Source organism: Priestia koreensis (assembly GCF_001274935.1).
GTDB classification, from domain to species: Bacteria; Bacillota; Bacilli; order Bacillales; family Bacillaceae_H; genus Bacillus_AG; species Bacillus_AG koreensis.
In genome coordinates, this window is record NZ_LILC01000005.1 from 1 (window position 1) to 56,109 (window position 56,109).

General features: G+C 39.8%; 65 protein-coding genes and 1 riboswitch (1 of these 66 only partly in view). Of the genes, 41 read left to right on the forward strand and 24 right to left on the reverse strand.

Going from position 1 to position 56,109, the window contains the following annotated elements; all coding sequences use genetic code 11:
- Window positions 1-119: 119 nt before the first annotated feature.
- Window positions 120-746, reverse strand: coding sequence for a YhcN/YlaJ family sporulation lipoprotein (locus AMD01_RS04440; protein WP_053400206.1), 627 nt, complete (start codon window positions 744-746; stop codon window positions 120-122).
- Window positions 747-863: 117 nt separating this feature from the next.
- On the opposite strand from AMD01_RS04440, the gene AMD01_RS04445 reads away from it, so the two are divergent.
- Entirely contained in the window at window positions 864-1,139 is a 276-nt protein-coding gene (locus AMD01_RS04445) for a YutD family protein (protein WP_053400207.1), read from the forward strand.
- Between the two features lie 51 nt (window positions 1,140-1,190).
- On the opposite strand, the gene AMD01_RS04450 is transcribed toward AMD01_RS04445, so the two are convergent.
- Entirely contained in the window at window positions 1,191-1,457 is a 267-nt protein-coding gene (locus AMD01_RS04450; RefSeq protein WP_053400208.1) for a DUF3055 domain-containing protein, read from the reverse strand.
- 168 nt (window positions 1,458-1,625) lie between these two features.
- Between AMD01_RS04450 and AMD01_RS04455 the strand changes: the two genes are divergently transcribed.
- Window positions 1,626-2,063, forward strand: coding sequence for a DUF86 domain-containing protein (locus AMD01_RS04455; RefSeq protein ID WP_053400209.1), 438 nt, complete (start codon window positions 1,626-1,628; stop codon window positions 2,061-2,063).
- Window positions 2,064-2,256: 193 nt separating this feature from the next.
- Window positions 2,257-3,027 carry a TIGR01457 family HAD-type hydrolase gene (locus AMD01_RS04460; RefSeq protein WP_053400210.1) on the forward strand — a complete coding sequence of 257 codons (771 nt, stop codon included), beginning with the start codon at window positions 2,257-2,259 and terminating at the stop codon, window positions 3,025-3,027.
- Window positions 3,028-3,153: 126 nt separating this feature from the next.
- On the opposite strand, the gene AMD01_RS04465 is transcribed toward AMD01_RS04460, so the two are convergent.
- Entirely contained in the window at window positions 3,154-3,657 is a 504-nt protein-coding gene (locus AMD01_RS04465; RefSeq protein WP_053400211.1) for a phosphatidylglycerophosphatase A family protein, read from the reverse strand.
- Window positions 3,658-3,922: 265 nt separating this feature from the next.
- Here AMD01_RS04465 and yutH point away from each other — a divergent pair, with 265 nt between their 5' ends.
- The 5 genes from yutH to thrB all read left to right on the forward strand — a co-directional run bounded on the left by yutH (window position 3,923) and on the right by thrB (window position 9,553).
- Entirely contained in the window at window positions 3,923-4,930 is a 1,008-nt protein-coding gene (yutH, locus tag AMD01_RS04470; protein WP_245638884.1) for a spore coat putative kinase YutH, read from the forward strand.
- A 79-nt stretch (window positions 4,931-5,009) separates the two neighbouring features.
- The gene (locus AMD01_RS04475; RefSeq protein WP_053400212.1) at window positions 5,010-5,996 is read left to right on the forward strand and encodes a 2-hydroxyacid dehydrogenase; all 987 of its coding nucleotides are present in this window, start codon (window positions 5,010-5,012) and stop codon (window positions 5,994-5,996) included.
- 286 nt (window positions 5,997-6,282) lie between these two features.
- Entirely contained in the window at window positions 6,283-7,584 is a 1,302-nt protein-coding gene (locus AMD01_RS04480; protein WP_053400213.1) for a homoserine dehydrogenase, read from the forward strand.
- Window positions 7,584-8,645 (forward strand): threonine synthase, encoded by a 1,062-nt coding sequence (gene thrC / locus AMD01_RS04485; protein WP_053400214.1) that lies wholly within the window; start codon window positions 7,584-7,586, stop codon window positions 8,643-8,645. The genes AMD01_RS04480 and thrC overlap by 1 nt, the downstream gene beginning before the upstream one ends.
- Window positions 8,639-9,553: a homoserine kinase gene (gene thrB, locus AMD01_RS04490; protein ID WP_053400215.1), complete on the forward strand. Its 915-nt coding sequence runs from the start codon at window positions 8,639-8,641 to the stop codon at window positions 9,551-9,553. Before thrC ends, thrB begins: the two co-directional genes overlap by 7 nt.
- Before the next feature lie 42 nt (window positions 9,554-9,595).
- Here the strand turns inward: thrB and AMD01_RS04495 are convergent, their stop codons facing one another.
- Window positions 9,596-9,829, reverse strand: a complete 234-nt coding sequence (locus AMD01_RS04495) for a NifU family protein (RefSeq protein ID WP_053400216.1) — start codon at window positions 9,827-9,829, stop codon at window positions 9,596-9,598.
- A 170-nt stretch (window positions 9,830-9,999) separates the two neighbouring features.
- Between AMD01_RS04495 and AMD01_RS04500 the strand changes: the two genes are divergently transcribed.
- Window positions 10,000-10,317, forward strand: coding sequence for a YuzD family protein (locus AMD01_RS04500; protein ID WP_053400268.1), 318 nt, complete (start codon window positions 10,000-10,002; stop codon window positions 10,315-10,317).
- Window positions 10,318-10,344: 27 nt separating this feature from the next.
- Here AMD01_RS04500 and AMD01_RS04505 read toward each other — a convergent pair whose 3' ends face one another.
- Window positions 10,345-11,412, reverse strand: a complete 1,068-nt coding sequence (locus tag AMD01_RS04505; protein WP_053400217.1) for an NAD(P)/FAD-dependent oxidoreductase — start codon at window positions 11,410-11,412, stop codon at window positions 10,345-10,347.
- A gap of 302 nt (window positions 11,413-11,714) precedes the next feature.
- Here AMD01_RS04505 and AMD01_RS04510 point away from each other — a divergent pair, with 302 nt between their 5' ends.
- On the forward strand, window positions 11,715-11,954 hold the full coding sequence (locus AMD01_RS04510; protein ID WP_053400218.1) for a YuzB family protein: 240 nt from the start codon (window positions 11,715-11,717) through the stop codon (window positions 11,952-11,954).
- 60 nt (window positions 11,955-12,014) lie between these two features.
- On the opposite strand, the gene AMD01_RS04515 is transcribed toward AMD01_RS04510, so the two are convergent.
- Entirely contained in the window at window positions 12,015-12,698 is a 684-nt protein-coding gene (locus AMD01_RS04515; protein WP_053400269.1) for a DUF2225 domain-containing protein, read from the reverse strand.
- 233 nt (window positions 12,699-12,931) lie between these two features.
- Between AMD01_RS04515 and dapF the strand changes: the two genes are divergently transcribed.
- The 5 genes from dapF to AMD01_RS04540 all read left to right on the forward strand — a co-directional run bounded on the left by dapF (window position 12,932) and on the right by AMD01_RS04540 (window position 17,517).
- Window positions 12,932-13,786 (forward strand): diaminopimelate epimerase, encoded by an 855-nt coding sequence (dapF, locus tag AMD01_RS04520; RefSeq protein ID WP_053400219.1) that lies wholly within the window; start codon window positions 12,932-12,934, stop codon window positions 13,784-13,786.
- Between the two features lie 83 nt (window positions 13,787-13,869).
- Window positions 13,870-14,235 carry a HesB/IscA family protein gene (locus AMD01_RS04525; RefSeq protein ID WP_053400220.1) on the forward strand — a complete coding sequence of 122 codons (366 nt, stop codon included), beginning with the start codon at window positions 13,870-13,872 and terminating at the stop codon, window positions 14,233-14,235.
- A 184-nt stretch (window positions 14,236-14,419) separates the two neighbouring features.
- Window positions 14,420-14,662: a hypothetical protein gene (locus AMD01_RS04530; RefSeq protein WP_053400221.1), complete on the forward strand. Its 243-nt coding sequence runs from the start codon at window positions 14,420-14,422 to the stop codon at window positions 14,660-14,662.
- A 120-nt stretch (window positions 14,663-14,782) separates the two neighbouring features.
- A complete protein-coding gene (locus AMD01_RS04535) occupies window positions 14,783-15,760 on the forward strand; it encodes a LacI family DNA-binding transcriptional regulator (protein ID WP_053400222.1) in 978 nt (325 codons plus the stop codon).
- A 62-nt stretch (window positions 15,761-15,822) separates the two neighbouring features.
- Complete coding sequence (locus AMD01_RS04540) at window positions 15,823-17,517, forward strand: glycoside hydrolase family 13 protein (RefSeq protein WP_053400223.1); 1,695 nt, start codon at window positions 15,823-15,825, stop codon at window positions 17,515-17,517.
- 46 nt (window positions 17,518-17,563) lie between these two features.
- On the opposite strand, the gene AMD01_RS04545 is transcribed toward AMD01_RS04540, so the two are convergent.
- Window positions 17,564-18,556 (reverse strand): NAD(P)/FAD-dependent oxidoreductase, encoded by a 993-nt coding sequence (locus AMD01_RS04545; protein ID WP_053400224.1) that lies wholly within the window; start codon window positions 18,554-18,556, stop codon window positions 17,564-17,566.
- A 501-nt stretch (window positions 18,557-19,057) separates the two neighbouring features.
- Between AMD01_RS04545 and AMD01_RS04550 the strand changes: the two genes are divergently transcribed.
- The 9 genes from AMD01_RS04550 to AMD01_RS04585 all read left to right on the forward strand — a co-directional run bounded on the left by AMD01_RS04550 (window position 19,058) and on the right by AMD01_RS04585 (window position 25,541).
- Window positions 19,058-20,272 (forward strand): NAD(P)/FAD-dependent oxidoreductase, encoded by a 1,215-nt coding sequence (locus AMD01_RS04550; protein WP_053400225.1) that lies wholly within the window; start codon window positions 19,058-19,060, stop codon window positions 20,270-20,272.
- Between the two features lie 186 nt (window positions 20,273-20,458).
- Entirely contained in the window at window positions 20,459-20,578 is a 120-nt protein-coding gene (locus AMD01_RS24425) for a YuiA family protein (RefSeq protein ID WP_053400226.1), read from the forward strand.
- Between the two features lie 90 nt (window positions 20,579-20,668).
- Window positions 20,669-20,992 (forward strand): YuiB family protein, encoded by a 324-nt coding sequence (locus tag AMD01_RS04560; RefSeq protein ID WP_053400227.1) that lies wholly within the window; start codon window positions 20,669-20,671, stop codon window positions 20,990-20,992.
- Between the two features lie 138 nt (window positions 20,993-21,130).
- Window positions 21,131-21,769 carry a 3D domain-containing protein gene (locus AMD01_RS04565; RefSeq protein ID WP_425415112.1) on the forward strand — a complete coding sequence of 213 codons (639 nt, stop codon included), beginning with the start codon at window positions 21,131-21,133 and terminating at the stop codon, window positions 21,767-21,769.
- A gap of 129 nt (window positions 21,770-21,898) precedes the next feature.
- Entirely contained in the window at window positions 21,899-22,276 is a 378-nt protein-coding gene (locus AMD01_RS04570) for a DUF309 domain-containing protein (RefSeq protein ID WP_053400228.1), read from the forward strand.
- 11 nt (window positions 22,277-22,287) lie between these two features.
- Window positions 22,288-23,793 (forward strand): leucyl aminopeptidase, encoded by a 1,506-nt coding sequence (locus AMD01_RS04575; RefSeq protein WP_053400229.1) that lies wholly within the window; start codon window positions 22,288-22,290, stop codon window positions 23,791-23,793.
- A gap of 168 nt (window positions 23,794-23,961) precedes the next feature.
- Entirely contained in the window at window positions 23,962-24,165 is a 204-nt protein-coding gene (locus AMD01_RS23905) for a hypothetical protein (protein ID WP_157052617.1), read from the forward strand.
- A 105-nt stretch (window positions 24,166-24,270) separates the two neighbouring features.
- The gene (locus AMD01_RS04580) at window positions 24,271-24,870 is read left to right on the forward strand and encodes a sulfite oxidase-like oxidoreductase (protein ID WP_053400230.1); all 600 of its coding nucleotides are present in this window, start codon (window positions 24,271-24,273) and stop codon (window positions 24,868-24,870) included.
- Window positions 24,871-25,004: 134 nt separating this feature from the next.
- Window positions 25,005-25,541, forward strand: a complete 537-nt coding sequence (locus tag AMD01_RS04585; protein WP_053400231.1) for an HD domain-containing protein — start codon at window positions 25,005-25,007, stop codon at window positions 25,539-25,541.
- Window positions 25,542-25,630: 89 nt separating this feature from the next.
- Here the strand turns inward: AMD01_RS04585 and AMD01_RS04590 are convergent, their stop codons facing one another.
- Window positions 25,631-25,999: a YuzC family spore coat inner layer protein gene (locus AMD01_RS04590; protein WP_053400232.1), complete on the reverse strand. Its 369-nt coding sequence runs from the start codon at window positions 25,997-25,999 to the stop codon at window positions 25,631-25,633.
- A gap of 126 nt (window positions 26,000-26,125) precedes the next feature.
- Here AMD01_RS04590 and AMD01_RS04595 point away from each other — a divergent pair, with 126 nt between their 5' ends.
- Window positions 26,126-26,515, forward strand: coding sequence for a hotdog fold thioesterase (locus tag AMD01_RS04595; RefSeq protein WP_053400233.1), 390 nt, complete (start codon window positions 26,126-26,128; stop codon window positions 26,513-26,515).
- A gap of 217 nt (window positions 26,516-26,732) precedes the next feature.
- Window positions 26,733-27,356: a 3'-5' exonuclease KapD gene (gene kapD, locus AMD01_RS04600; protein ID WP_053400234.1), complete on the forward strand. Its 624-nt coding sequence runs from the start codon at window positions 26,733-26,735 to the stop codon at window positions 27,354-27,356.
- Window positions 27,357-27,400: 44 nt separating this feature from the next.
- Here the strand turns inward: kapD and AMD01_RS04605 are convergent, their stop codons facing one another.
- Window positions 27,401-29,116, reverse strand: a complete 1,716-nt coding sequence (locus AMD01_RS04605; RefSeq protein WP_053400235.1) for a DUF4855 domain-containing protein — start codon at window positions 29,114-29,116, stop codon at window positions 27,401-27,403.
- A 177-nt stretch (window positions 29,117-29,293) separates the two neighbouring features.
- Here AMD01_RS04605 and AMD01_RS04610 point away from each other — a divergent pair, with 177 nt between their 5' ends.
- Complete coding sequence (locus AMD01_RS04610; protein ID WP_245638885.1) at window positions 29,294-29,530, forward strand: hypothetical protein; 237 nt, start codon at window positions 29,294-29,296, stop codon at window positions 29,528-29,530.
- 36 nt (window positions 29,531-29,566) lie between these two features.
- Here AMD01_RS04610 and AMD01_RS04615 read toward each other — a convergent pair whose 3' ends face one another.
- The gene (locus AMD01_RS04615; protein ID WP_053400237.1) at window positions 29,567-30,736 is read right to left on the reverse strand and encodes a MalY/PatB family protein; all 1,170 of its coding nucleotides are present in this window, start codon (window positions 30,734-30,736) and stop codon (window positions 29,567-29,569) included.
- A gap of 132 nt (window positions 30,737-30,868) precedes the next feature.
- Window positions 30,869-31,717: an alpha/beta fold hydrolase gene (locus AMD01_RS04620; protein WP_053400238.1), complete on the reverse strand. Its 849-nt coding sequence runs from the start codon at window positions 31,715-31,717 to the stop codon at window positions 30,869-30,871.
- 172 nt (window positions 31,718-31,889) lie between these two features.
- On the opposite strand from AMD01_RS04620, the gene AMD01_RS04625 reads away from it, so the two are divergent.
- The 4 genes from AMD01_RS04625 (at window position 31,890) to AMD01_RS04645 (ending at window position 36,127) form a co-directional block, all read left to right on the forward strand.
- A complete protein-coding gene (locus AMD01_RS04625; RefSeq protein WP_053400239.1) occupies window positions 31,890-32,390 on the forward strand; it encodes an Lrp/AsnC family transcriptional regulator in 501 nt (166 codons plus the stop codon).
- Entirely contained in the window at window positions 32,390-33,556 is a 1,167-nt protein-coding gene (locus AMD01_RS04630) for an aminotransferase (protein WP_053400240.1), read from the forward strand. Before AMD01_RS04625 ends, AMD01_RS04630 begins: the two co-directional genes overlap by 1 nt.
- 448 nt (window positions 33,557-34,004) lie before the next feature.
- Window positions 34,005-34,412, forward strand: a complete 408-nt coding sequence (yugI, locus tag AMD01_RS04635) for a S1 domain-containing post-transcriptional regulator GSP13 (protein WP_053400241.1) — start codon at window positions 34,005-34,007, stop codon at window positions 34,410-34,412.
- A gap of 518 nt (window positions 34,413-34,930) precedes the next feature.
- Complete coding sequence (locus tag AMD01_RS04645) at window positions 34,931-36,127, forward strand: ornithine--oxo-acid transaminase (protein ID WP_053400243.1); 1,197 nt, start codon at window positions 34,931-34,933, stop codon at window positions 36,125-36,127.
- Between the two features lie 37 nt (window positions 36,128-36,164).
- On the opposite strand, the gene AMD01_RS04650 is transcribed toward AMD01_RS04645, so the two are convergent.
- On the reverse strand, window positions 36,165-36,395 hold the full coding sequence (locus tag AMD01_RS04650; protein ID WP_053400244.1) for a DUF378 domain-containing protein: 231 nt from the start codon (window positions 36,393-36,395) through the stop codon (window positions 36,165-36,167).
- A 166-nt stretch (window positions 36,396-36,561) separates the two neighbouring features.
- Here AMD01_RS04650 and AMD01_RS04655 point away from each other — a divergent pair, with 166 nt between their 5' ends.
- The gene (locus tag AMD01_RS04655) at window positions 36,562-37,725 is read left to right on the forward strand and encodes an iron-containing alcohol dehydrogenase (RefSeq protein WP_053400245.1); all 1,164 of its coding nucleotides are present in this window, start codon (window positions 36,562-36,564) and stop codon (window positions 37,723-37,725) included.
- A 37-nt stretch (window positions 37,726-37,762) separates the two neighbouring features.
- Here AMD01_RS04655 and mnhG read toward each other — a convergent pair whose 3' ends face one another.
- The 7 genes from mnhG to AMD01_RS04690 are packed head-to-tail and all read right to left on the reverse strand — an operon-like array spanning window position 37,763 to window position 43,530.
- Window positions 37,763-38,143, reverse strand: a complete 381-nt coding sequence (gene mnhG / locus AMD01_RS04660) for a monovalent cation/H(+) antiporter subunit G (protein ID WP_053400246.1) — start codon at window positions 38,141-38,143, stop codon at window positions 37,763-37,765.
- Window positions 38,127-38,411 carry a Na(+)/H(+) antiporter subunit F1 gene (locus tag AMD01_RS04665; RefSeq protein ID WP_053400247.1) on the reverse strand — a complete coding sequence of 95 codons (285 nt, stop codon included), beginning with the start codon at window positions 38,409-38,411 and terminating at the stop codon, window positions 38,127-38,129. Before AMD01_RS04665 ends, mnhG begins: the two co-directional genes overlap by 17 nt.
- The gene (locus AMD01_RS04670) at window positions 38,411-38,887 is read right to left on the reverse strand and encodes a Na+/H+ antiporter subunit E (RefSeq protein ID WP_053400248.1); all 477 of its coding nucleotides are present in this window, start codon (window positions 38,885-38,887) and stop codon (window positions 38,411-38,413) included. The genes AMD01_RS04665 and AMD01_RS04670 overlap by 1 nt, the downstream gene beginning before the upstream one ends.
- A gap of 7 nt (window positions 38,888-38,894) precedes the next feature.
- On the reverse strand, window positions 38,895-40,376 hold the full coding sequence (locus AMD01_RS04675; RefSeq protein ID WP_053400249.1) for a Na+/H+ antiporter subunit D: 1,482 nt from the start codon (window positions 40,374-40,376) through the stop codon (window positions 38,895-38,897).
- A complete protein-coding gene (locus tag AMD01_RS04680; RefSeq protein WP_053400250.1) occupies window positions 40,369-40,710 on the reverse strand; it encodes a Na(+)/H(+) antiporter subunit C in 342 nt (113 codons plus the stop codon). Before AMD01_RS04680 ends, AMD01_RS04675 begins: the two co-directional genes overlap by 8 nt.
- Window positions 40,710-41,132, reverse strand: coding sequence for a Na(+)/H(+) antiporter subunit B (locus tag AMD01_RS04685; protein WP_053400251.1), 423 nt, complete (start codon window positions 41,130-41,132; stop codon window positions 40,710-40,712). Before AMD01_RS04685 ends, AMD01_RS04680 begins: the two co-directional genes overlap by 1 nt.
- On the reverse strand, window positions 41,119-43,530 hold the full coding sequence (locus tag AMD01_RS04690) for a Na+/H+ antiporter subunit A (protein WP_053400252.1): 2,412 nt from the start codon (window positions 43,528-43,530) through the stop codon (window positions 41,119-41,121). The genes AMD01_RS04685 and AMD01_RS04690 overlap by 14 nt, the downstream gene beginning before the upstream one ends.
- Before the next feature lie 214 nt (window positions 43,531-43,744).
- Between AMD01_RS04690 and AMD01_RS04695 the strand changes: the two genes are divergently transcribed.
- The 3 genes from AMD01_RS04695 to AMD01_RS04705 all read left to right on the forward strand — a co-directional run bounded on the left by AMD01_RS04695 (window position 43,745) and on the right by AMD01_RS04705 (window position 46,176).
- Window positions 43,745-44,017 carry a hypothetical protein gene (locus AMD01_RS04695; protein WP_053400253.1) on the forward strand — a complete coding sequence of 91 codons (273 nt, stop codon included), beginning with the start codon at window positions 43,745-43,747 and terminating at the stop codon, window positions 44,015-44,017.
- 296 nt (window positions 44,018-44,313) lie between these two features.
- Window positions 44,314-45,663, forward strand: coding sequence for a glucose-6-phosphate isomerase (locus tag AMD01_RS04700; protein WP_053400254.1), 1,350 nt, complete (start codon window positions 44,314-44,316; stop codon window positions 45,661-45,663).
- A gap of 108 nt (window positions 45,664-45,771) precedes the next feature.
- Window positions 45,772-46,176: a YugN-like family protein gene (locus AMD01_RS04705; RefSeq protein WP_053400255.1), complete on the forward strand. Its 405-nt coding sequence runs from the start codon at window positions 45,772-45,774 to the stop codon at window positions 46,174-46,176.
- A 51-nt stretch (window positions 46,177-46,227) separates the two neighbouring features.
- On the opposite strand, the gene AMD01_RS04710 is transcribed toward AMD01_RS04705, so the two are convergent.
- The 3 genes from AMD01_RS04710 to cdaS form a co-directional block, all read right to left on the reverse strand.
- Window positions 46,228-46,995, reverse strand: a complete 768-nt coding sequence (locus AMD01_RS04710; protein WP_053400256.1) for an ion channel — start codon at window positions 46,993-46,995, stop codon at window positions 46,228-46,230.
- Window positions 46,996-47,088: 93 nt separating this feature from the next.
- Entirely contained in the window at window positions 47,089-47,475 is a 387-nt protein-coding gene (locus AMD01_RS04715) for a VOC family protein (protein WP_053400257.1), read from the reverse strand.
- 169 nt (window positions 47,476-47,644) lie between these two features.
- Window positions 47,645-48,274 carry a sporulation-specific diadenylate cyclase CdaS gene (gene cdaS, locus AMD01_RS04720; protein WP_053400258.1) on the reverse strand — a complete coding sequence of 210 codons (630 nt, stop codon included), beginning with the start codon at window positions 48,272-48,274 and terminating at the stop codon, window positions 47,645-47,647.
- A gap of 553 nt (window positions 48,275-48,827) precedes the next feature.
- Window positions 48,828-48,933: riboswitch (SAM riboswitch) on the forward strand.
- 167 nt (window positions 48,934-49,100) lie between these two features.
- On the opposite strand from cdaS, the gene AMD01_RS04725 reads away from it, so the two are divergent.
- The 6 genes from AMD01_RS04725 (at window position 49,101) to AMD01_RS04750 (ending at window position 53,870) form a co-directional block, all read left to right on the forward strand.
- Window positions 49,101-49,829 carry a phosphoadenylyl-sulfate reductase gene (locus AMD01_RS04725; protein ID WP_053400259.1) on the forward strand — a complete coding sequence of 243 codons (729 nt, stop codon included), beginning with the start codon at window positions 49,101-49,103 and terminating at the stop codon, window positions 49,827-49,829.
- A 60-nt stretch (window positions 49,830-49,889) separates the two neighbouring features.
- Window positions 49,890-51,035, forward strand: coding sequence for a sulfate adenylyltransferase (sat, locus tag AMD01_RS04730; RefSeq protein ID WP_053400260.1), 1,146 nt, complete (start codon window positions 49,890-49,892; stop codon window positions 51,033-51,035).
- A gap of 19 nt (window positions 51,036-51,054) precedes the next feature.
- Window positions 51,055-51,654: an adenylyl-sulfate kinase gene (cysC, locus tag AMD01_RS04735; protein ID WP_053400261.1), complete on the forward strand. Its 600-nt coding sequence runs from the start codon at window positions 51,055-51,057 to the stop codon at window positions 51,652-51,654.
- 82 nt (window positions 51,655-51,736) lie between these two features.
- A complete protein-coding gene (gene cobA / locus AMD01_RS04740; protein ID WP_053400262.1) occupies window positions 51,737-52,501 on the forward strand; it encodes a uroporphyrinogen-III C-methyltransferase in 765 nt (254 codons plus the stop codon).
- Window positions 52,502-52,513: 12 nt separating this feature from the next.
- Complete coding sequence (locus tag AMD01_RS04745) at window positions 52,514-53,263, forward strand: sirohydrochlorin chelatase (protein ID WP_245638886.1); 750 nt, start codon at window positions 52,514-52,516, stop codon at window positions 53,261-53,263.
- 1 nt (window position 53,264) lies between these two features.
- Entirely contained in the window at window positions 53,265-53,870 is a 606-nt protein-coding gene (locus tag AMD01_RS04750; RefSeq protein WP_053400263.1) for an NAD(P)-dependent oxidoreductase, read from the forward strand.
- Window positions 53,871-53,910: 40 nt separating this feature from the next.
- Here AMD01_RS04750 and AMD01_RS04755 read toward each other — a convergent pair whose 3' ends face one another.
- The gene (locus AMD01_RS04755; protein WP_053400272.1) at window positions 53,911-54,582 is read right to left on the reverse strand and encodes an MgtC/SapB family protein; all 672 of its coding nucleotides are present in this window, start codon (window positions 54,580-54,582) and stop codon (window positions 53,911-53,913) included.
- A gap of 142 nt (window positions 54,583-54,724) precedes the next feature.
- On the reverse strand, window positions 54,725-56,109 hold the 3' portion of the coding sequence (locus AMD01_RS04760) for an AMP-binding protein (RefSeq protein WP_053400264.1). Its footprint extends 232 nt past the window's final position; 1,385 of the gene's 1,617 nt are visible here — the last part of the coding sequence; the start codon falls outside the window, past its right edge; the stop codon is at window positions 54,725-54,727.

Sequence of the window (56,109 nt, forward strand, 5' to 3'; positions counted from 1 at the left end):
AAAGGGTTCACATCATCATATTCCGATGACGTGAACCCTTTTTTCGTTATTTTTGGCTAGTTATGTCCCAGCCTCCTTTTCCTATAACAAGAGCTGATTACTGAGGTTGTGAAGCGTGCTTATTCCATGTCACCATTTGGAGACCCTTTTGTATGGCCGTTGGCATCCTCGCCGGTACTCATTCGGTTCCCTTGTGGAGACTTCAACATAGATCGAATGGTTTGCTGTAGAGAAGTTTGTGTGTTTTCATCTTTTGTATCAAGCGTACTAAATCTTTCTACGTCCTTAATATGTTCCGGATTATCGGATACATAGACGTGATAGTAGCGGGGAACGACAGACATTGCGGTGCGTTTCACTTGATCCGCGGCTTTATTTCGATTCGGATTGTCTGTCTTGTAGGCAATGAGCACCTCGTCATCTGTGACAAGGGTCGCAGCATCATGAATATTTGGAATGGAAGTAGCCATACGACTGATCGAGTCTGCTACTTTTTCTCGATTAATCGAAATCATTCCTTTGTTCATATTGGATTCGTCGTGATCCGCGTTTTTTGTATGACGCACATACCCATAATCCTGCTGATCTTTTTTAGTCGTGTTATACAAATCATTGCGATCCGATACGTTTAGCGTTTCGCCATTTTCCTCATAGAGTGCTTCATCTTGATTCTCTGTATTGGATTGACAGCCGCTAACCGTTATAATAGCTATAGTAGTACAAGCAAATAGAAAGTGTTTATTCATCCGTCAATACCTCCTTATATTACATAGGATGTGGCAAAATACATGAATTTCTCATGTTAATTGATGGTTTTCGACTATATAATAAAAGGTAATAAAAAGGAAAAATGAGGTGAAAAGATGATTTGTGTAAATAACACGTGCTATGAGATCGTAAAAGAGTACCGAGAAGGGTTTAATGAAGAGGCGTTTTTAGGGCGATACGTGGATTTGTTGAATCGATACGATTATCTCGTCGGTGACTGGGGATATAATCAGCTTCGCCTAAGAGGTTTTTTCGACGACCAAAATCAAAAAGCAACGTATGATACAAAAATTAGCACATTAAACGACTACATACAGGAATATTGCAATTTCGGATGTGCCTATTTCGTTTTACGCAAAGTGGCAAAATAAAAAAGGGTCAAAGAGAAAGACGTTTCGTCCTTCACTTTGCCCTTTTTTTACTTAGATTAATTCATATAAAAATTCACGAAGCTCTTGAGCATCGCCTTCATCCAGCTTGTAGACGTGTTCTAGATAGCCAGGCTCATCAAGGTCATCTGTTCCGATAATGGCAAAGCGCCCACCTTGAATATCTAAGACCAGCTGCTTTCCATAATAGCGATCTGTTTGAATGATGGCTAAATCAAAACGCTGATGTTCGCCAACGAAGCTGACAAATCTTGTTTTCGTATCTACCGTATCGTCGTACAGAAAAAATCGTTCACTCATGTCTACCTCTCCCATACTTGTTTTTTTAATCATATCAAAAGAAAAACAAAACGAAAACGACTATCTTCTTTAGAAGAGATTCATTTTTAGAGCGTTTACATTTGTGCTATACTAAAGAAAGACTATACATGTACATACAATAGGGACTTATTCAGAGGGGGAAGCAGCATGTATTTTGTGGACCGAGATAAAATTGAAGAACGACTACAATTTCTAGAAGCAACCATTCAATTATTTAATGAGCAAAAGAGATGGACGACGCCAATTGAGATTCGAGCATTAGAGCGTATCGGTCACATTGCCATTGATGCTATTTTAGACGTTGGAAATGCCATGATTGATGGATTCATTATGCGCGATCCAGGGAGCTATGAGGACATTATTGATATTATGATGGATGAGAAAGTCGTATCAAATGAGGAAGGAAATCAGCTAAAAGAAGTGATTTTCCTGCGCAAACAACTCGTTCAAGATTATACAGAGGTTGATCACAGCGTACTAGAAGAGGTGCTAAAAAAGAATATCCATGTGATCAGCGCTTTTCCTGTAAATGTGCGAGCTTATTTAGAAAATGAGCTTGGTCCTGTTTCAGCTTTTAAAAGCTAATTGATGTGTGCGAATGGGCGATGAGAGACAGCATTGTTTGTATTTATAGGTAAAATAAGATATGCTTTTGTGGTACATGATAAGAATGTATCAAAGGACATATCTCTTAATTAAATATAAGCCTACTAAGCGGCTCTTAAGAGGGAATATCCTTTTACGAGTCGTTTTTTAGTGATTTGAGGAGGAAACAAACGTGAAAAAGTACAAAGGATATTTATTAGATCTAGACGGTACGATGTACATGGGAACAGAACTTATTAAAGAAGCAAAAGATTTTGTTGTGGCACTAAAAGAGCAGGGAGTTCCATACCTGTTTGTCACAAATAACTCGTCTCGTACACCAGAGCAGGTAGCTGATAAATTAATGAGCTTTGGAATTCCAGCTACAGAAAAGCAAGTATTTACAACAAGTCAAGCGACGGCTAACTTCCTTCATGAACGCAAGCCAAACGGTACAGCATACGTGATTGGTGAGGAAGGAATTCGCACAACGTTAGAAGAAAAAGGCTTCACGCTTCAAGAAGAGCACCCTGACTTTGTTGTGGTAGGAATTGATCGAAGCATTAGCTATGAAAAATTTGCGACTGCATGTCTAGCTGTACGTAACGGTGCTACGTTTGTTTCAACAAACGGTGATATTGCGATTCCAACAGAACGCGGTTTGTTACCAGGGAACGGATCTTTAACATCGGTTATTACCGTGTCAACACAGACAGAACCAATCTTCATTGGTAAACCGGAAAAGATCATTATGGAGCAAGCGCTAAAAGTATTAGGAACACCAAAAGAGGAAACGGTCATGATCGGTGATTATTATGATACTGATATTATGGCGGGGATGAATGCCGGAATCGATACGATGCTCGTTCATACAGGCGTAACGACACCTGAGCTTCTAAAGGGATATGACAAACAGCCAACGCATACGGTTCATTCCCTTGAAGAGTGGATTCCCAACATTTAAATTGAGAATAAGAAAAGGACTTGTGCGAATGAAGCACAGGTCCTTTTTTGTAGTACACCTAACGATTATCTTTTAAAACGGATTTTTACATAAGAGCAATTACGAATGCTCAGTGGATTTTTTATATTAAGAATCTTGGTGTGCGGCACGGTGCGCGAGTCTGCTTGATGCGGCAGCAGCAATCGCCCCAACGATATCATCTAAAAAGGTATGACATTGGCCAGTCGATTTATCATTTAGGTATTGTAAAATGCCAGGCTTTTGTTTGTCGATGTATCCATAATTGGTGAATCCGATTGAGCCGTATACGTTAACGATAGACAGAGCAAGAATTTCATCGATTCCGTACAAGCTTTCATCTTTTGCCAAGATGTCTTGAAGCGGCTCTTCAAGCATTTTTTTCTCTGCTAAAACATCTAGCTGAATACCTGTCAGGATCGCATTTTGCACTTCTCGTTTTGCAATTACACGCTCCACGTTCGCACGACATTCCTCAAGATCTAAGTTTGGATGATATTTTTCCTGAAGGTAGAACACAAGGTCTGCAATGTCTTCAATATTCACACCGCGTTCCTTTAACCATTCTCGTGCTTTTATTTCTAGCTGACTCATTTTGTGGTCTTTTTCCATTACTTTCACCTAGTTTCTATATAAATTTTGGTACAGGCATTGGTTCATCAGATCACTTCTTTGTCCCAATTTACGGAATCGCCATAGACGTGTAAAAAGAGTACCACTCCTTAACTTGAAATAGCGGAGAGAGAAGGATTTTATAAAGCAGATTCATTCGTTTGAAAAGAAAAGGTGTAGTCTTACTTTATTCATCAATTGGCAAAGATTATGACAAGTAATTGTTTCCTTCTACATATATTTGTAGTAGTAAGGAGTGAAGAACATGATAAACGAAGCGATTCAACAATATTATGGCTTACAACCTGGAGAATTAATTGATGCGGGTCCCTATAAAACGTTTTTTTATCGTAACATTCTTCACACGGTCGTTGACGTCACCGGCATGGACGAGGATGAGCTAACAGAAATGCACCAAATTAGTCAGCATTTAATGGGACAAGGAGACCGTCAAGTGGCGACCTTTATGCCTAATTTATCAGGAAGCGTCCTAACCAAGGTAGAAGAGACGAAACTAATTATTTGTCGAAATGCTCTATATGAACGCAAAGAAGATGCTTTTAATGTAGGAAGAGAACTTGCTTATTTTCATCAGCGTGGTAAAATGCTGCCGTTTCAAGTGGAAAAGATAACTCGAATCGGTCAGTGGAAAGATCTATGGGAAAAACGGCTCAATCAGATGGAGAACTTTTGGCGTGGAAAGCTTCAGGAGCTTCCGAATCACGATATGGAACGAAAATTTATTGAATCTTTTCCGTATTACTTAGGTTTAACTGAAAATGCGATGCAATACTTAGTAGATACAGAAATTGATGATCTCCCTCGAGCAATTGATACAGCAACTGTTTGTCACCATCGGTTCATACCAGACACGTGGGGAGAATCCTATTACTACAAGCTTCCATTTGATTGGGTATTTGATCATCCAAGTAGAGACTTAAGTGAATACATTCGATATCTCTATCTCGAAAACGAACAGCCTGAAGCCATTCGTAAAATTCACGCGTTTTTAAGCGAGTATGAAAAAGTAACGCCGCTCTCATCCTTTTCATGGAGGCTACTGTATGCTCGTCTCCTTTTCCCTGTACACTATTTTGAGACAGTTGAGAGATATTACAGTACTGGAGATGAAGATCGCAAATATAAGGCGTTTAAACGCTTAGAGTCGATCGTTGAAGAAGCGGCCAACTATCAGCTATTTTTAAAGGAGTTTTATGCCACAATGGGAATCCCAGCAGCCAAGTACAGTATTCCTGAGTTAGAGTGGTTATAGAAGGTTCGCTCTTCGCTAAGCGTCCTAAATAGTATGGTAGAATAGAGATAACCGACTATTTAGATAATGAGGTGGAGAGATGGAAAAGCCATTTGTTTATATTACACGTCAACTACCAAAGAAACTAATTGCCCCACTAGAAGAAATAGCAAACGTGGAGATGTGGGGTAAAGAGGAAAAACCAGTTCCTTATGAAGTGTTAAAAGAAAAGTCACGAAAAGCAACGGCCCTTTTGACAATGCTCTCAGACCGGATCGATCGGGCGCTTTTGGAGGAAGCTTCTCAACTAAAAATTGTGGCAAACTTAGCGGTTGGTTATGACAACATTGATGTAGAAGCGGCAACAAAGCAGGGAATTATCGTTTCCAATACACCCGATGTGTTATCTGATACAACGGCAGATTTGACCTTTTCGCTGCTACTATTGGCTGCGAGACGCCTCGTTGAAGCCGCTGAGTACATTAAGAACGATCAGTGGAAAGGATGGAGTCCGTACCTACTTGCAGGTCGGGATGTTCACCATAAAACGATTGGAATTGTAGGCATGGGGAACATTGGACGTACCGTAGCTAAAAGAGCAACTGGATTTGACATGACGATTTTATATCATAACCGTTCACGTGATGAAAAAGCAGAGCGCGAACTTGGTGCGATGTACGCATCATTTGACGAGCTGATTACCAAAGCTGATTTTATTGTCTGCCTCACACCGTTAACAGCGGAAACCATGAATCTTTTTAACGAAGAAGCGTTTCGTAAGATGAAATCAACCGCTGTTTTTGTGAATGCCTCACGGGGTGCGGTTGTGGATGAAAAAGCACTTCTAAAGGCGATACAAGAAGGAGAAATAGCAGCTGCTGGACTAGACGTTTTCCGACAAGAGCCAATTGCCGCAAATGATCCGTTACTTACACATCCTCATATCATCGCGCTTCCGCATATTGGAAGTTCAAGTATTGAAACACGTACAGCCATGGTCGAGCTTTGCGTAGAAAATATTAAGCGTGTCTTAAAAGGAAACACGCCTGCTACGATTGTTAATCGTTCAGTCGTTCAGCATATATAAAAGAGAAGAACTCTTCGTTTGGGCGGAGAGTTCTTCTCTTTATATACTAACTTGTAAATACAAATATAAAAAAGAAGGTTTTCTCCTTCGTACACAAGTGTTACTATGATAAAAAGTCAAAATCTTTAAAATTATCCATCCAATAAATTAGGTAACGCTTTCATTTTAAAGTTTCTATTTTTAGGGTTGTAAAAAATCAGAATAGTCTCTATAATGTCCTTTATAAAAGAACAAATGTCTATACAGGGAATACAAATCCAACATACGATACATAGAGGTGAAGAAAATGGTAAAAAAAATATCAATTGGGTTGTTAGGTCTTGGAACAGTGGGAAGCGGCGTCGTAAAAATTATTGAGAATCACCAGGACAAATTAATGCATCAAGTCGGATGTCCCGTCGAGGTAAAGCGTATCTTAGTGAATGATTTGGAAAAGGAACGAAATGTGGAAGTCGATGCTACAAAGCTAACGAAAAATGTAGAAGAAATTCTTCATGATCCAGAGATCGATGTGGTGATTGAAGTAATGGGAGGAATTGAAGAAACCCGTGATTACGTTTTAACGGCTCTTCGCAATAACAAGCATGTGGTAACGGCCAATAAAGATTTGATGGCTCTATACGGATCGGAATTATTAACGGTTGCCTCTGAAAGCAACTGTGATTTGTTTTACGAAGCGAGTGTAGCAGGGGGCATTCCTATTTTACGCGGCTTAGTAGAAGGGCTCTCTTCAGATCGCATTACAAAAATGATGGGCATTGTGAACGGTACAACAAACTTTATTTTAACGAAAATGAGCAAAGAAGGACGCGCTTACGATAATGTCTTAGCAGAAGCACAAGAGCTTGGCTATGCGGAATCTGATCCAACAGCCGATGTAGAAGGACTAGACGCAGCTCGTAAAATGACGATCTTATCAACGCTAGGCTTTTCGATGAAAATCGATTTAGATGATGTGCGTGTAAAAGGAATTTCTTCCGTAACAGAAGAAGATTTACGCTATAGCAAGCAGCTTGGCTACACGATGAAACTGATTGGGTATGCCCATCGTGATGGGGAAGAGGTAGAGGTGAGCGTTCAGCCGACACTTCTTGCAGATACGCATCCGCTTGCAGCTGTTAACGATGAATACAATGCTGTGTATGTGTACGGTGAAGCAGTAGGGGAAACGATGTTTTATGGCCCGGGTGCAGGTAGTCTTCCGACTGCTACGGCCGTTGTGTCTGACTTAGTTGGTGTGATGAAGAACATGCGTTTAGGCGTAAACGGAAAAAGCGCAGTAGCCCCACAGTTTCCAAAACAGCTCAAAAACGAAGATAAAATGTTCTCTAAGTATTTCTTGCGCATCCACGTAAAAGATCAAGTAGGAGCCTTTGCTGACCTTACAACGCTATTCTCTAATTACGGCGTGAGCTTCGAGAAGATTATCCAGCTTCCGGTCAAAAATAGTGACTTAGCAGAAATTGTTGTTGTTACACATCAGGCGTCATTAAAAGATTACGAAACAATTATGGAAGAACTACGAGGACTAAAGATTTTAGATAGCATCAAGAGCAGCTACCGCGTAGAAGGGGAGGCACTTGCCTAATGTGGAAAGGATTACTACAAGAATACAAAGAGTTTTTACCGGTAAACGAACGTACACCAAGGCTAACGCTACATGAGGGAAATACGCCCCTCATTCATTTAGAAGAGCTTTCAAAGCAGTTTGGAATTAATCTTCACGTCAAAGTTGAAGGTGCGAATCCAACCGGTTCCTTTAAAGACAGAGGAATGGTGATGGCGGTAGCGAAGGCAAAAGAAGAGGGGAGTAAAACTGTAATTTGTGCTTCAACAGGGAATACATCAGCCGCAGCGGCAGCTTATGCGGCACGTGCTGGAATGCGCTGTATTATTGTGATTCCGGACGGGAAAATTGCGATGGGTAAGCTTGCTCAAGCGGTTATGTACGGAGCAGAAATTATAGCGATTGAAGGCAATTTTGATGAAGCGCTTGCCATGGTACGTAAGCTTAGTGAATCTTCTCCTTTAACACTTGTTAATTCAGTCAATCCGTATCGAATTGAAGGGCAAAAAACGGCTGCGTTTGAAATCTGTGATCAATTAGGGAAAGCACCTGATGTTCTGGCAATTCCAGTCGGAAACGCCGGAAACATTACAGCTTATTGGAAAGGATTTAAGGAGTATAACGAGAAAAAAGAAACAGGTCTTCCGCAAATGAGAGGGTTTGAAGCGGAAGGTGCCGCTGCCATTGTACGCAATGAGGTTATTCCAAATCCTGAAACGATTGCGACAGCTATTCGGATTGGTAATCCAGCAAGCTGGCAATATGCCGTGGACGCAGCAGACTCCTCAAACGGAAAGATTGACGAAGTAACAGATGAAGAAATCTTAAAAGCGTATCATTTACTTGCGAGTACAGAAGGTGTATTTGCAGAGCCTGCTTCATGTGCATCACTAGCGGGTGTGATCAAACAGCTGGAATCTGGAGAAATTATCCCTGGCTCCACGGTAGTTGCCGTTTTAACCGGAAACGGACTAAAAGATCCAAATACGGCCATCGACTCAAGTCATTTCAAGCCTGTTGTATTACCAAATGAAGAAAAAGCAGTGTTTGAGCACATTGAAGGTGTGATGGCGTCATGTTAGGAAATCGCCGCTTTACCATTATTGTTCCGGCAAGCTCTGCTAATCTAGGTCCGGGCTTCGACTCTGTTGGTATGGCGCTCTCCTGCTACTTGACGTTAGAAGTGGAGGAATGCAGCGAGTGGCGTTTTATTGCTGCCTCTCCGAACTTAGAAGGAATTCCAGAAGGAAAAGATAACTTAATTTACGAAGTAGCTCAGCAGGTGGCAGCAGATCGTAACGTAACGCTTCCGCCTGTAAAGGTTACGATGACAAGCAATATTCCGTTAGCACGAGGATTAGGAAGCAGTGCTTCTGCAATTGTCGCAGGTATCGAAATTGCAAACGTATTAGGTGATTTACAGCTCACGAAAAAGGACAAGGTCCGAATTGGGAGCGTAATGGAAGGACATCCAGACAATGTGGGTCCTGCTGTGTATGGTGGCATTTTAATTGGTTATCATCATGAGGACGAAACGTATACGGTTCATATAAAAGACGTAGAGGTGGATACCGTGATGGTCATTCCGCCGTACGAGCTGAAAACGACGTATGCAAGAAATGTTCTCCCCGAGCAGCTAGCGTACAAGCGTGCAGTTGAAGCGAGTGCGGTGAGTAATACGCTAGTGGCAGCGTTATTTACAAACAATTGGTCATTAGTTGGAGAAGTCATGGAAAAAGATTTATTTCATGAGCCTTATCGCTCATCACTTGTAAAAGAACTGGCTGTTGTGCGAAACGCAGCCAAAGAGAGTGGGGCATTCGGAACCGCCCTAAGCGGTGCTGGTCCGAGCATCTTGTGTTTTGTGAAATCAAACGAGGCCGAAAAGCTCGTTCATTCATTGAAGGCGCTTGTCCCTCATTGTGAAGTTCGCCATGTAAAAGCAGACACAGAGGGAGTACGTATAAAGCATCACTCTGTTATGAGATAAAAAAGAGGCGTTCTCCTTCCGGAGGACGCCTCTTTTGGGTTATTAGAATACTTGTTCAACTTCTATAACGCCAGGAACTTCTTCTAATAGTGCACGTTCAATACCTGCTTTTAGTGTGATTGTAGAACTTGGGCAGCTACCGCAAGCACCTAAAAGGCGTAGCTTAACGATGCCATCCTCCACGTCTACTAATTCACAATCCCCACCATCACGTAGTAAGAAGGGACGCAATTTATCTAATACTTCTTGGACTTGTTCTTTCATTTCTGCTTCCATACATATCGACTCCTTTCCTTGTCTCTCATTATAAACGGTCTTACTAAAAAAATCTATTCAAGAACACACGGTAATGTTAACCTGAATTCAAAAGATGTTCAAATATTCTTTATTGTGTAAAATATAAGGAGAACAATAAAGCAAAGGGGAGAGAGAATGTGGGAAGAGAAATGGTTGAAATTTGCGTGTATGGTGCGGAGATTATTTGTGCGAGCTGTGTTAATATGCCATCTTCAAAAGATACATATGAATGGATTGAAGCAGCAGTGGGGCGCAAATACCCATCACAGCCTTTTACATTAACCTATATCGATATTTATTCTCCACCAGCGGATGACGAAGAGAAAAAAGCATTTGCTGCTCGAGTAATTGAAGAAGACTTATTTTTCCCTGTGATTGTGATTAAAGGGGAAATTATCGGTGAGGGAAGCCCTCGCCTAAAGGATATTTATTCTGAAATGGAGAAGCATGGCTATCTAGCAAACTAAAACAATAGCACCGCAAAAGCGGTGCTATTATCCGTTATGATACTTGTACATCCAAAGAATTCCTGATTTTAGGAGGCGAGCAACTCGTCCTGTAATGGCGCGGTCGTTTACTAAACCGAAGCCATGTTTTTTACCGAGTGAGCCCAATACGCCTTTTAATTTAATTGTTGGAAGCTCGTCTGGAAGAGGCTCATTGTTCCAGCGTTTTTGGAGCATCTGGACGATTTGTTCTGCCTGTCCTTCTGCTAGCTGTGCGCTAGGTGCGTGCGGAAGACTTGCGCAATCCCCAACAACATATACATGCTCGTCTGTTGGAAGGTTGTGATGTTTCGTAAGTACAACACGTCCCTGAGGATCTTTTTCAACGTCTAATTCTCGTACTACTCGACTAGGCTGAATACCAGCAGTCCATACGATTACATCGCTGTGAATCGCTTCGTCATTGTTATATAGAACGTTTTCTTCTACTCTAGTAATATTTGCTTTATTGATGATTTCCACTCCATGAGAAGTAAACCATCCTTGAACGTATTTACTTAAACGTTCTGGGAAAGCTGATAAGATAAATTTACCGCGGTCAAACAGCTTAATTTTTAAGTCTGGTCGGCTTTCTTTGACTTCACTTGCAAGCTCGACACCACTTAACCCTGCACCAACGATTGACACGATCGCGTGATGAGGAAGGTTATTAATCATTTGATAGGTTTTGCGTGAAGCATCGATTGACTGAATGCTATAAGTAAACTCAGGAGCGCCCGGTACGTTATGATATTTGTCTTCGCATCCTAAGCCGATTACAAGGTCATCATAAGGAACAGTTGACCCGTCTTGCATAAGAACTGCTTTTGAATCTAAATCAATTTTTTCAACTAGACCGTGCTTAATGGTTAAACGAGGATCTTCAGGAAAGGCTACGCGTATATGGTTATCCGAAATGGTACCAGCTGCTAGCGCGTAGAACTCAGTTTTTAATGAGTGATATGGTGCTTTATCAATGAGAGTAATTTGAACATCATTTGGCAGATGATTTGGTAAAAAGCGATGCAACATGCGCATACCGCCGTATCCGCCACCTAAAATCACAAGATTTTTCATAAAAATTTCCCCTTTTTGCAAAAACAAGTTTGTGAAATAGCTATGTATTGATGCAACATATTTTACTGCGATAATATTTTTGTGTCACAATAATTGCGTTTATTCACATAAAAGTATAACTAAATAATGAAAAAATAACAACCTATTGCACGATGGTTTTTTTACTTTTAACGCTTTTCTGAAAGTGATTATTTTTCACTTAAAGCGTTGCTGCATAGAAAAAAGTGGGAATAGAAAACGTCAAAAGTTGACGATGAATCAAAAAAATTGTAGATTTACAAGTAATAGAGAGGTGAGCAAAAGTGATTAAGCCAATCATAGAATTTTGTATAAGTAATCTAGCTAGCGGCGCCCAAAAAGCGATGGAACAGCTTGAAAAGGATTACGATTTAGACATTATTGAATACGGCTGTCTGGGGTATTGTGGAAAATGTGCTCAGTCTCCATATGCACTGGTAAACGGTGAAATTGTCACAGGTGCAACATCAGACGAGTTAGTTCAAAATGTATATGCTTATTTAGAAGAAAATCCAATGTTTTAATAGATGTCTTTTGCATACAGACAAAATGAGCGGTAGGACGTGTCCTACCGCTCGTTTTATCTAAATAACCTCTGCTTCTTGTTTTTGTTTTTCGCGAATTTCTTGATAGCGATCACGGGCCATTTCAATGGTTTGTGGATCTCCTGCTTTGGCATGACGCTGAATAATTTGTGAAAAGTAATAGGCTGCCTCATGTTCCTGTCCAACGCGCCGGTTCAATTCTCCAATTAAATATAAGACCTTTGTAAGGGTCATTTTAGAAGATTGAAAATCATCGGTTTCATAGGAAAGCTTATACTCATTGAGAGAATAAAGTAAAAAACGTTTTTCTTCCTCTTCCTGTTGTTCAAGACGATGTAGCCACGCAATGCGCAATAATAGACCAGCTATCGTGACGTGTTTCTCTTTTTTTAATAGAGCACAATAAAGTGCTAGCTTATAGGCATTGATCGCTTTTAAAGCAGAGCGTTCATTTCCGTAGTCCTGATGTGTCCAAAGCTGGCACACCTGTTGAACGATCTGTTCTTTTGCATTAGGTGGGAAATAAGGGGAAAAATCTTCTGTATGTGAATAGCCGCAGTTGGGGCATGTATTCACGTGATAAAATAGTGGGTTTAAATGAGTGTTTTCGTATACGCTGTAGAAGTCGGTGTCTAGTGATGCGACCCTAACAAACCTAGATAAGATCTTTTTCGTTTGATACGGGGACATACAAATGGGACACTCCATCCGCTTGTCGTACATTCCTTTCACGTCTAGCCCTCCTCTTTTGTTGTAATGATAAGCTGTATTCGAAACATACTTGTATACTTCATTATAATCCAAAAGAACTAGTTGTTGCTAGGTGTAAAGGCATAAATAATAAAAGCTTCTCCATTAGATTACTAATGAAGAAGCCAAAAACGGGGGATGTTCTTATTGTGCTCTTTTTTAGATATCTTTATACTAGACACAAGAAAAAATAAGTGGAGGCAGCGATGAAAAGTTTTCAATTTACAAAGATGCATGGATTAGGAAATAACTATATATATGTCAACATGTTTGAAGAACGAATCGAAGAAGCACAGCTACCTAATGTGGCTGTGAACGTCTCAAATGTTTATACCGGAATTGGATCAGATGGTTTAATTCTTATTTGTCCATCAGACATCGCGCCAGTGAAAATGCGTATTTTTAATAACGATGGTTCTGAAGGAAAGAACTGCGGAAACGGTTTGCGATGCGTAGCGAAGTATGCATATGAACATAAGATAGTAGAAGAAACGGAATTTCAGATTGAAACACTCTCAGGTGTCGTAGATGCAAAGGTAGTAGTAGAAGACGGGATTGTAACTGAAGTAACGGTCGATATGGGGGAACCACGATTACAGCGATCACAAATTCCAATGACAGGTGACGATACGTCCCAGGTCGTAGCAGAAAAAGCTATATTTGGCGGGGAAGAATATGAAATCACGACCGTCTCAATGGGGAATCCACACGTCATTTTTTACTTGAATGACATTGAAGAAGCCCCGCTTACAACGCTTGGTCCGATCGTTGAGAAGGACGCGCGCTTTCCAGAAGGCGTAAACGTCGAGTTCGTTGAAGTAGTGAATGAACACGAGCTGCACTTCCGCGTTTGGGAGCGAGGATCAGGAATTACTCAGGCATGCGGAACAGGCGCTTGTGCCGCTGTGGTAGCTTCTGTGTTAAATAATCGTACGAAACGCAACGTGCCAACAACGGTTCATCTAGCAGGCGGAGATTTAGAGATTACGTGGACGACAGAAGGACGCGTATTAATGAAAGGTCCTGCAGAAGTAATTTGTACAGGAGAGTATTATTATTAAAACAGACTATTTGTTTCTATAGTCAAGGAAATATATAATTTAGGTAAGAGTTTGAATCTGATTCAAGTAAAGGAGGAGAAACGATGAGTGAACAATTAATTCACATAACAGAAGCTGCAGGCTTTCAAATAAAAGATATGATGAAACAAAATGAAGAAGAAGGTGCATACCTTCGATTTGGTGTCCAAGGTGGAGGGTGCAGTGGCCTTTCATACGGAATGGGATTTGATCACGAGGTAAAAGAAGATGACGTTATTTTAGAACAACAAGGTCTAAAAATTCTTATCGATAAAGAAAGCTCGTTAATTGTAAAAGGCGTGCAAATCGATTACAAGCAATCAATGCTTGGAGGCGGCTTTACAATCGAGAATCCAAATGCCATTGCATCATGTGGCTGCGGTTCTTCTTTCCGTACAGCGTCAAACGCAGGTAAACCTGAAGAGTGCTAACATCCGAACCTCTCCAATGAAAGTTGGAGAGGTTCTTTTTTTATTTATCATTTTTCATCTTTTATGAATACACGCATACAATAAAGTACAAACTTTTTGAAAAGTCAATAGATAAAGTATTGAAAATTTTGAATATTGTGTTACAATTTTTGTAGGGGATAGACACAAAAGGAGGATGAAAGGTATGGCACCTTACAAGCCACGAAACGGGATAACAAAAATGTGCAAGAGAATGGCAAAAGTGAAGTTTGTAATCTCTGTTATATTATTTATTGCCGGTTTATTTGTAAGCGCTTCCTCATCTATGAACTATTTTTTTATTGGTAGTTTTGGTTTCTTATGTGCCTCAATGACTATTTTCGTTCTAGGAACGTTTATTGGTTTACTAGACGATACGACAGAAAAAAGCAGCACGAAAATCTACTAGTGATGAAGGGTGTTGGTTGAGAATCTCTTGACCAACACTTAATACATAATAAAATTGTAAGCGTTTTAATTGTGTGGTAAAATACGAGAAGGAAAACGTTTACTAAATGGATGGTGAAATATGTCGATTACGATTAAGGACGTAGCGAGACAGGCAAATGTATCAGTGGCGACGGTGTCACGTGTGTTAAACAACTTGCCCGGCTACTCCGAAGATACGAAAAAAAAGGTGCTAGGGATTATCAATGACCTGGGGTATCAGCCAAACGCAATCGCTAGAGGATTGATTAATAAGAAAACAAAAACAATAGGTGTTTTGTTGCCAAACGTATCAAACTTATTTGCAGCAGACGTGCTTGCTGGAATTGAAGATATCGCTCACGAAATGGACTATAGTGTCGTAATCTGCAAAACAGATAAAAGCGGAGAGAGAACGCTAAAATATTTGCAAATGCTGAGAGAGAAACAAGTGGACGGTATTTTATTTGTAAGTGAATGGATGAAGGAAGAATACTACGAGGTCATTTCTCGCATGAGTATTCCCGTTGTCCTTGTATCAACGAAATCTGATTACCCGCTCCCTTACGTAAAGGTAAATGATTTTGAAGCTTCTTATGATGCCGTGAACTATTTATTAAATAAAGGACATCGAAGCATTGGGATGATCGCAGGAACAGAAGGCGATTTAATCGCAACATCTCCACGTGTGGAAGGCTTTAAAAAAGCGCTTCTTGATGAAGGGATCGATGATGAACCTGCCATCGTGTACGGCGATTTTGCGTTTGAAACGGGCATTACGGGTATGGAAGAATTGATCGAGAAATATCCTGAGGTAACGGCCGTGTTTTGTGCGAGCGATGAAATGGCTGTAGGTGCACTCTCGTATTTATATAAAAAGAATATACGAGTACCCGATCAAATAGCAGTAGTAGGATACGACAATACGTCCGCCGCTGAAAAAGCAATTCCCCCCCTTACAACCGTAGGACAGCCTCTCTACGAAATGGGACGTTCAGCAGCTGAAATGCTACTTAAAAAGCGGCCAACTTCTAACGTTGTACTGCAACATAAAATTATTGAGCGAGAAACGGTGAAGTAACATCTTTTTTTTGAACATTACGTAAACGTTTACGAAAAAATAAAACAAAGGGGTAGAAAAAAATGGAGAAAACAACAAGCAAAACGTGGTGGAAGGAAAGCGTCGTTTATCAAATATATCCGCGCAGCTTCAACGATTCAAATGGGGATGGAATTGGAGATCTGCAAGGGATAACACAAAAGCTTGATTACTTAAAAGAATTAGGAATCGATGTCATTTGGCTTTCACCTGTATATCAATCCCCAAATGATGATAACGGATACGATATTAGTGACTATCAAAGCATCATGAGTGACTTTGGTACGATGGAGGACTGGGAAGAATTAATTGACCAAATCCATCAGCGAGAAATGAAGCTAATTATGGATTTAGTTGTGAATCATTCTTCAGATGAGCATCAGTGGTTTCAGGAGTCAAAAAAATCAGTTGATAATCCGTACCGAGATTATTATTATTGGAAGCCAGGAAAAGATGGGAAAGAACCAAATAACTGGGAGTCTGTGTTTAGCGGCTCTGCGTGGGAGTATGATGAAAATACGGAAGAATATTATCTTCACTTATTCAGCCGTAAACAGCCTGATTTGAATTGGGAAAATCCAAAGCTTCGTGAAGAAGTCTATCGGATGATGAAGTTTTGGCTTGATAAAGGGATCGATGGGTTCCGAATGGATGTTATTAACTTCATTTCGAAAGCACCTGGGCTACCAGATGCCCCAAACCCACATGGCAAAAAGTACGCACCGGGCGGAGAGTTTTTCATGGACGGTCCGCGTATTCATGAATTTTTACAAGAAATGAATGAAAAAGTGCTCTCACAATACGACGTACTAACCGTTGGAGAGATGCCAGGCGTTACGGTGGAGGAAGCCGTTCTTTATACAGGAGAAGAGCGACAGGAAGTTAGTATGGTGTTTCAGTTCGAACATATGGATTTAGATGGAGGGCCAGAAGGAAAGTGGGATTTACGTCCTCTAAAATTAACAGATCTTAAAAACTCCCTATCGAAATGGCAAACAGGGCTAGACGGAAAAGGGTGGAACAGCCTGTATTTAAACAACCACGATCAGCCTCGAATGGTCTCACGATTTGGGAATGATCAGAAGTACCGCGTAGAATCAGCTAAAATGCTTGCTACCATGCTTCATATGCTTCAAGGCACACCGTATATTTATCAAGGTGAAGAGCTTGGAATGACCAACATCAAGCTTGATTCAATCAACGATTACAAAGACATCGAGACGTTAAATATGTATCGCGAAAAAGTAGTCGAAGGTCATGCAGATGAACAGAAGGTGATGAATTCGATTTATGTAAAAGGTCGAGATAATGCCCGTACCCCGATTCAGTGGGATGACAGTGAAAATGCTGGATTTACAACAGGTACGCCGTGGCTAGCAGTGAATGAGAACTATCAGTATATTAATGCAAAACAGGCCGTTCTCGATGAAAATTCCATTTATCATTATTATCGCGAGCTCATTCAGCTAAGAAAACAGCATGATATTATCGTTTATGGGTCATACGAGCTGTTACTTCCTGATGATGAAGAACTGTATGTTTATACACGTACGCTTGGAGACGAAAAGCTGTTAGTGCTGCTAAACTTCACAGGAGATGAAAAAACGTTTATGTTGCCAAGTAGTATTTCATATTCAAAAAAAGAAGTGCTGATTTCAAATTATCCTGTAGATGTCGACGCATCGATTGAACAGCTAGGGCTTAAGCCGTACGAAGCACGTGTATACAAACTGAAATAAACATAAAAAAAGAAGAACGAGAAAATAGCCTCGTTCTTCTTTTAAATTAATTAAATAAAGATGTACTATGAAGAGGTTGTACTCTTGCTTTTGGATCCATATAGCTTTTTGCGTTGTTAACAGCTGTTGGACCTTCGCCAAAACCAGCAACGATTAGCTTCACTTTTCCGTCGTACGTACAAATATCACCAGCAGCATAAATGCCTGGGATGTTTGTTTCTTGCTTTGAGTTTACAACAATTGAATTTTTCTCGATGTCAAGCTCCCACTCTTTAATTGGCCCAAGAGATGAAACGAAACCGTAGTTTACGATCACATCATCAACATCGATAATCTCTTTTTCTTCACCTTTTACTTTTTCAAGAATAACTTGTTTGATGTCATCTTCACCAACAAGTTCAGACGGTACGTAAGGTGTTTTAATTTCAACTTTTGAATTCATCAGTTGCTCAACGCTATGTTCGTGGGCACGGAATTTATCACGGCGGTGGACAAGTGTTACTTTCTCAGCGACTGGCTCTAACATAAGTGCCCAATCGACCGCGGAATCTCCTCCTCCGAAAATAACAACTTTTCTGTCTTTAAATTTATTCATGTCGTCAACAAAATAATGAAGGTTTTTACTCTCATATTGTGTAGCAGACTCTAATTCTAGTTTGCGTGGTTGGAACGCTCCGTTACCAGCTGTAATAATGATTGTTTTTGTATAATGAACTTCGCTGTTTGTCGTTAATTTGAACACACCGTCCGCTTGCTTTTCAAGCTTTTCAACCGCTTGCTCAAGCACAATTGTTGGATCGAACTGTGCCATTTGCTCTTTTAGGTTGTTTACAAGCTCTTGAGCACGGATTTTTGGGAAACCAGCTACATCATAAATGTATTTTTCAGGGTATAGGGCAGACAATTGTCCGCCAAGCTGTGGCAAGCTTTCAATTAGCTTCACACTTGCTTGTCTCATACCTCCATAAAATGCTGTGAAAAGTCCAGTTGGGCCTCCACCGATAATCGTAATGTCATAAACCTTTTTATCTTCTTTCACATTAATCACCTCTATATTTATGTATATCATGATTGGCTTTTTTATGATAGCATAACCTACTTGGAAAAAAAGCCTATTGTTCCGTTTATATCATCGTAAAAAGATTAAAAAATTTGAATATTTATAATTTTTATCATGAAACCGTAGAAAATGCAACACACACTGCATTTTAAATTCCCCATAAAAAGGCGGAATATTTTTAACCTAATAAATCAGTCAAATACACTTGAAAAACAACCAAAAAAGGACTATGATGATTGTTGATGGGTGTATTTGTTAATAATTCATGACAATTTCTTAACAAAAGTATGTATTTTTCCGTCTTGATACGTGAAGGAATTCACAAACTTTTTACCTAGATATGAAGGTGACAAAAGTGGATAGGAAAACATCTTGTAGCTCACACTAACAAAAAACACTTGTGTTTGCACTTTTAAATTCATTTTTATAAATTTTATTGCTTTATACAAATTATTATTGGAAAAGGTGGATGACATCAAAATGAGAAAGCCTAAAATCGTAATCCTTGGTGCTGGTTACGGCGGTATGATGACAGCTCTTAACTTACAAAAAAAACTTGGAGTTAACGAGGCTGAAGTAACGCTCGTAAACAAAAATGATTATCACTATGAATCAACATGGTTACATGAGGTATCTGCTGGTACAATTCATCATGACCGTGCTCGTTTCAAAATTACAAACACGATTAACACAAACAAAACGAAATTCGTTCAAGATACAGTAACAGACATTAAGCTTGAAGAGCAACGTGTTATTTTAGAAAACGGTGAGCTTGAATATGACTACTTAGTAGTAGCTCTAGGATATGAGTCTGAAACGTTCGGTATTAAAGGACTTAAAGAACATGCTTTCTCTATCGCTAACATCAACTCTGCTCGTTTAATCCGTGAACACATTGATTTTGTATTTGCAACATATAACAACGAGCCTGAAAAACGTGATGAGCTTCTTACAATGGTAGTAGGTGGCGCAGGATTCACAGGAATTGAGTTTGTTGCTGAATTAGCAAACCGCGTTCCTCAATTATGTAAAGAATATGATATTCCACGTGAAAAAGTACGCGTAATCTGTGTTGAGGCAGCCCCAACAGCTCTTCCTGGATTTGATCCAGAATTAGTTGAATACGCTGTGACACAATTAGAGCGTAAAGGCGTAGAATTCAAAATTGGTACAGCTATTAAAGAATGTACAGAAGAAGGAATCATCGTTGCAAAAGATGATCAAATCGAAGAAATCAAAGCTGGCACAGTTGTATGGGCAGCAGGTGTACGCGGAAGCTACCTAATTGAAAAAGCAGGTATCGAAAACATGCGTGCTCGTGTAAAAGTTGATCCACAACTACGTGCTCCAGGTCTTGACAACGTATTCGTAGTGGGAGATTGCTCATTAGTAATCAACCCAGAAATCGATCGTCCATATCCACCAACTGCACAAGTTGCAATGCAACAAGGACCAACATGTGCACATAACATCTCTGTACTTGTACGTGGTCAAGGTGAACTTCAAGAGTTCAAACCAGACCTAAAAGGTACTGTATGTTCACTTGGTCATGACGATGCAATTGGTATGGTATTTGGTAAGAAATTATTCGGAACAAGCGCTTCATTCATGAAAAAAGTAATCGACAACCGTTCTTTATTCATGCAAGGTGGAGCTGGACTTGTAATGAAAAAAGGTAAATTTAACTTCTTTTAATAAATAGAAGAATGGTGTCAAAAGGAGAGTCACTTCGGTGATTCTCCTTTTTGTTTTGATGTTTTGTGAACAACTGGTGAATAGAACCAAGTGAAAATTTTTAAATTTTTGCGTAACCTCTTCCCAAGTCGTTTCTTATTTGATATTATTATCAGAAAATTCAGATACAAGAAAGGGGAATGAATCATGAAAAAGAATACGGCCATCCAACAATGTTCACTATGTGAAGGAAGAGGATACGTTCATTTAATTTTAGGTGGTACCGAAACGTGTGTGAATTGTCACGGAAAAGGAGAACAGAAGTAAAGATTTCTTTCTATTCTAAATTATTCCTTTTTCACGATTGACTGCGCTTTCACCTTTCAGTACACTTAATTTGACAGTGTCTGGGAGGGAATAGGTGTGGGGATACCGGTATTATTGATTTCCATTTTATTATTTTTTGTTCTATTTTTCGGAATTGGCTTTTTGCTGAACATGCTGCTTCGTATGTCGTGGATTATGGCGATCATTTATCCAATTGTTTTCATTTGTATCGTAGATAATATAAAAGTGATTGAATATTTCCGAAAGCCAGCTCAATCATTTTCACAGCTTGGGCATAAAATTCTTTCTCTTCAAGTAGCTGACATATCCATTCTCATTTCTGGATTTTTAGGTGCGATTGCAGCTGGAGTTGTCATCAGGATGCTTCGAGCCAGTGGTTATCGGATGTTTTAAAAAGATGGTGTCACACGATGTGCACCGTCTTTTTTTTGACAACGTTTATTCCTTTTGTACAAGAAGGTTAAAACGGTCATGAAATGCATAATTTCTCTCTCGGATGGAAAGAAATAAATTCGTGAGAGGAGTGGAACAGTGTCAACGATAACCATTATGTTAAGACGGTTCAGTATTCTCGTATTAGTAATAGCAGCCCTGCTCACCACCTATCAGGCAATTTCAGGAGTACCTATCAGTGATTTAATACGTTCTCTTTATAAACAAGGAGTGGTTCTTTATCATGATAGAGGAATGGATACAGTTCATCCGCATACTCAATTAGCAACGCTAGAAATTCACAAGCCAACATTAGAGCAAAAGTTTGCAAAATCTCATTATCCTGTACATAAGGTCGTTGCAACAGGCTATACGGCTGGTATCGAATCAACAGGGAAGAATCCCGGTCACCCCGAATATGGCATTACTTACTCAGGAGTCAAAGTAAAACGCGATTTATTTTCTACGATTGCAGCGGATCTTCGTATTTTTCCGATTGGAACGATTTTATTTATTCCAGGATATGGGTACGGTGTAGTCGCTGATAAGGGTGGTGCCATCAAAGGCGATCATTTGGATTTATATTATGAAACGGTTGATGACGTTTACAACAAGTGGGGGAAGAAAGAGTTAGATGTTTATATTGTTAAAAAAGGCAGTGGAACATTAACGGAACAAGAACTCGTCTTGTTGAATGAAGATAAATCCATGCAAGTATTTAGACAGTACTATGAGTAATAAAATAATGAGAATAAGGCAGGCTGCGGCTTGCCTTATTTTCATGTTAGAGGCGTGAAAGCTATATGAGACGATTGAAATCTGATATGATGGAATGGAACGTATTATTGGCTTCTAGGAGGGAAATCAATGTCCCTATATCCAGAGGAGTACTATTTGTTTTTTATTAAGTTTAACGAAGGTGACTACTATACGTGTCATGATCTTTTAGAAGAGATGTGGATGGTTGATAAATCAAATCTTTTTCTAAAAGGATTACTTCAGTTTACGGTAGCACTTTATCATTATAGTTATGGAAACGTAAAAGGGGCTCGCATTATGATGAAAGCAGCCATTTTTTATTTGAATGCGTATCGCCCTAAAAACTGGGGAATAGACATCGAGGAATTGTTGATGTACATCCAAGAATGTTTAACGCTTTTTCCAGACGAAGTGGATAAAGTTCCGTTTGATGAAGTCGATTGGTTGCCTACTTTGCCAACGATATTTTTATTTTTAGAGGAATAGGGGGATTTTGTATGTTTTCAGTACATAACACGTACGACGCGCAGCATGAGACGGAAGCATTAGTTGTCGGAATCTTTAATCAAAACCATCGTTTAGATGGAATTATTGGGGAGCTTAATGAAAAGCTTCAAGATCAAATTATGGAGCTTATTCGTGAAGGAGATATCGGCGTTAAGCATAATCAGATTTCCAAAATACATACGTTTCAACAAGTAGGAGCAAAGCGCTTATTTTTTGTTGGGCTAGGGAAAAAAGATGTTCTTACGCTAGATCGACTTCGTGAATCACTTGGGCACTTATTCAAGTCGATTAAGGCATCCAAACTTGAAAAAATCACGGTTGCCATCGATACATTTTGTGCGGATTACATTTCTGCTCAAGATGTAGCCTATGCAGTGGGAGAAACACTACCACTTTCTACGTACCAATTTGCAGATTATAAGAAAAAATCAAATGAACCTGAAAAGCATATTGAAGCCGTTTCGGTTATTACAGAAGATGACCAGGCCGAAACGCTTGCTTCTCTAAAAGTAGGTTATGTGTACGGCCAAGCGACAAACTCGGCACGTACGTTAGTGAATCTGCCTGGTAATATGCTAACAGCAACGGACTTGGCCAATTATGCAGTAGACTTGGCTAAGAAGTATAACTTTGACTACGAAATTTTAGAAAAAGAAGAGATGGAAAAGCTCGGAATGGGTGCTTTCCTAGCGGTAAACAAAGGATCAACAGAACCACCTAAAATGATTGTATTAAAGTACCAAGGAAAAGATGAATGGACAGATGTGATTGGCCTCGTCGGAAAAGGAATTACCTTTGATACAGGTGGCTATTCATTAAAGCCAAAAGACGGCATCGTCGGAATGAAAACTGATATGGGCGGAGCTGCAGCTGTACTGGGTGCAATGGAGGTCATTGGAGAACTTCGTCCTGACCAAAATGTAATTGCTGTTATTCCGTCTACTGATAACATGATTAGCGGTGACGCTTTTAAGCCGGATGATGTAATCACAGCAATGAATGGAAAAACGATTGAAGTGTTAAACACGGATGCGGAAGGTCGACTGGCGCTAGCTGATGCCGTAACATATGCAAAGCATCACGGTGCTAATTATTTAGTGGATGTAGCGACTTTAACCGGCGGTGTTATCGTAGCTCTTGGAACAGATACAACGGGGGCTATGACGAATAATGAGGCGCTGTACGAACAGCTTCTTGAAGCAAGCCATGAAGCTGGTGAAACGGTATGGCAATTGCCGATCACAGAGCGAGACAAAAAGCGTGTTCGAAACAGCCAAGTAGCGGATTTGAACAATTCACCTGGACGTGAAGGCCATGCGATTATGGCAGGAACGTTTATTGGTGAATTTACGGATGGCACACCTTGGGTTCATCTTGATATTGCAGGAACAGCTACTGTTTCCTCACCTCATGCTTTAGGCCCAGCAGGAGCAACAGGTGTGATGGTTCGTACGCTTGCTTCTTTTGTGGAAGTATTTGAAATGAACGAAAAATAAGGTAAAGGACAAAGCGTCTGTCGCGAGGCCACTGAAAAACTTCGGATTTTTTAAATGATCAGTAGAACGTAAGACAAAAAAGCTGGATCCATTCCGTTCTTTGGAATGGATCCAGCTTTTTTTTCATTATCAAGCAAAAAACGGCCAAGTTCCTTTCAAAATGGAAACTTGGCTATTCTATCTGATGCAGTCGCTCTAGGTTGTTTGGAACAGAAGGTGCGAGACTCCTGCGGGATTAGCGTGGCAGGTGAGACCCCGCAGAGCAGCGAGGAGGCTCAACCGCACGCCCCGCGGAAAGCGAAGCAACCTGGAGTGGAAATCAACCGACTTCGTTATGAACGCAATCCTTTAAGGACTTTTTCAGTCGCATAGTCTGTCGCTTTGTCTTTTTTGTTCTCAACGAGATGTTGATCCGAAGCATAATATGTGTATGATGATAAGAAAAAACATAGAATAGACAAAAGGAGTGTGGACAATATGTTTTTCGGACGAATAAAACAGAAACAAGAAAATGATCGAGTTCCACCAAATCAGCATGTAACCAAGAAATTTCCGATTCTTCATCACGGCTCGGTTCCAAAGTATAAGGAAGATTTATCAAATTGGAACCTAAAGGTGTCAGGATTAGTAGAGAATCCTCTTACTTTTTCATACAATGATTTAAGAGAGTTTGATGATGTGAGTGCAACGAATGATATTCACTGTGTTACAGGCTGGTCTCGCCTTGATAACGGGTGGATGGGTATTTCAGTGCAGGACGTTGCAAAGAAAGTGAATGTAAAGCCAGAAGCACGTTTTGTCATTCTTCATGCAGAAGAGAACTGGACGACTAATTTGCCAGTTGAGGATTTTTTACGTGCGACGACGCTGCTTGCGCATTCCCATGATGGAAAGCCGTTAACGCCAAAGCACGGATATCCATTTCGTATTGTCGTGCCTCATTTGTATTTTTGGAAAAGCGCAAAATGGATTAGAGAAATCGAATTTGTAAAAGAGGACCAGCCAGGATTTTGGGAGCAAAACGGCTATCATAACTACGGAAATCCATGGGAAGAACAGCGGTTTAGCTGGGATTGAAAAAAGCCTGTCAAAGCAGACAACTAGGGAGAAAAGTACGTCTATAGAGGATGTCACATCTTATAACGTCCTAGTTGTTTTCACTTTTTAAATATGTTATGTTGTAATGAAATATTATCATGGAGGGATGAACATTGAGAGAAATTACACTAACACAAATTTTTGAACATCCCATTGCACAAAAATACTTGAAACGCTCCGGAGTCGCACATGCAGTGGCGGTTTCTTATCATGCTTTTCGTTTAGCCGTTCAGCATCAGGTGAATCCAGATCTAGCGACAAAGGCAGCGCTTTTGCATGACATTGGTCACTACGAATGGTATACCGATGGAAAATGGGATTATGAAAAGTATAAAAAGAACGATATTCATGCGATAAAAGGTGCAGAGCGTGCACATAAGCTGCTCATTCGTTTAGGTGAAAATCCACAGGCTGCGAAAGAAATTGCGCTTGCGATATTGCTCCATACTGATTCGTATTTACCCGACGGAGAGCTACATCAGCGTCCGCTGCAGAAGGTAGTCCGACTTGCAGACGAAGCGGATGAAGAGCCGGGAGGTAATCATCATTATCGTGAGATGGACGACCAATTGGCACTCAAGAAAATTCAAGAACTTGATGAGAAAGTAGCTGAATTCTTAAATACTGAGCCATTTCGCCAGTTAGGGTAATATACTATGAATACTAGGAGCTTTCTAATGTATATATACAGTGAGTAAAAAACACATTTCTTGTAAACAGGAAATGTGTTTTTTATGTTTTACCATTGTATCGCCATTGCAAGGTGTCCATAGTCTATTTTAGGATCTTTATTTGACAGGAGAATGCGTATGCTATCAGGATTGTATACGACATCTAAATGCGACTTGACCCCCGTTTTTTCCAGCAGCGACTTGACGGTTGCGATCTTTGATTCTTGTGCGGCTTCTTTAATTTGTTTTAATAAAGCAGGCGATTTAATGAGTTTGTTAGCGAGTAGAGAAGCATCCTGTAAAAGTTCGAGCTGGTGCTGTGTGGATACCTGAAATTGCTGCGTATTAACAGGGGGATAGGACGGAGATCGCTGTGCATAGTGTGGGTAAAGGTAAGGGTAAGGGTAGGACGGATAAAAAGTTGGATAATAATTCAAATAATTTCCCTCCTACATTCGTTTATATGTAATATATATGTATAGAGAATGTCTTACATACCTTTAACATCATCGAAGGCTCTGAGAAGCGATTGTTTTAAAAACTATGAGGAAGAGGGAGAATGTATGAACACAAACGGAACTTTAATTGAAGCACTTGGTATTGAAATTTTGTCTGCATCTAGCGAAAAGGTAGAGGCTACGATGCCTGTGGACGAGCGCACGAGACAGCCTTTTGGTTTGTTGCACGGTGGTGCCTCTGTGGCATTGGCTGAAACGGTGGCGAGCATCGGTGGTCTTCACTGTGTGGATCCAGAACGTGAAGTATGTGTAGGTCTTGAAATCAATGCCAACCACATTCGTGGAAAAAAAGACGGTATCGTAAAGGCGATTGGCACGCCACTACATAAAGGACGTACAACGGTTGTATGGGAAGTGAAAATTTTCGATGAAGATGAAAAGTTAATCTGTGTCTCACGGTGTACACTAGCTGTTATTCAAAAGCGTTCTAGTTGAAAGAGTTTATAAATGAAAAACGATAGCAAAAAGTTGAAAGAATTGGGCTATCATAATGCGCACAACGCTGAAATTTGAATAGAGTAGATTAAGAGAAACAGAAAAAAGCAAAAAATAAGAATAGAAACTCTATTTTAAAAAGTAAGCGTGTAACCATTATTTACATGCTATAATAATAAAAAATAAACAGAGCGGTCACAGGAAGGAGTGGATAATAGTGGAGCAAAACCATCAATATTTATTTTTAGATTTTGAATTTACTATGCCGGAAACAAAGGGATATCCAAAAGGGTTTTATCCTGAAATTATTGAAATCGGCTTGGCTTCAATGGTAAATAACGAAATTAACAGCACGTTTTCTTCGCATGTTCAACCGATCAAATTCCCCATTCTAACAGAACGATGTAAATCTTTCCTCAGCATTCAACAACATCAGGTGGATCACGGCATTACATTAGAGTCCTTAGTGAATATTTTACACTCGTATGAAAAAGATTATCCTACTACCATCATTACATGGGGAAATATGGATATGAAAGTACTCCGACATACGTGTCAAAAAGCAAATTTATCATTTCCATTCAAAGGGAGAATGCTAGATTTATCAATGGAATACAAACGTTTCTTCGGCGATCAAAACCAAACAGGATTATGGAAAGCCGTACAGGAATATGGAAAAGAAGGGACCGGAAAGCACCACTGTGCTCTTGACGATGCCATCACGACTCTTAACATCTTTAAATTGGTTGAAAATGACAAACGCTACTTATCTCCTCATGCCCCTACGACCATCGGTGACCGCATCGACTTTTCAAAAGTACTCAATAAATTTGCATTATAAAAGCCAAATCAAACGTTATTGATTTGGCTTTTATGATGGAAGATCTATTTGTTTTTCAAAAATGCATATAAATCATCGTAAGCCTTCTGAAAGTTAGCATATCGCTCGCCGTACTTAGAATGATAGGTTCCTAAGCGGTAAATCATTTCCGTTCCTTGATACATAATCACGCTTTTGCCTGGCAGATGATACAACCGACCGAGGCGGAGGTATTCATCAAACTTCGTAATGCGATCTTGAATATCGTTACTAAGTGAGACATCATCGATTTCTAGATTAATACCAGATCCGTAGGTCAAAGCTTCGAGATAGCCAGAATGAAGCTGTTTTTGAACATCTTTTAACGACGTTTTCACTTTAAACGCATTACTTTGTAAGTAAGCACCGCTAAATCCGTATTCCTGCCAGTGCTCAAAGTTTGTGCTGCGAGAATGTGGAGAATAAATAAGCTGTTTTCCTTTTGATTTTAATAGCGCGCTGGTCTTTTTGACAAGCTCTTGATCTTCAGGATTGATGACCGTTTCATTTAACCAGTAGAAGCCGGAAAGCTCTACATTTTTATATCCACCAGCTTGGAACTTTTTCATCGTTTCATTCACATACCAATTTACAAGCTGATAACGACTTGCGGCTGTGACAGGCACTTTTTTTCCAGCTAGATCAACAAATTGACCACGGTACTTTGGATAAGGAATAGAAAGGTACACGTTTACTTTTTTTGCAACAGGATTCATTGACGCTGATTGATTTAAGTTTGGAACGACGCCACTTCCACTAAACGTACGGTCCATATACCATTTCCATTCAGCGTAGTTCGCATCATTACCAGTACTATTAATTGTTTGCTGAAAGCTTCCTGTTTGTGAATACGTTCTTCCTAACACAATAAATGTATCGAAGAGTGAGTCAACAGGCTTTTGATTCTTTACGTACGAAATGTAAGGCGTAAAAAAGTCCGCATCAAAGCTTTTTTGATTTTCAAATCCGTTGTAAATAAGGACTCCGTTGTTAATTTTAGCGCTATTGGTCCCTAAGAATTGATCTGGATATGTATTGACGGTATTGCTGACGGGATGAACCGTTAAATCGTTTGATGTTAAGGCAAATTCGATCGCATCCTCCTTTGAATCAAAGGTTTTAACGGCTGTACTGCCACGTTTTACAATATACGTTAGAGGTTTACTGTAAATACGAGACATAAAAACAGCAAATTGTGCACGGTTTACAGGGTCTTTTGGGCCAAACGTCGTTTTTGTATATCCTGAGGTGATATCATTGCTAACTAACGCCATAATATCAGAATAATATGGACTGCTCGTCGACACATCTTTAAATGATGACGCCCCTTTGTTTGTTAACTGATAGGCTTTTGCTAAGCAACGTGCCATTTCTTCGCGCGTTAACGGACGATCAGGGTAAAATGAACTTCCTTTTAGAAACCATCCTTCATCAACGGCCGTTGCAATTTCTTTGTATCCGTTTTGCGTAGGAGATACGTCTTTAAAGTGAGGCTTCGGTCGATTGGACACATTCAGCTTTAAGGCGCGTATCATCATAATTACCGCTTGTTTCCGCGTAATGTAGTCACGAGGGCCGAATCGTCCGTTGTCATAACCTTTAATAATATTCTTTTTTGTTAAAAATTCAATTTCATTTTTTGCCCAGTGATCGTTCGGTACATCCGTAAATGCAGCGTGAGCAGGAGTGCTCGCAAAGCATACGAGTAGGAATGCGAGAACAAGTGGTAGAGCTTTTTTCATCTGTTTTCTCCCTTCATCTAGTTTTCTTCTAACAGGAAAACATGTTTTCAAGTCGAAGTAACCCTCTATAAGATCGGTTGGTAAATTCCAATATGAAGTAATTTTTCTAGGCAATCCCTCTTTTTTTTCGGTAAGATAGAGAAGAAGGTGACAGAGGTTTGTGCAGTGTAAGGATGAATGGTTAGAAGTCTGAAATACGAGGGGATGAGTGAGAAGATGGAATCATTCGTTTTACAACTTTTTTTGTACTTTCCAGAAGACAAGTCAGAATATATTCCTGCGGCGATTACGTGCTTCATCTTTTTAATAGGGGCTTTAATTACGATGAGATGGATTATAAACGTGTCCAAAAAGGAAGCGTTAAAAGCGAAAAAGCTAGAAGAAGCTCTTTTGAAAAAGAATGACAAGAACTAGAAAAGCTAGCTTTAGTCACCAAAGCTAGCTTCTTTTTTAGGATAAAGCGATTTTTATGCGATTCAATCCTTCCATGAGTGTGGAGCGTGGACAGCCGATGTTCAAACGGATAAAGCCTCTTCCTTCTTCACCGTATTTTCCGCCGGGCTCTACGCCTACTTTTCCTTTTTGCACGAAAAGCTTCTGCAAATCCTCATCTGTCAGATTAAGTGACCGACAATCAATCCATAGGAGATACGTTCCTTCTGCCTTGATAACGGAAAGTGAAGGAAGCTCTTTGTGTATAAATGATTCTACCTCGCTCACATTTTGCTCAAGGTAATTTAATAAAGATTTCAGCCATGGTTCTCCGTGAGTATAAGCTGCCTCAATTGCTGTAATACCTAACGCATTTAAAGAGAAAAAACCTTGTTTATGCTGCATTTCTGTATATTTCTGGCGAAGCTCAGTATTCGAAATAATAATAGAGGAAGCTTGAAAACCAGCTAAATTAAACGTTTTACTAGGGGCCATACACGTAATAGTACGGTCACTAATTTCATCGCTCAGAGAAGCAATGGGTGTATGAACATGATCTCCAAAAATGATATCTGAGTGAATCTCATCAGATAAAATAAGCACATCATATCGCTGACAAAGTTCAGCAACCTTCGTTAACTCTTCTTTTGTCCACACTCTTCCGATTGGATTATGAGGACTGCACAAGATCATCATCTTTACACCATTAGAGAGCTTCGCCTCCAAATCGTCAAAATCCATTTCATAGCGACCTTCTGATAGAAGAAGAGGGTTTTCAATAAGCGTACGATTATTAAGCTTGACCATGTTGAAAAAAGGAGGATAAACAGGGGTTTGAATTAAGACTTTATCCTGTTCATTTGTAAAAGCTTGAACTGCCATGCTAATCGCGAATACAACGCCCGGACTGTACGTGAGCCAACTCGGCTCGATGTCCCACCCGTGTCTCGCTGACATCCATCGTTGAATGGCTTTGTGTGTATGATCATTCGGATGTGTATATCCAAAAATACCATGCTCGACACGATTGCTGACGGCGTCAATCACTTCTTGAGGAGCCTTGAAATCCATATCAGCCACCCACATCGGCAAGAGGTCATCTGAGCCAAACACCGTTTGGATATTATCCCATTTGGTTGATTGGGTATTAAAGCGATTAATGGATTCGTCAAATAAATGCTTGTTCAATTTTCAACACCTCATCCTTTTTGTAATGAAATCTATTGTTACTACTATACCAAGAGAGGCAGATACTTTGCATGAATGAAGCTTGTGGGCAGCCATTCCCTTCGATGAAACGTAATCGGTTCTCAAATCCTATTACATCCTGCCTTTAGATGGAAAAATAAAATTCGTGATCTGTTGATAGATGCTGTCAGGGCATTCTTCAGGAAGAAGATGGCCGGTGTCTTTGAATGATACAAACGTTGCGTCCTTTAAATCTTGATGCATTCGTCTCCCCACATTAATTGGTACGACTCTGTCCTCTTCACCCCAAATAAGAAGACTAGGGGTCATAATTTGTTGCAGCATTGTCGAGGAGAGATCGCCTTCACGATCACGAATCATTTTGGTTAACGCTTTGAAAATTTGGTTATCTACAAATGGTGTTGAGTATCCTTGCACCATATCCTCATCAATTAAAGCGTGATTGTACACGACATTTTTAAGACTGCCTAACACACCTGTTTTCGCAAGCCATGCCTTTAACCATAAATGAAAATATGGAAAGTAAGACGAGTAAATTAGTGAATAATGAAATCTGTCTATATAGCCAGAGCTGCATAAAAGAACAATTTTTGAGGCGATATCGGGACGTCGTTTCGCAATGTTGAGTGTGATTTGTCCACCCATCGAATGCCCTACCAAAAAAGCCTTGTCTACTTTTAACGTTTCAAGTAGTGAAATAACAAGGTCTGCTAGGTTTTGGTAAGAATAGCGAAAAGAAAGATTTTTCCCGCTTTTACCGAATGGAGGTAAATCCACAGTCAAAACAGAAAACTCCTTTTCGAGATAGGGAATTAATCGTCTGAAGCTAAAGCTAGAGGATAAAAACCCATGGATGAGTACAATAACGGGTTTCAATGGATCAGGCTGATGGAATTCATAATAAACATCAATTCCGTTTAGATTTATCATAGTTGATTTCTGTTGTGCATGTGCATTCATATCCTTCACTCCAACTACCTTTTTGCGGTTAGTTTAACCATTATGAGGTCACCTATCCTGCTCGATAAATCATTGCCAAAACCTTCTTGGTAAGAGAAGTGTCCTTTGCTATAATAGGTGGTATTGTTATGAGAAAATAAAAATAAGTTAAATAAAAAGGGGAATAACCACGATGATCTTGACGGAGAAAGAGATTGAAGTTCTTGAGATAATTGAAAAAGACAGCCGTATTCAGACAGATGTGTTAGCGAAAATGATTGCACTCACGCCTGAAGAAACAAAGTCGATCATTGAAAAATTAGAAAAGGAAAAAATTATTGTCGACTATTCATCTGCAATTAACTGGCGAAAAGTAGATGGCCATGAAGGCGTAACGGCCATGATTGATGTAAAAGTAACGCCCAAAAGAGGGGTTGGTTTTGACGAAGTAGCGGAGCGAATTTATCGTTTTCCTGAAGTGCGATCCGTCTACTTAATGTCAGGTGCGTACGATTTGTCTGTTATTATTGAGGGGCATTCAATGTCAGAGGTTGCCCAATTTGTATCAGGAAAGCTTTCGACTATTGATTCCGTGATTTCTACAACGACACATTTTATTATGAAAAAATATAAGCATGATGGAACAGTATACGAGCAGGATGATGAAGATCATCGCATCGTGGTGTCACCATGATGAAATCATATCTTTCCTCAACTGTTCGGCAGTTAAAGCCTTCAGGCATTAGACGTTTTTTTGATTTGGCGGCTGGGATGGAAGGGGTTATCTCGCTAGGAGTGGGGGAGCCAGATTTTGTGACCTCATGGGCAGTTCGGGAAGCGTCCATTCTGTCACTCGAAAAAGGTTATACGTCTTATACAGCAAATGCGGGCTTATTAACGTTAAGAGAAGAAATTCAAAAATATATGAAAAGGAAATTTCAGCTTAGTTATGATGCTCATAATCAAATCATTGTCACAGTCGGTGCTAGTCAAGCACTTGATATTGCTTTTCGTGCCGTAATTGACGAGGGTGATGAAGTCATTATCGTAGAACCGAGCTTTGTATCGTATGCACCGCTTGTCACGCTAGCTGGTGGGACGCCAATTGCTGTACAAACAACACAGGAAAACGGTTTTAAGTTAACAGCTGAACAGCTAGAGGCAGCAATTACACCGAGAACAAAAGCGATTTTACTATGTTCACCGAACAATCCAACCGGTAGTTTGCTTGAGAAGGAAGAGTTAGAGGCACTCACAGCCATCATCTTGAAGCACGATCTGCTTGTTTTATCCGATGAAATTTATGCGGAGCTAACGTATGACGGGTCATTCACATCCATCGCATCTCTTCCAGATATGAAAGACCGCACGATCGTTATTTCAGGATTCTCTAAAGGATTTGCCATGACCGGATGGCGTTTAGGTTATGTATGTGGTCATCCTGATCTCATTGAAGCAATGCTGAAAGTTCATCAGTACGCGATGATGTGTGCTCCTGCAATGGCTCAGTACGGTGCGGTTGAGGCGCTCCAAAACGGTGAGCAAGATGTGGTAGATATGAGAAAGAGCTATCGCAGAAGGCGCAATTATATGGTGCAGTCCCTAAATGAAATGGGGCTAGATTGTCACGTTCCTGGTGGGGCCTTTTATGTATTTCCGTCGATTCGAAAAACGGGCATGTCATCTGAAGAGTTTGCTGAACAGCTCCTTTTAAAAGAACGAGTAGCCGTTGTACCTGGAAATGTTTTTGGGGAAAGCGGAGAAGGGTATGTACGCTGTTCTTATGCATCTTCTATGGAATCGTTACAGGAAGCAGTAAGACGAATCGCGAACTTTATGCACCAAATGCAACATGCGTAAGTAGGCAAGAGATTTTTTGCCTGCTTTTTTGGGCGATCAACACAAAAAAAGAAGCAGGTCGGAGAACCTGCTTCAACAGAAAAAAGGGGGGGAATATGAGAAAGCTTCATATACTAAATTATAGCCAGCTTTCTTGATCTCTAAACCTATTTTATAAGGAGAATTTTCCCCCTTATTGAGTAGAGATTTTAAGGCTGGATGAAATAGGTATAGATTTATCAGGAAGTTTCATGTAAGCTAGTTAAAGGCAATTCATAAAAAATACATCAAAAGTAAAATTAGTTCTAATGAAATGATACGTTTACTGTTATAATAAGGATGTATTTAATAATTTACCAGCAAACAGCAAATAATAACGAGAGACATAGACCTGTTTTTGATTATAGATCGAAAATGTGTTATAATTTAAAATTGCTTGTAAAGAGAAAAAACAATTAGGAGTGTTTATATGTCTAAATATGAAGTAGGTAGCGTTGTAAAAGGTAAAGTAACAGGCATCCAACCTTATGGTGCATTTGTTGCTTTAGACGAAGAAACTCAAGGATTAGTGCATATTTCTGAAGTAACTCATGGTTTCGTTAAAGATATTAACGAGCACCTAAAAGTGGGCGACGAAGTAGAAGTAAAAGTATTAGCTTTGGACGAAGCAAAAGGTAAAATCAGCTTATCTATCCGTGCTACTCAAGAAGCACCGGCAGAAACTGAAAAACCTGCAGCAAAAGCTAAACCAGCTAAAAAGCGCCAAGGTACTGTTCAACAGCCTCAAGCTGAAACTCCTCAAGGTTTCAACACATTAAAAGAAAAATTAGAAGAGTGGATTGAGCAATCAAACCGCGAAGATCTAATTAAAAAATAATACCTTAAAAAGCAATTGATAAAATTTTTTATCAATTGCTTTTTGTTTTTATGCACATTTACCTTCTTAAATAGATCAAACCTCTCTGTAAAAACTCTATTATATATCCATCTCTGCAAGTTTATTCATCGTTGATTTTGTTTAATGAAAGCGCCATCTTTACATTTTTCGAAAATTGGGTCAATATATAATTTAGGATCCATATTTTCTAGGTTCCCCCTACCTGTGAGGCTGGTAGGGGGAACCTAGAAAAGCATAAGCGTAAGGGGGCCTCCCTTGCGGGTTGCCCCCTTACGCTTATGCAGACCTTTTTGGGTGAGTGCTTTGGGGTCTGGTGTAGCGTTTGTTTGGGAGCATTTCTTGTGTAGAGCGCTTTTCTGTTTATGCAGCCTCTTGTAGAAGACTGTTTTCCATTTGCGGAGCACTTTTTAGAACACCCGATTAGGTGTAGTGGGCCGCTTGTTTAGGTAGAGATGTTCGCTAATTTCGTTGAACTTATATATTAAAGGGGAGATACGATGAATACTTTCACGAATTCAATTATTGAACAAACAGAAAAATACGGGGCTCACAATTATCATCCTCTTCCAATTGTTGTTTCAAAGGCGGAAGGGGTATGGGTGGAAGATCCTGAGGGGAATAAGTATATGGATATGCTGAGTGCCTATTCAGCAGTGAACCAAGGGCATCGTCATCCGAAGATTATTCAGGCGTTAAAGGATCAGGCGGATCGCGTGACGCTTACGTCACGCGCATTTCATAATGATCAGCTTGGGCCTTGGTATGAGAAGGTATGTACGTTAACAGGTAAAAATATGGCGCTTCCGATGAACACGGGGGCTGAAGCAGTTGAGACTGCGGTGAAGGCTGTTCGCCGCTGGGGATATGATGTGAAAGGCATACCGACAAATCAAGCAGAGGTTATTGCCTGTGTGGGGAATTTCCACGGTCGCACAATGACGGCGGTTTCGCTTTCTTCTGATGAAGAATATCAACGCGGTTTTGGACCTATGCTTCCGGGTATTAAGTTAATTCCGTACGGGGATTTGAATGCGCTAAAAGAAGCGATTACACCAAATACGGCTGGCTTTTTAATTGAACCAATTCAAGGTGAAGCAGGGATTGTTCTTCCTCCTGAAGGGTTCTTAAAGGCAGCATATGATGTATGCAAGGAAAACAACGTTTTATTTGTAGCGGATGAAATTCAGGTGGGACTTGCAAGAACGGGTAAAATGTTTGCTTATGAATGGGAAGGAATTACACCGGATGTCTTAATTTTAGGAAAAGCGTTAGGTGGAGGCGTGTTCCCAATCTCTTGTGTAGTTGCAAATAACGATATTTTAGGGGTATTTAATCCTGGATCCCACGGTTCTACGTTTGGTGGAAATCCGCTTGCTTGTGCGGTCTCGCTTGCTTCGTTAGAAGTAATTGAGGATGAGCACCTTGTGTCTCGCTCTCTTGAATTAGGTGAATACCTGCAGTCAAAGTTAGCAAGCATTCAAAGCACAAAGATTAGAGAGGTGCGTGGCAAAGGATTATTCATTGGCGTTGAGCTTTATGAAGAGGCTCGTCCGTACTGTGAACAATTAAAAGAAAAAGGCTTGTTATGCAAAGAAACTCACGATACGGTTATCCGTTTTGCTCCACCTCTTGTTATTTCCAAAGAAGAGCTTGATTGGGCAATTGAGCGTATTGAAGCAGTATTAATGGCATAAAAACAAAGGGAAATCCATCGCGGATTTCCCTTTGTTTTTAGTGAGTCGTTTTTGGTTCAGTGCGTTCCACTTCTACAGACGGTTTGAACAGCAGGCCAAGATTTACTAAGCCAGCAATTCCAACCAAGCCGTAGATAATGCGAGAAAGCGCTGCGCTTTGCCCACCAAAGATAGCAGCTACAAGGTCAAACTGGAAAAATCCAATTAATCCCCAGTTAATAGCTCCGATAATAGTAAGAACAAGTGCAGCACGTTGAATTCCACTCATAAGGTTACCTCCTTGAAATAAATGGTTCAGTAATAGGTTGCGGTTTTTGGGACAAAATATACATTGTTCCAAAATGGACAAAGCACATTTCGATGAAGCAGTTTTCTTTACAGGGATAAGCCGCTTCGGCATAATGAAAAATGAACGAAATGAGGAGGTATTTTAAATGGATAATTTTACTTTTTATAACCCGACGAAATTAATCTTTGGTGAAGATCAACTTTCTGCAATTAAAGAACAATTACCTCAATACGGAAAAAAAGTATTGTTAGTATACGGTGGAGGAAGCATTAAACGCAGCGGTTTATACGATGATGTTGTAGCAGTTTTAAAAGAAGCTGAAGCAGACGTTCATGAACTTGCTGGCGTTGAGCCAAACCCACGTTTAACAACAGTACAAAAAGGGATCGACATCTGTAAAACAGAAAACATCGAATTTTTACTAGCTGTTGGTGGCGGTAGCGTAATTGACTGTACAAAAGCAATCGCTGCAGGTGCAAAATATGATGGAAACGTATGGGACATCATTACGAAAAAAGCATTTGCATCTGAAGCATTACCATTTGGTACTGTTTTAACACTTGCTGCAACTGGTTCAGAAATGAACGCTGGTTCTGTTATTACAAACTGGGAAACACAAGAGAAATACGGTTGGGGAAGCCCAGCAACATTCCCTCAATTTTCAATTCTAGATCCTAAAAACACATTCACAGTACCAAAAGATCAAACGGTATACGGAATGGTTGATATGATGAGCCATGTATTTGAACAATACTTCCATCATACTTCAAACACACCGTTACAAGATCGTATGTGTGAATCTGTTCTAAAAACAGTGATTGAAACAGCTCCAAAACTTCTAAACGACTTAGAAAACTACGAGCTACGTGAAACAATTTTATACTCTGGTACAATTGCCTTAAACGGTATGCTTTCAATGGGAGCACGCGGAGACTGGGCAACTCATAACATTGAGCACGCAGTTTCAGCTGTGTATGACATTCCACATGCAGGTGGTTTGGCAATTCTATTCCCTAACTGGATCAAACATACATTAGAAGAAAACCCAGCTCGTTTTGCTCAAATTGCTGAGCGTGTGTTCCAAGTGGATCCTGCTGGAAAATCAGACAAGGAAGTAGCACTAGAAGGCGTAGAAAAACTAAGCGCATTCTGGTCAAGCCTAGGAGCACCTTCTCGTCTTGCTGATTACGAAATCGGTGAAGATAAGTTAGATCTTATCGCTGATAAAGCAATGGCATACGGCGAGTTTGGTCAATTCAAAAAATTAAACAAAGAAGATGTACTAGCAATTCTAAAAGCATCTCTATAATAAACGAAAAAGACCTGGCTCAATGGCCAGGTCTTTTTTATGAATCGAATTGTTCTCCGCGACGTTCTTTTTCCTGCTCATCGTACTTTCCTTTAAGATCATCATGAACGGTTTTTTCCCATAAAGGGACGTTCGTTTTATAAGCCGCTCGTGCAATCAAATGTCCTGCAACCGGTGAAGTGACGAAGATAAAGATAATGCCTAAAATAAGGCGTCCGCTTAAAAAGCCTTTGTCTACCCAAAAGAACAAAGCAGTTCCACTTAGAACAGCCATAATACCGAGCGTAGCGCTTTTTGATGCGGCATGACTGCGTGTATACGTATCAGGTAGGCGGAATAATCCAATCGTTGTCACAAGGCTTAGCAGAGCCCCCATTAAAATGATGATAACAGCGATGTATTTAACGATTTCGATCATGCTCAATAATCTCTCCCTTCTCTAAAAATTTAGAAAAGGCGATTGTGCCTACAAACGAGATAACCCCGAGTAAAAGAATAACTTCAAAAAATCCGTCCGTCCGAAGAAGCACACACATGATGGCGGTGATGGCAATTAAGTTAATTCCAATCGCATCTAAAGCCATAACCCGGTCAGCAGTCGAAGGACCTTTCACAACCCTATAAACAAGTCCCATTGTAGCGATTGCGATAATGATTAAGGAAATGTGTAGAAGTGTTTCTAACATTATCGACTCACCTCCATAATGGCTTTTTCAAACGTGTTGTGAATATCGTCGATTACTTCATTTACATCTTCAATGTTAATTGCATGGATGTAAAGAATGGAATTATCATCCGAAATATCAATGACGAGTGTACCTGGAGTTAGCGTAATTAAGTTCGCGAGCGTCGTAATCTCCCAATCTTTTTTTACAGAGATCGGCAAGGCGAAAATACACGGCTTAATATTGAGTTTCGGACGCAATACTTCTTTTAACACATCAATATTTGCTTTTACCAACTCTCGCAGAAAAATGAGCAATAGTTTAACGATGGCGTACACTTTCTCCATGTAAAATCGTCGATCGAAAAACCGGCGGAATAAAAATAAAATGATAATCCCTAATATATATCCTCCTACAAAAGTGGGACCGTCCCATGTGTTTTTTAAGAATACCCACACAAATGCAATTAAAAAATTTAAAACAATTTGAAAGGCCATGTTTTATCTACTCCTTCAATACAGACTGAATATATGACATCGGATCAGCTAATGTTTTAGCTGCTTCTGTAATATAAGGTAGGGCCCATTCTGTTCCAATTCCTAATACAACGGATAGTCCAACTAAAATCGAAATAGGAAGCAACAACCCTTTTGTAGACCCTTTCTCCTGTGATGACTCTAAAACTTGTTCTCCCCAGAAGCACGTCATAAAAATCTTCATTGCAGAGTAGAGAACTAATAAACTCGATAACAGCATGACGCCTACAAACACATAACTATGAGACTGTAGACCGCTCTGTACGAGCATAAGCTTTCCAATGAATCCACTGAGAGGTGGAATACCTGCAAGTGACAGAATGGAGAGGAAGAATAACCAGCCCATAAACGGATGGTGCTTGATCAGTCCCCCCATTTTTCTCATATCTGCGGTCCCTGTAACGCTAATCACAGCTCCGCACAGTAAGAAGAGGGCTCCTTTGATGATCATATCGTGAACAAGATAATAAATAGATCCTGTAAAGCCGTCAACGCTTCCGATGGTTAGACCATATAAAATAACGCCTACTGCCACAATAATATTGTAAATGACGATCTTTTCAATATCATGATAAGCAACGGCTCCAATGGTTCCAACAATAATTGTTAAAATAGCTAAGTAGCCAATAATCGGATGAGTGAACGCTTGGTCATGAATGAAAATAAGAGTAAATACACGGAAAATCGCATATAGCCCAACTTTTGTTAGTAAAGCACCGAAAAGGGCCGAAATGACAGGCGGTGGCGCTTTGTAAGAGCCAGGAAGCCAGAAGTACAGCGGGAAAATGCCACCCTTTAGACCGAATACAACTAGCAGTAACATCGCGATGACGGTAATAATCCCTTGATCACCGGCTGCTGTAATGCGAAGAGCTAAATCCGCCATGTTTAACGTTCCTGTTACCGCATAAAGATAAGCGACAGAAATCACGAATAAAGCAGATGAAACAACATTTACGAGAATGTACTTAATAGACTCTTTTAATTGAATTTTCGTTCCGCCCAAAATAATGAGCACATAAGATGACATTAACATGACTTCGAAAAATACAAAGAGGTTAAATAGATCCCCAGTTAAGAAGGCGCCGAATACCCCTGTAATTAAAAAGTGAACGAACGGATAAAAATAGAATCGCTCTCTCGCTTCGCCAATGGATCGAAAGGCAAAAAGAACGGCACAAAGGGCAATAATGCTTGTCGTAGCCACAAGGAGAGCTGAAAGCATGTCCGCAACTAATACAATCCCAAAAGGAGGTTTCCAGTTTCCAAGTTCATGCGTCAAAATGCCCTTTGTATGGACAAGGTGCACCAAATAAAACGATGCAACGACTGTTAATAATAAAGATAACGAGCTAATCCAGCGCTGTACGCGGATTTTATCTTTGAAAAATAATAAAACAATGCCGCTAAACATGGTCATGATGAGAGGAAGGATAACAAAATTACTCATGGTCTTCAGTTCCTCTCAGTTTATCCATATCGTCCGTTCCAAGCTCCTGATACGCTCGGTATGCAAGCACTAAAAATAGTGCTGTCACCCCAAAGCTAATAACGATCGCGGTTAAAATCAATGCTTGAGGCAATGGATCTGTATAGGAGGCGGCATTCTCTCCTAACAGAGGAACGGTTCCTTTTTTCAAACCACCCATCGTTAAAATAAGAAGATGAGCGCCATGGCTTAAAAGACCTGTTCCAATAATAATTCGAATGAGGCTGCGTGATAAAATTAAGTACGTTGCAGCCATAAACAAAATTCCTGATATAATCGCCATTAATACTTCCATTATTCGCTCTCTCCAATCGTTTGAATAATGGTCATTGTAATTCCTACAACAACAAGATATACGCCTAGGTCAAAGATCGTAGCGGTCGCAAGCTCTGTCTCACCGATAATAGGGAGTGTAAAGTGCCCGAAAGCATGAGTGAGAAAAGGAACGTGAAAGAAAAATGAACCGACACCCGTTCCTAACGCGACTAGCAACCCTATTGGAATGAGCAATTTATAGTCAAACGGAATGACGGTGCTCATTGTTTTAATGTCAAAGGCAAGTAACATTAAAACGAGTGCAGAAGAGGTCAAAAGACCGCCAACAAATCCACCACCCGGTCCAAAGTGCCCCCCTAGGAAAATATAAAAAGAAAAAATCATAATAATAAACGTTACAAATTTAGCAGCCGTTTGGAGAATGATGTCATTGCTTTTCATTTTCATTTCTCCTTTCGAGCTGAAGCTTAATTAAGGCAAAGATTCCAAACGCGGCAATACCGAGAACGGTAATCTCAAATAGCGTATCAAACCCACGAAAATCGACTAAAATGACGTTTACGACGTTTTTTCCGCCTGCTTCCCGGTAGCTTTCATTTAAGAAATACTCAGAAATGGATGTGAAAAGTCGATTACTATTTGCTGATAGGGCAACGAGGGTAACGACCACTCCTACTCCAAGCGAAATGAGAAAGTTTGTTAGGCGGAACGTCAGCTTTTTATTTCGCTTCAACTGTGGCAGATAGTAAAAACACAACAAGAATAACGCTACAGATATGGTTTCAATTACAAGCTGTGTAAGAGCTAAATCTGGTGCACGGAATAAGACAAAAAACAAGGCAACCGTATATCCAACGACCCCTAATGAAATAATCGCTGTTAAGCGCGATTTTGATAGAAGGGTGGTAATAGTTGCTGCCACCGTCACGAGAGCTAAGATGGCTTCGTACACACCAATTGGTGCTACGTTGGTGAAATCAAATTGAAACGCATTTTTTGCCCACATCGTTCCTAAGACAAGAACGATAAAGAAAGAGAAAATATAGACAAGGTAATCACGAATGAACCCAGTCATAAAGAATGACGTAATGCTCTTTGATCCTTGTTCAATTCCTTTTAATAGGCCGTTATACAGATTATTTAAAGTGAATTTTTTAGGAAGCAAGTCGTATATTTTTGTCCATTTCTTCAGCGTTACAAACAGCAAAATTCCAAGGAGAATTACCCCTAGAGTCATGGCGATTTCAAGATTAAGTCCATGCCAGAACTGAATGTTGATATAAAATCGCTCGCCGCCCTGTACAAGCTGAGGAGCAATAGCTGACATGGCTGGTTCGATAATCGTATAAGCCAAGATATTAGGGAAAAAACCAAAAACAATGACAAGCGAAGCTAGTATAATGGGAGAAATAAGCATCCCAATTGGTGCCTCGTGAGGCTTCTTCGCTAATTTTTCTGGTTGATAGGCTCCTGTAAATGTTTTAAATACGAGAATGATACTATACAGGAATGTAAAAATACTTCCTATCCATGCGACGATTGGGAACAGTACCCCCCACGTTTCTAAATGGTAAATATCCATCTCCATTACGTTCGTCATCGCGGTAAAGAACATCTCTTTACTTAAAAATCCATTGAAGGGGGGAATACCAGCCATGGAGAGCCCACCGATTAATGCAATGGTAAAGCTAATGGGCATGATGCTCATTAGTCCTCCGAGTTTTCTAATGTCTCTTGTTCCTGTCTCGTGATCAATAATCCCAACGATCATAAACAGACTTCCTTTAAAAGTCGCATGATTGATTAAGTGGAAGACGGCTGCCGTTAAGGCAATCACATAAAAGTTATCATCCAAGTAGTCATAGTGAAGGGCGGCACTTCCGACCCCGATTAGCGACATGATCAGTCCGAGCTGACTAATGGTCGAAAATGCTAAAATCCCTTTTAAATCTTTTTGCTTGATAGCAGAAAAAGATCCCCAGAACAACGTAATACTTCCGACTATTCCAACCGTAATAAACCATACTGCATTATCAGAGAAAATTGGGCTCATGCGTGCCAATAGGTAAATTCCGGCTTTGACCATCGTTGCCGAATGAAGGTATGCACTGACTGGTGTCGGTGCCTCCATGGCATCCGGTAACCAAATGTGAAATGGAAATTGGGCGGATTTTGTAAATGCTCCAAGGAGAAAAAGAATAAGAGCAGGGATAAAAAGCTCATGAGAGGTGATGACCTCAATTTGTGAAGACATTGCTTGAATACTGAACGTACCCGTTATAATGTACAACAAAGAAATTCCTGCGAGCATTGATAAACCACCAAAGACCGTAATGACCAGTGATTTTTGTGCACCGCTTGTGGACTTTTTGCGCTCATACCAAAAGCCAATTAGTAAGAAAGAAGATAAGCTTGTAAGCTCCCAAAAACTATAAAGAACGATCAAGTTATCAGACAACACCACTCCTAGCATTGCACCCATAAAAAGGAGCAAATACACGTAAAAGGAATGAAGCGCCTCTTTTGCTTTTGATAGATAGAAAATGGAATAAAGAATCACCAAAGCACCGATTCCACTAATAAGTAAAGCAAACAGTAAACTAAGTCCATCTATATGCGCTGTGAAATTAACGTGAAGGCTAGGAATCCATTTCAGCGTTTTAGTATACACATCCCCGTTTTGATTCATCGGGATAAAATGCAGAAAATACCCAAACAAGACGGCGGGGAGGGGAAACACAAACCAGCCTGTATGTATACGACGGAAGTTCTTATAAAAAAGTGGAATAAACACCGCCAGTATAAAAGGTGAAAGTATTGCTAAATGAAGCCAAGACAATGTACGAACCTCCTTTAAAAAGTATAGTTGGTAATATCTAGCCTTGATTATATACTAATCTTTTTTCGCGTGCATCCTTGCTACTCATATAGTATCAACCGTTTTTCAAACCTTATTAAATAAATAGAAACTCGGTTTTATTTGCATCAAAAAAAATTTATTTTGGGCATATTTTTTAATCAATTTGGCATCCTAATGATGAGGTGATGATTCGGTGTATAAGAACCACATCATTGTGGGTTTGTCTATATTCGGAGTTTTTTTAGCGGGTGGCTACGTACTGAATAACAAACTTGCAAGAGAGTACAGAGATGATCAAATCCATCCTATAAGCTATTACTATATCCAAGGAATTAATGCAGAAAAGCCGATGCGATTGGATCAATCGATTATGCGATTACCGACGTTTAAACCACGAGAATATGTAAAGATCGAACCGCGCACGTATCAGTTGATGAAAGCGGAAGATGAACCTTCTTTCAAATAATCTTCCTCAATACACAACTTCCATGTATAGGTAACCGCCTTCCTTCACTACAAATATTGAACGTAACACCTATACCCTTGTATAAAAAAGGAAAACAAATCCGTGTTTTCTCTTCCATAGAGTAGGGAAAAATTCAATAGGGACTATCATTAGAACCATCGAGTTTATTTGACTTTATGTAGTGGATTATGTTTAATTAAGTTTGTACTAAACCCCTATATTTTTCTGACTATTTTTCTGGGTTTTAAAAGGATATAGAAAGAAAATAAATCACTTTTAAATGGAGGAAAATACACATGACACATGTTCGTTTTGACTATTCAAAAGCACTGTCTTTTTTCAGTGAACATGAACTTACATATTTACGCGATGCAGTAAAAGTAGCTCACCATGCGCTTCATGAACAAACAGGAGCAGGTAGCGATTTCTTAGGATGGGTAGACCTTCCCGTAGATTATGACAAGGAAGAGTTTGCTCGCATTCAAAAGTCCGCGGAAAAAATTAAGCAAGACTCTGATATTCTACTAGTAGTGGGAATTGGTGGTTCTTATCTTGGAGCACGTGCGGCGGTTGAAGCGTTGCAACATTCGTTCTATAATGTTCTTCCGAAAGAGAAACGTACGACACCACAAGTTTTATTTGTAGGTAACAACATCAGCTCTACGTACATGAGAGATTTAATGGATCTATTAGAAGGAAAAGACTTCTCTATTAACGTTATTTCTAAGTCAGGTACAACAACAGAGCCAGCACTAGCTTTCCGTATTTTCCGCAAGCTATTAGAAGAAAAATACGGTGTTGAAGAAGCTCGTAAGCGTATCTATGCAACAACAGATAAAGAGCGTGGAGCTCTAAAAACGTTAGCGGATGCTGAAGGCTACGAAACGTTCGTTATTCCTGATGATGTAGGTGGACGCTATTCTGTTCTTACAGCTGTTGGTTTATTGCCAATTGCAGCTAGTGGTGCAGACATCGAAGCAATGATGAAAGGTGCAGCAGATGCACGCGAAGCGTTCTCAAAATCAGAGTTAGAGGAAAACCCAGCTTATCAATATGCGGCAGCTCGTAACGTCCTTTATAACAAAGGAAAAACAATTGAGATGCTTATTAACTATGAGCCAGGTCTTCAATACTTCTCTGAGTGGTGGAAACAACTATTCGGTGAGAGCGAAGGGAAAGACCAAAAAGGGATTTATCCTTCATCAGCAAACTTCTCAACAGATCTTCACTCTTTAGGACAGTATGTTCAAGAAGGTCGTCGTGACATTTTTGAAACGGTTGTTCAAGTGGAAAAACCACGTCATGAACTAACGATTGAAAAAGATGCAGACGATTTAGATGGACTGAACTACCTAGCAGGTGAAACAGTTGATTTTGTTAATAACAAAGCGTTTGAAGGAACGTTATTAGCACATACTGATGGCGGTGTTCCAAACTTTATTGTGACACTTCCAGAGCTTGATGCTTATACGTTCGGTTATGTGGTTTACTTCTTCGAAAAAGCTTGTGCGATGAGCGGTTATCTATTAGGCGTTAACCCATTTGATCAGCCAGGCGTCGAGGCTTATAAAGTGAACATGTTTGCTTTATTAGGTAAGCCTGGGTTTGAAGAGAAAAAAGCAGAACTAGAAAAGCGCTTAAAATAATATAAAAAAGGTGATCCAGATGGGTCACCTTTTTTATATGTTTCCTTCCTCCTTGAGCTTATAGAATAGTGTGCATTGGAAAAGCTAATAGCAAAAGGAGTGGTAATCATGATTGAACTAACATCAAGAATTGATGGTGAAACCTTTAAGCTTTTTTATCTAGAGGAGAAATTAAAGCCGCTAGGATACACAATAGGAGGAGGTTGGGACTACGATCACGGTTCATTTGATTACAAAATCGATGATGAAGTAGGCTATCAATTTCTTCGTGTCCCTTTTGTTGCAGTTGATGGAGCGTTAGATACAAAAGGAACAACTGTCCGAATTCAGAAGCCCTTGCTTTTATCACATAAATATCAAATTGGGCTTGATGATCATGTTCATGTAGGTAATCTAAAGGCATCCATTGATCAATTTGCAGAACCGCAAGATCCTGATGCCCAGTTTCCAGAGAAATATGTAGATCTTGGATGTTCTCTCGTTCGAGAATTAGAAGAAGTGTTGCTTAAGTAATCCAATTTTTTCGTCATCTCGTACCTATGCTACAAAAAGAGATGACTTTTTTTATGGTGCTGAAAAAAACGTGTCGTACATGACGTTGCTTATTAGCTGATTCGTATTAATGACCTGGTTTGCTCCGGCGTGTTTGGCGTTTACGACTTGTTCAGACGTTAAAATTTCAATGATGCTGTGAATAGAAGGGTTAATCCCTTTAATGGCAATCAAAATTAAAATACTCTGCATATCAGCCAATGCTTCTGCTTTGTAAGGATCAGAGGTAATCAATACCTTATCTGCTCCTGCGATGTTGGCTTTTTCTAGTACAGATGTGTAGGTGGGATTTCCTTTTACAAAATAAACGTTTTCGCAAACCATGGGGTTCTCCGTTAACGAATTATCGATTAATACAATCTTATATTCGCCTTTATCAATTTTAAAATGATCAATAAATTGCCTTGTTCGTTCATTCCATCCAATGATGACGTAATGCTTCGTTCCTTTATATGAAAGAGTTCCCTCCATGTAAGCATTCTCCTTTGCAACGACAATTGACGATAAGGTAAAAAAGTAAGTGCTAATAAATCCACAGCCGAGTAAAATGAGTACAATTCCTAGAAGCCTACCAACGACTGTTTCAGGTGCAAAATCACCATATCCGACTGTAGCGATGGTCACAACAGACCACCAAATTCCATCAAATACAGTCTTAAATTGCTTCGGTTCTAACCAATGAATAATGACACCTGCAGTGAAAATGAAAAACAAGGCGATAACAGCTAAACGGTATAAAATAGAATGACGAAAAAAACGAAATAATAGTGCCTCAAACAATAAAAAACCTCCTAATCCTGTGCTGTCTCTTTTTCATTATGTCCAGCAAGGATAGGAGGTATAATTAAAATTTCTATTTAAACGTCTGTCTCATTACTTCACCGGTGGTTGAAAATATTCAATCCATTCACCGTCTGGACCGTAGAAGAACAAATATTTTGCTCCGTTTGGTAAATGCTGAATATCATCGTACACGAATCCAACGTTTGCTTGTTCTAGGCGGTGGAGCTCCTCTTCGATATGATCAACTGTAAAGGCAATATGGTGCACCTTTCCTTCGGCAGGAAGAGAAGGATTGTATCCCTCAATAAATTCTACAATAATTTCATTGTTTAACCCTAAAAAAGCTAGTTTCAAATTCGAATCGCTATGAGGTAAGCGTTCGATTAATTCTAATCCTACTACTTCTTGATAAAATGTGATTGATGCTTCGATATCCTTTACTTGAATACCCACGTGCTCAAATTTCTTAATACTCATAATCGGCCTCCTAGGTTCAAAAACTAAAAATTAGTTTAATTCAGACAATACATTCTGTCAATGAAAGAAGACCGATTTCAATCACATAGATTCATGAACGATAGAAAAGTACAGGCAGCTGATCATTTGCTGTAAGGCGCCTTGAACTTTTAAAAGTGGATTTAGCCAACTATTGAATTCGGTTCGTTAGAGAATTAATCGGATACAACGTGCCGTCTAGCGCAAATGAAATACGGCCTGTTTCTTCAGAGACAACGAGTACGAGTGCATCGGTTTGTTCCGATAATCCAATCGCAGCACGATGTCTAGTCCCTAGTTTTTTGTTCGTCACGGCAATTGATGATAGAGGAAGTACGTTCGCCGCAGATACGATGTGATTCCCTCTAATCAATACCGCGCCATCATGCAGTGGATTGCCGGGGTAGAAGATCGCTTCTAGTAGCAAGCTGTTCAAAGGAGCTTCAATCGGTATGCCTCGTTGAATAAAAATGTCTAGATTTGTATCTCTCTCAATAATAATTAGGGCGCCGTGATAGCGCTCTGACATATGATGAATAGCGATTGAAAGCATTGGATGATGAGAGGTGAAAGGTGATAAGTATTGCTGTAAATAGTACGAGGATGCAACTGACTGAATATCAATGAATAGCTTGTACATTTCTTCAAAATCACACAGCAGACAGTGGTCCTTTGTATTTAGACTGCTGGCTAACTGATGGGCTTCAAGTGATATTTCATTTAAATTACGTTTAAGCATTTCTTTAATGGAAGCTGTAAGCGTGTAAGATTCTGGCTTCATTGTTCTAATCTCCTTAAAACCAACGTATTCCGACGAAATGTCATGGCGTTGAAGAACTAGTTCTACTATTTGCGAAATGGCTTGATTTATTCGCAAAAGCCACTGTTTTTTTAATTTTGTAATTGTTTTTTAATGGAAAAATATTTTGATTTTGCTATACTCGAAACATAAGCCACTGCTGTTCTCAGAAGAACAATGCTGTAAGTTGTAGAAACACTCTTTACGGAGTGTGGACAGGCAGGACCGGTGAGTTTTGTTGAGGACATTGGGTTCCATTATTTTATAGAGCTGATTGAATCTTTATTTTCACAGTTCTTAACTGAAGAAGGAGAGGTAGTCGTGCATCCGTCTGACAAACATGAAAAATCATTACTTATGTTGTGTGGAGTGGTTGCAGTTATTCTGCTAGTTTCTATTTTGAGAAAAATTTTTTAATAGTGAGGAACGAGCTGTTCTTTATTATTTCTGTATAACTTAAGATGGAGTAAGAAACCGCTGTTGAACGAGCATAGTTGACAAACATTCTAAATATGTTAAAATTTCTAAAAAAACAAACTTATCCAGAGTGGGGGAGGGAACTGGCCCAAAGAACCCCGGCAACCTGCATAGAAGCAAGGTGCCAAATCCAGCAAAATGCAAGACATTTTGAAAGATAAGGTTACTTTCGCCTGTAAAAGTCTTTCATTCATGAAAGACTTTTTTATTTTCATCACTTTTCACCTAGATGAATACACTATGCTAACTTGATGTGTATAGCAAAGTAGATTGAATCCTTGTTTTAAAACCACCTTTTTTGATCGGTAAACAAGACATAGGGGGACTGAAAATGAATGAGAAGCTTGTATATGACACGTGGGAAAAAGCAGATATTCCAACGTTTCCTAGTGAGAGCGATACAAAAGGCGCGCTTGAAACTCTCCAATGGGCATATGACCATTACGGAGATACGCTCGTCTATGCGTGTAGCTTCGGGATCGAAGCCATTGTTTTATTAGACTTAATTTCGAAAGTAAAACCAGATGCTAAAATTGTCTTTTTGGATACCAACCTTCATTTCAAAGAAACGTACGAAACCATTGAGAAAATTCAAGAGCGGTTTCCGAAGTTGAACATCCACCTTCAACAGCCTGCTTTAACGTTAGAAGGGCAAGCGGAAAAGCACGGAGAAGAGCTTTGGAAGACGAATCCTAACTTATGCTGTGAGATTCGCAAGGTTATTCCGTTACGTAAAGCCGTAGAGTCTCACGAGGCATGGATTACCGGACTTAGACGCGAGCAATCAGAATCCCGAAAAAACACGAACTTTTTAAATCAAGATCATAAATTTAAACGTATTAAAGTTTGTCCGTTAATCCACTGGACATGGAAAGAAGTTTGGCGGTACGTCTATAAGCATGAATTGCCTTATAACAAATTGCATGACCAAGGGTATCCTAGTATCGGTTGTGCGCCCTGCACGTTGCCAACACACAACATGGAAGACCTAAGAGCCGGAAGATGGTCCGGTCATCAGAAAGTGGAATGTGGCCTTCATGAGTCCGCACCAAATTCATAATCTTTTTTTGAATATAAAACCGACTAAACAGATCGAAATTATATTAGGAGAGTGTTACGTATGACGACTATTGCAGCACACGGTGGAACCTTAATTAATTTATTTGATCCAACTTACTCATATAATTCTTTTGAAAAAGAGATTGAGCTAGATAACATTGGTTTAAGTGATTTAGAGCTGATTGGAATTGGTGGCTATAGTCCGTTAACTGGCTTCTTAGGAAAAGCGGATTATGAATCGGTCGTTGAAAACATGAGGCTTACAGACGGGACGGTATGGAGTATTCCGATTACTCTTCCTGTCACAAAAGATCAAGCGAATTCTTTTTCAGTCGGTGATCACATAAAACTATCTAAAGATGGTGTTGTATACGGCGTATTGGAGCTGACAGAAATCTACGAGCCGAATAAAGAAAAAGAAGCGCAAAACGTATATCAAACTACTGATCGGGAACATCCAGGCGTAAAAAAATTATTTGAGCGTCAAGATGTTTATGTAGCAGGCCCTATTAAATTAATTAAAAGAACAGAGAAACAGCGTTTTCAAACCTATTATTTAGATCCGGTTGAAACACGTCAGAAATTTGAAGATCTAGGCTGGAAAACGGTTGTTGGATTCCAAACGCGTAATCCCGTTCATCGTGCGCACGAATACATCCAAAAAACAGCGTTAGAAATTGTTGATGGATTGTTTTTAAATCCGCTCGTTGGCGAAACGAAGTCGGATGATATTCCAGCTGATATTCGTATGGAGAGCTATGAAGTGTTGTTAGAAAACTATTATCCTAAAGACCGCGTAGCTCTTGCTGTATTCCCGGCTGCAATGAGATATGCGGGTCCTCGTGAAGCAATTTTCCATGCGCTTGTACGAAAAAACTTTGGATGCACGCACTTTATCGTTGGAAGAGATCATGCTGGAGTAGGGAATTATTATGGCACATATGACGCTCAGAAGATTTTTAGTCACTTCACTGCTGAGGAGCTAGGTATAACGCCGTTGTTCTTCGAGCATAGCTTCTACTGCACAAAATGTGAAGGAATGGCTTCTACGAAAACATGCCCACACGAAAAAGAAGATCACGTCATCCTTTCAGGAACAAAGGTAAGAGAAATGTTGCGTAACGGAGAAATTCCACCAAGTACATTCAGTCGAAAAGAAGTTATTGAAGTGTTAATTAACGGGTTACGTCAACAAGTGACATCTTAACAAGAAAGGGTGAATGAGTATGGGAGAGTCGACTAATATTGTTTGGCATAATTCGAATGTAACGAAGGAAGAGAGACGAGAGAAAAATCAGCATCATAGCTTCGTCCTATGGTTTACAGGTCTATCAGGTTCTGGGAAATCTACCGTCGCAAATGCTGTAGCAAGAGCGCTGTTTGATCAAGGAATCGGAAATTACGTGTTAGATGGTGATAACATTCGATTTGGTTTAAATAAAAATTTAGGGTTTTCAGATGATGATCGCAAGGAAAACATTCGGCGTATTGGAGAAGTGGCGAAGCTGTTTGTAGACAGTGGGCAAGCGGTGTTAACGGCGTTCATTTCCCCATTTCAAGAAGATCGTGATCAAGTAAGAACAATTTTAGGGGAAGATGAATTTGTTGAGATTTTTGTAAAATGTCCGTTAGACGAATGTGAGAAGCGTGATCCAAAAGGACTTTATAAAAAGGCTCGCAGCGGTGAAATTAAGCAATTTACAGGAATTGATTCTCCCTATGAAGCACCGAATCGCGCGGAGCTAGTTGTGGAGACGGATAAACATGACATCGAAGAATGTGTTCAGCTTGTACTCGATTATTTAAAAGAGAGACGATTTATTTAAATCTACGGTACAAAAAGCCCTTAATCACGTTCTTCATGATTGAGGGCTTTATTAAATGGTTTTTTCAGAGAGGGGCAGTTCAGTGGGCAAAGTGTATTTAGTAGGAGCAGGTCCGGGTGATCCAGAACTAATTACAGTTAAAGGAATGAAATGCATTCAGCAGGCAGATGTAATCTTATACGATCGCCTAATTAACAAAGAACTTTTGCAATATGCAAAGAGGGATGCAGATTTTATTTACTGTGGCAAACTGCCTGATGATCATACGATGACACAAGAGACAATTAATAGCTGCCTTGTTAGATATGCATTAGAAGGGAAGGTTGTCACAAGACTAAAAGGAGGAGACCCTTTCGTATTTGGACGTGGTGGAGAAGAAGCGGAAGCGCTCGTCCATCATAATGTTGAGTTTGAAGTCATACCAGGTATCACATCAGGCATAGCCGCAGCAGCATATGCAGGCATTCCAGTGACTCACCGAGACTATAGCGGAAGTTTTGCATTTGTAACTGGTCATCGGAAAGATCACGGGGATGAAGTGAAATGGAAGAGTCTAGCGCAAGGAGTTGATACACTAGCCATTTACATGGGGGTTAGTCATCTGTCTTCAATCTGTGACGTTTTAATAAAATATGGAAAATCTTCTTCTACACCAATTGCCTTAATTCACTGGGGGACTTACAGCGAACAAAAAACAGTAACGGGAACCTTGGCGAACATTGTGAGCATCGTAAAGGGTGAAAATATCCAAAATCCGAGTATGATAATAATAGGAGAGGTTGTTCGTCTTCGAGAAACATTGCAGTGGTTTGAAAAGACAACAATGCCGATCTACGAATATGCATAAAGTGGGTGAAGAATGATGAAAGCTATTCTATACGTGTGCCATGGGACAAGAGTAAAAGAAGGGGAGGAACAGGCGAAGCAATTTATTGAACGTTGTAAGGAGGAAATCGACGTCTCCATTCAGGAAGTAAGTTTCCTAGAGCTGTCTTCTCCAACAATTGAGCAGGGCTTCCGAACTTGCGTAGAAAAAGGTGCAACAGAAATTGTGGTTATTCCTATCCTCTTGCTAACAGCCGGTCATGCAAAAGAGGATATTCCACAAGAACTGCAACAGGTACAGAATAAGTTTCCACATATTAATGTGAAATATGGACGACCGTTTGGTGTTCATCAGAAAATTATTCAGCTGCTGTTGCAGAGAATTAGTGAGACAAAGAAGGAGATTCAAAGTGATGCGCGTCTTCTACTAGTAGGAAGGGGAAGTACGGATCCTGATACGAAAAGGGATTTTTCACTTATTGTAGAAGCTCTAAAGAAGGAAAGTTCGTTTAAGGATATTGACGTATGCTTTTTGGCGGCTACAGATCCGACGTTTGAGGAGGGCCTGATAAAAGCAAAGCAGTCGCAAAATTCACAGGTATTTGTGGTCCCCTATTTATTATTCACTGGCGTACTAATGAAGGGGATGCAAAAGACGTTGAAGAATTATTCAGATGAGCAGCAGGAGTTTATTTTATCGAACTACCTAGGCTATCATCCTCTTTTAGAAGAGGTGCTACATGAGCGCGTGTATGAACAAATCGTATCAGACGGGAGAAGCTAACATGTACTCGGTTTCTTTACATTTAAAAGGCAAAAAAGTCGTAGTTGCTGGTGGAGGAAAAATAGCAACGAGGAAAATTCGCTCGTTGCTGAAAGAAGAAGCAAATATTACCGTTATTTCCCCCAGCGTATCGGCGGAGATTTTGCACTGGCGAACGGAGAAAAGGATTAAGGTGTATGAGAGAGAGGTAATTCCTTCAGATCTTAAGGATGCGTTTCTTACGTTTCTCGCAACGAATGATGAGGCGCTTAATGAAAAGCTAGCCCGCAGTCTACCTCCCAATCAGCTTGTTAGTGTGGCAAGTGACTATAAGTGTGGAAATTTTAGCGTGCCTGCTCAATTAAAGAGAGGGAAGTTATCTGTTTCCGTCTCTACTAGTGGTGCAAGTCCGTCTCTTGCAAAAGAAATTCGTAATGACCTAGAGGTCTTGTTTAGCGATGAGTATATTCAATACGTCGAATTCCTTGATCAATGTCGCAAGGTTATCAAATCTCTAGAGGTAGATCATGCGCAAAAAGAAACATGGTTAAAGCTTATTTTAGAAGAGAGATTTAAGAACGAGCAGGAGACACGTGAAGAATTTTTAGCGTACATAAAACAAAAATGAAGAGGGGGTGCTGTTCAAACACCTGACCTCTTCATTTTTATTAGCTTTCAACCTCAATACTCTTTACTCCTTCAATTTCCTGTATATCGTAGTACACATCTGTTGCGATTCGTTTGTTCGAGACGTGTATACTAGCTTGAAGAAGGACTAGTTCACCTTCTAAATCTTTAATTCGAATGTTTTTGACACGGATATCTTTTAAAATAATTTGTTCAATAATGCTTGTGGCATTCTGGCCATAGGGAATTTTCAAGCGCAGGATCAGCTCTTTTTCACGCAATCGACGTGGGCCGATGAAAGTAAATAAATAAGGGATTAGTTCAACGCTTAAAATAAGCAGTACGAGGCCAGAGATTGCTTCAATAAAAAATCCTGCTCCTACGGCAATCCCGATTCCTGCAGCTCCCCATATAATAGCAGCAGTTGTTAATCCAGAAATGCTGTCATTTCCTCTTCGTAATATAACACCAGCACCTAAAAAACCGATTCCAGAAACAATTTGTGCCGCTAAGCGCATTGGATCCATTGTGATATGATCAATTTTCTTAAAGGCATAGGCTGATTCAATGGAGACCATCGTAAGAAGACAGCTTACAATGGAGATAACAAGAGAGGTTTTTAATCCAACAGGTTTTCCTTTTAATTCCCGCTCTAGCCCGATGATTAATCCGAGTAAAGCCGAAACACCGAGTTTAATAAATACGTCGTACATATTGTATTCCAATGTCATCACCTAAATTCGTCGATAGTTAAAGGGTATTCTTACATAAATATGTGCTATAGGATAGGAATATGTAAAGAGGTAAATGAAGAAAAAGATGATTTTTCATTTACCCCCCTTATTTATGAATAAATTAAATCGTTGTAAAGTAATCTTTCATTCCTTCACGGAGTTTATATTTTTGAATTTTTCCAGAAGCGGTCATAGGAAATTCTGAGACGAATAAAATGTACTCAGGTATTTTATAATGAGCAATTTTTCCTTTGCAAAATTCTTTCATATTTTGCTCAGTGACGGAACAATTATCCTTTAGAATAATACAGGCACCTACTCTTTCTCCGTATTTTTCGTCGGGAACTCCGATAACTTGAACATCAAAAATAGAAGGGTGTTGATACAAAAACTCTTCTATCTCTCGCGGATAAACATTTTCTCCTCCACGAATGATCATATCTTTTAATCGACCAGTAATTTTAATATATCCCTCTGAGTCAGCTGTTGCTAAGTCACCGGTATGTAGCCATCCCTCTTCATCAATAGCACTATCCGTCGCTTCTGGCATTTTATAGTAGCCTTTCATTACAAGATAGCCTCTTGTGCAAAGTTCCCCCTGTTCCCCGTCATTTACGGGTTCATTTGTAATTGGATCGACAATTTTAATCTCTACGTGCGGGTGTACTTTCCCGACTGTTTCTACTTTTTTCGTAATAGAATCAAGCGGCGTGGTTTGTGTAATGACAGGAGAGGACTCTGTTTGGCCGTAGGCAATGGTAATGTCTGTCATATGCATTTCGTTCATCACCTTTTTCATCACTTCAATTGGACACGGAGATCCTGCCATAATTCCTGTCCGAAGAGTGGATAAATCGTATTGTTTAAAGTTAGGATGATTTAGCTCGGAAATAAACATAGTCGGAACTCCTTGAAGCGCAGTACATTTTTCTTTTTCAACGGTTTGTAATACAACCTCGGGGTCGAATTCTATAATTGGCGCCATTGTTGCCCCCACTGTTACAGAAGCGAGCGTTGACATTACACAACCAAAACAATGAAACAGTGGAACTGGTATGCAAAGAATATCAGTAGAACGTAATCCCATCGACTGAGCAACAAGAAACCCATTGTTTACAATATTGTGGTGTGTAAGCATCACACCTTTTGGAAAACCGGTAGTCCCAGACGTATATTGCATATTAATTACATCGCTAGGAGTAGGAAGCAGCTCGCGTTTATACAATTCTTCATCCGTAACAGAATAGTGGCCATCCAAAAACTGCGACCAGGTGGGGAAAGAAGATTTTGTCTCTGGTGTGATCCGGATGAAGTTTTTCAAGGCTGGCAGCTGAGATGGAGAATGTCTTTTTGATTGGTAGAGCTTTTCTACGATAGATAAATATGAAGTAGTTTTAAATTCATCGATGAAAAATAAAGTAGAGGTATCTGACTGCTTAAGTAGATATTCAAGCTCGTGTTCTTGGTAACTCGTATTAATTGTAACCAATACCGCGCCAATACGTG

Coding starts and splice junctions, on each gene's coding strand:
- AMD01_RS04440 (WP_053400206.1), bottom strand. CDS start 746: ATGAATAAACACTTTCTATTTGCTTGTACTACTATAGCTATTATAACG.
- AMD01_RS04445 (WP_053400207.1), top strand. CDS start 864: ATGATTTGTGTAAATAACACGTGCTATGAGATCGTAAAAGAGTACCGA.
- AMD01_RS04450 (WP_053400208.1), bottom strand. CDS start 1,457: ATGAGTGAACGATTTTTTCTGTACGACGATACGGTAGATACGAAAACA.
- AMD01_RS04455 (WP_053400209.1), top strand. CDS start 1,626: ATGTATTTTGTGGACCGAGATAAAATTGAAGAACGACTACAATTTCTA.
- AMD01_RS04465 (WP_053400211.1), bottom strand. CDS start 3,657: ATGGAAAAAGACCACAAAATGAGTCAGCTAGAAATAAAAGCACGAGAA.
- yutH (WP_245638884.1), top strand. CDS start 3,923: ATGATAAACGAAGCGATTCAACAATATTATGGCTTACAACCTGGAGAA.
- AMD01_RS04475 (WP_053400212.1), top strand. CDS start 5,010: ATGGAAAAGCCATTTGTTTATATTACACGTCAACTACCAAAGAAACTA.
- AMD01_RS04480 (WP_053400213.1), top strand. CDS start 6,283: ATGGTAAAAAAAATATCAATTGGGTTGTTAGGTCTTGGAACAGTGGGA.
- thrC (WP_053400214.1), top strand. CDS start 7,584: ATGTGGAAAGGATTACTACAAGAATACAAAGAGTTTTTACCGGTAAAC.
- thrB (WP_053400215.1), top strand. CDS start 8,639: ATGTTAGGAAATCGCCGCTTTACCATTATTGTTCCGGCAAGCTCTGCT.
- AMD01_RS04495 (WP_053400216.1), bottom strand. CDS start 9,829: ATGGAAGCAGAAATGAAAGAACAAGTCCAAGAAGTATTAGATAAATTG.
- AMD01_RS04500 (WP_053400268.1), top strand. CDS start 10,000: ATGGTTGAAATTTGCGTGTATGGTGCGGAGATTATTTGTGCGAGCTGT.
- AMD01_RS04505 (WP_053400217.1), bottom strand. CDS start 11,412: ATGAAAAATCTTGTGATTTTAGGTGGCGGATACGGCGGTATGCGCATG.
- AMD01_RS04515 (WP_053400269.1), bottom strand. CDS start 12,698: ATGTACGACAAGCGGATGGAGTGTCCCATTTGTATGTCCCCGTATCAA.
- dapF (WP_053400219.1), top strand. CDS start 12,932: ATGAAAAGTTTTCAATTTACAAAGATGCATGGATTAGGAAATAACTAT.
- AMD01_RS04525 (WP_053400220.1), top strand. CDS start 13,870: ATGAGTGAACAATTAATTCACATAACAGAAGCTGCAGGCTTTCAAATA.
- AMD01_RS04530 (WP_053400221.1), top strand. CDS start 14,420: ATGGCACCTTACAAGCCACGAAACGGGATAACAAAAATGTGCAAGAGA.
- AMD01_RS04535 (WP_053400222.1), top strand. CDS start 14,783: ATGTCGATTACGATTAAGGACGTAGCGAGACAGGCAAATGTATCAGTG.
- AMD01_RS04540 (WP_053400223.1), top strand. CDS start 15,823: ATGGAGAAAACAACAAGCAAAACGTGGTGGAAGGAAAGCGTCGTTTAT.
- AMD01_RS04550 (WP_053400225.1), top strand. CDS start 19,058: ATGAGAAAGCCTAAAATCGTAATCCTTGGTGCTGGTTACGGCGGTATG.
- AMD01_RS24425 (WP_053400226.1), top strand. CDS start 20,459: ATGAAAAAGAATACGGCCATCCAACAATGTTCACTATGTGAAGGAAGA.
- AMD01_RS04570 (WP_053400228.1), top strand. CDS start 21,899: ATGTCCCTATATCCAGAGGAGTACTATTTGTTTTTTATTAAGTTTAAC.
- AMD01_RS04575 (WP_053400229.1), top strand. CDS start 22,288: ATGTTTTCAGTACATAACACGTACGACGCGCAGCATGAGACGGAAGCA.
- AMD01_RS04580 (WP_053400230.1), top strand. CDS start 24,271: ATGTTTTTCGGACGAATAAAACAGAAACAAGAAAATGATCGAGTTCCA.
- AMD01_RS04595 (WP_053400233.1), top strand. CDS start 26,126: ATGAACACAAACGGAACTTTAATTGAAGCACTTGGTATTGAAATTTTG.
- AMD01_RS04605 (WP_053400235.1), bottom strand. CDS start 29,116: ATGAAAAAAGCTCTACCACTTGTTCTCGCATTCCTACTCGTATGCTTT.
- AMD01_RS04610 (WP_245638885.1), top strand. CDS start 29,294: ATGGTTAGAAGTCTGAAATACGAGGGGATGAGTGAGAAGATGGAATCA.
- AMD01_RS04620 (WP_053400238.1), bottom strand. CDS start 31,717: ATGAATGCACATGCACAACAGAAATCAACTATGATAAATCTAAACGGA.
- AMD01_RS04625 (WP_053400239.1), top strand. CDS start 31,890: ATGATCTTGACGGAGAAAGAGATTGAAGTTCTTGAGATAATTGAAAAA.
- AMD01_RS04630 (WP_053400240.1), top strand. CDS start 32,390: ATGAAATCATATCTTTCCTCAACTGTTCGGCAGTTAAAGCCTTCAGGC.
- yugI (WP_053400241.1), top strand. CDS start 34,005: ATGTCTAAATATGAAGTAGGTAGCGTTGTAAAAGGTAAAGTAACAGGC.
- AMD01_RS04645 (WP_053400243.1), top strand. CDS start 34,931: ATGAATACTTTCACGAATTCAATTATTGAACAAACAGAAAAATACGGG.
- AMD01_RS04650 (WP_053400244.1), bottom strand. CDS start 36,395: ATGAGTGGAATTCAACGTGCTGCACTTGTTCTTACTATTATCGGAGCT.
- AMD01_RS04655 (WP_053400245.1), top strand. CDS start 36,562: ATGGATAATTTTACTTTTTATAACCCGACGAAATTAATCTTTGGTGAA.
- mnhG (WP_053400246.1), bottom strand. CDS start 38,143: ATGATCGAAATCGTTAAATACATCGCTGTTATCATCATTTTAATGGGG.
- AMD01_RS04665 (WP_053400247.1), bottom strand. CDS start 38,411: ATGTTAGAAACACTTCTACACATTTCCTTAATCATTATCGCAATCGCT.
- AMD01_RS04670 (WP_053400248.1), bottom strand. CDS start 38,887: ATGGCCTTTCAAATTGTTTTAAATTTTTTAATTGCATTTGTGTGGGTA.
- AMD01_RS04675 (WP_053400249.1), bottom strand. CDS start 40,376: ATGAGTAATTTTGTTATCCTTCCTCTCATCATGACCATGTTTAGCGGC.
- AMD01_RS04680 (WP_053400250.1), bottom strand. CDS start 40,710: ATGGAAGTATTAATGGCGATTATATCAGGAATTTTGTTTATGGCTGCA.
- AMD01_RS04685 (WP_053400251.1), bottom strand. CDS start 41,132: ATGAAAAGCAATGACATCATTCTCCAAACGGCTGCTAAATTTGTAACG.
- AMD01_RS04700 (WP_053400254.1), top strand. CDS start 44,314: ATGACACATGTTCGTTTTGACTATTCAAAAGCACTGTCTTTTTTCAGT.
- AMD01_RS04705 (WP_053400255.1), top strand. CDS start 45,772: ATGATTGAACTAACATCAAGAATTGATGGTGAAACCTTTAAGCTTTTT.
- AMD01_RS04715 (WP_053400257.1), bottom strand. CDS start 47,475: ATGAGTATTAAGAAATTTGAGCACGTGGGTATTCAAGTAAAGGATATC.
- cdaS (WP_053400258.1), bottom strand. CDS start 48,274: ATGAAGCCAGAATCTTACACGCTTACAGCTTCCATTAAAGAAATGCTT.
- AMD01_RS04725 (WP_053400259.1), top strand. CDS start 49,101: ATGAATGAGAAGCTTGTATATGACACGTGGGAAAAAGCAGATATTCCA.
- sat (WP_053400260.1), top strand. CDS start 49,890: ATGACGACTATTGCAGCACACGGTGGAACCTTAATTAATTTATTTGAT.
- cysC (WP_053400261.1), top strand. CDS start 51,055: ATGGGAGAGTCGACTAATATTGTTTGGCATAATTCGAATGTAACGAAG.
- AMD01_RS04745 (WP_245638886.1), top strand. CDS start 52,514: ATGATGAAAGCTATTCTATACGTGTGCCATGGGACAAGAGTAAAAGAA.
- AMD01_RS04750 (WP_053400263.1), top strand. CDS start 53,265: ATGTACTCGGTTTCTTTACATTTAAAAGGCAAAAAAGTCGTAGTTGCT.
- AMD01_RS04755 (WP_053400272.1), bottom strand. CDS start 54,582: ATGTACGACGTATTTATTAAACTCGGTGTTTCGGCTTTACTCGGATTA.